The sequence below is a fragment of the Clostridium sp. AWRP genome (assembly GCF_004006395.2).
GTDB lineage: Bacteria > Bacillota > Clostridia > Clostridiales > Clostridiaceae > Clostridium_B.
In genome coordinates this window covers 4,325,359-4,383,029 of record NZ_CP029758.2, presented here as the reverse complement: position 1 = coordinate 4,383,029, position 57,671 = coordinate 4,325,359, and the positions used below count along the sequence as shown (strand labels likewise).

Sequence of the window (57,671 nt, the reverse complement as noted above, 5' to 3'; positions counted from 1 at the left end):
ATAAGGATAAACGATGTAGGTGAAGAGAAATTAAAAGAGTACAAATCCTATGATATTGGTGATATTTTATCTGTAACTGGTAGAGTGTTTAAAACAAAGACAGAAGAAATATCAATTCATATTACAGATTTTGAGCTGGTAGCTAAATCTCTCAAACCGCTTCCAGAAAAATGGCATGGATTAAAAGATCCAGATTTGAGATATAGGCAGAGATATGTGGATTTAATAATAAATAGTGATGTTAGAGATACTTTCTTGAAGAGAACTGCCATAATAAAGTCAATAAGAGAATTCCTAGATAACAAGGACTACATAGAAGTGGAGACTCCAATACTTTCGTCAATAGCTGGAGGAGCTGCAGCAAAACCTTTTACAACTCATCATAATGCACTTGATATAGATATGTATTTGAGAATTGCTACAGAACTGTATCTTAAAAGACTTATAGTTGGTGGATTTGAAAAGGTATATGAAATAGGTAAATGTTTTAGAAATGAAGGTATGGATATAAGGCATAATCCAGAATATACATCGATTGAATTATATGAAGCTTTTGCAGATTATAACGATATGATGGAAATTACTGAGAATATGATAGCTTATGTATGTGAGAAAGTCCTTGGTACTACAAAGGTAGTTTATGAAGATACAGAAATAGACTTTAAGCCACCATGGAATAGAATTACTATGGTAGAGGCAGTTAAAAAATTTGCAAATGTGGATTTTGATGAAGTGAAAGACGATGAGGAAGCTAGAGAAATTGCTAAAGAGAAACATATTGAATTAAAGAAGGAATTGAAGGATTGTTCAAAAGGCGATATATTGGATGCTATGTTTGAAGAATTTTGCGAAGAGCAATTCATTCAACCTACTTTTGTAATGGATTATCCTGTAGAGATATCACCTCTTACTAAAAAGAAGAGAGGAAATCCTAAGTTTACAGAAAGATTCGAAGGATTTATATTTGGGAGAGAAATATGTAATGCATATTCAGAACTAAATGATCCTATAGTGCAGAGAGAAAGATTTATGCAGCAGCTGAAAGAAAGAGAATTAGGTGATGATGAGGCATATATGATGGATGAAGATTTCTTAAATGCACTTGAGATAGGCATGCCTCCAACTGGAGGTTTGGGAATAGGAGTAGATAGACTTGTAATGTTTCTCACAAATTCTCCTTCAATAAGGGATGTTATATTATTTCCTACAATGAAGCCAAATCAACAGCAGTAAGTATATAACTTGTTTGAAGACCTAAGGAAATTCCAGTTAAAATCCATAGGCCTTCAAAATGTTTTTACATAAAAAATAAAAAAATGTTGCATTTTCAAAATACCATGATATAATATTATATGTAAGTTATTCCGTGGTAGCTCAATGGTTGAGCATTCGGCTGTTAACCGAAGGGTTGGAGGTTCGAGCCCTCTCCACGGAGCCATTTCATTTTTTGTAATAGTTAAAGACTTATTATTTACATTTAAAGATAATAGGATAAAATGAAAATTATATAGAAAAAATTAATATATGCTGTGATAAAGAATAGTATTAATGTAAATCTCTACAGAGAAGTTGTGGATGGTGTAAACAACTGAGATTTCATTTATGAAGGAACTTTTGAGCTAACTATGTATTTAAAGATGAGCTTGTGCTAAAAAGGGTGGAACCGCGGAAATAAAATTCGTCCCTTATGTGGCAGGTTCTTTTTTTATATTTTAAAATCCCGATTTAATGTTTAATAATAAGTAATGAATTAAAATAGAAAGGGGAAAAAATAATGTCTTTTGAAAAAACTATGGATAAAGTAGTAGCTTTAGCTAAAAGTAGAGGATTTGTATATCCTGGGTCAGATATATATGGGGGCCTTGCTAATACATGGGATTATGGGCCTGTTGGAGTAGAGCTAAAAAATAATGTAAAGAAAGTTTGGTGGCAAAAGTTTGTTCATGAAAGTGAACATAATGTAGGAATAGATTGTGCCATACTTATGAATAATGAAGTTTGGGTAGCTTCAGGTCATGTTGGAAACTTTTCTGATCCACTTATGGATTGTAAAGAATGTAAGGCTAGGTTTAGAGCTGATAAATTGGTAGAAGAACATATGACAGAACAGGGAGTAGAAAAGGCTAGTGCTGATGGATGGAGCAATGAAAAGCTAAAGAAATACATAGATGACAACAATATTGTTTGTCCTAGCTGTGGAAAGAAGAATTTTACCGATATCAGACAATTTAATCTTATGTTCAAAACATTTCAAGGAGTTACAGAGGATTCAAAATCAGAAATATATCTGAGACCTGAGACTGCACAGGGTATATTTGTAAACTTTAAAAATGTTCAAAGAACAAGTAGAAAAAAAATACCTTTTGGAATAGCACAAATAGGTAAATCCTTTAGAAATGAAATAACTCCAGGAAACTTTACTTTTAGAACTAGAGAATTTGAACAGATGGAGCTTGAATTTTTCTGTAAACCAGGAACTGATTTAGAATGGCATGATTATTGGAAAAAGTATTGCTGGAATTTCTTATTGAGTCTTGGAATAAAAGAAGAAAATATAAGATTTAGAGATCATGATAAGGAAGAACTTTCCCATTATAGTAAGGCAACTTCTGATATTGAATATTTATTTCCATTTGGATGGGGCGAACTTTGGGGTGTAGCAGATAGAACGGATTATGATTTAAAACAGCATCAAGAGCATTCTGGTAAGGACATGACTTATTTAGATACGGTAACTAAGGAAAAATATATACCATACTGCATAGAACCTTCTGTAGGAGCTGATAGAGCTGTACTTGCATTTTTAGTTGATGCATATGATGAAGAAGAATTAGAAGGAGGAGATGTGAGAACAGTACTACATTTTCACCCTGCTATAGCTCCATTTAAAGCAGCTATCTTACCTCTTAGTAAAAAATTATCAGAAAAAGCTTTAGAAGTATACAATATTTTAAGAAAAGATTTTAATGTGGAGTATGATGATGCAGGAAGTATAGGTAAGAGATATAGAAGAGAAGATGAAATTGGAACGCCTTATTGTATAACAGTAGATTTTGATACAATGGATGACAATACTGTTACTGTAAGAGATAGGGATACCATGGAGCAGTTTAGAATAAAAATAGAAGAATTATCGACGTTTATGCAAGAAAAAGTACAGTTTTAGTAAAAGGTGTCATATAAATTTGATAAAATTTATATGACATCTTTTGTTATTCCGAGGTTATTTATTCAGGATATCAATGTTCTATGTTTTTTTTTATTAAAAAAATTTACCGAATCAAAAGATCCGGTAAATTAGGGTTTAATCATGGGGATATGTTATATGTTTAATTAAAACTTGGGGAATTATATTAATGTTTCCTTACGGCACAAACATAGTATAACATAACACAATAATAATTTTCAATAGAGTCATATAAAGTCATTAAATTAAATATTTTCTCACAATTTAGATTTTAATAGCATATTAAGACGAACAAGCTAAATGATGTGAAGCATTATTTAAGATCTATACCGATGGAGTTATTTTAGTACTATATCTGCTTCATACAAATTTGTAGAAAATTATGTTATGATATAAGCGTGATCATAATTAGCAGATTTATTTTTGGAGGTTTTTTAATGAAGGAAGATTTTGATAACTTTAAAAAGTTTATAAAGAATAAAAAAACGGCAGTGGTTGGAATAGGAATAAGTAATAGACCTTTAATTAATTTTTTATTGGGACTGGGTGCAAAGGTAAGTGCTTTTGATAAAAAAGATGAAGGGGAACTTGGTGAAGTTACCAAGGAGTTAAAAAAGCGAGGAGTGGTTTTAGTATTAGGCAAAAATTATCTCGAATATTTAGATGATTTTGATGTAATATTTAAGACTCCTTCTATGAGAATAGATAGTCCTGCACTTGTAAAAGCTAAACAAAATGGTGCATATGTAACTTCAGAAATGGAAGAGTTTATTAAATATTGTCCTGCTAAGATATATGGAGTAACTGGCAGTGATGGAAAAACTACAACTACTACGCTTATATATAATATGTTAAAGGAACAGGGATATAAAAGTTGGGTTGGTGGAAATATAGGTACCCCATTATTTTCTAGGATAGAAGAAATAAATCCTAAGGATAAGGTGGTTCTTGAACTTTCAAGCTTTCAACTTATGGGCATGGATGTATCACCGGAAGTAGCTGTGATTACTAATATAAGTCCAAACCATCTTGATATTCATAAGGATATGGAAGAGTATGTAAATGCAAAAAAAAGTATATTTAAGTATCAAGGGAAGCAGGATGTGGTTATTCTTAATAGAGATAATGAGTGTACTAATGCTATGGCAAAAGAAGCTAAAGGAAAAGTAAGACAGTTTAGTATTGAAGAAGAATTAACTTCTGGTGGATATTTAAATGGAGACATTTTATGTATTGATGGGAAAAAAGTATGCAAGATAAGTGAAGTTAAACTTAGAGGAATGCATAATGTTGCAAATTTGCTTACTGCATTTTGTGCAATTAAAGAGGATGTTTCTGTAGATAATATGAAAAAAGTTGCTACTACATTTGAGGGAGTAGAGCATAGGTGTGAATTTGTAAGAGAATTAGATGGAGTTAAATATTACAATGATTCTATTGCTTCTAGTCCTACGAGAACATTGGCAGGACTAAGGGCTTTTGAGAAACCTGTAATATTAATAGCAGGTGGGTATGATAAAAAAATACCTTTTGATGTTTTGGCAGAGGAAGGATATTCAAAAATAAAAACTTTAATACTTATGGGTGCTACAAAAGATAAAATTAGAAAATCATTTGATAAACTTAAGTGTGAAAAGGGAATTGATGTGCCTATAGTAACGGTAGATTCACTAACAGATGCAGTAAATGCTGCTAGAGAGTTATCAAGTAGTGGCGATATTGTGACTTTTTCACCTGCATGTGCTAGCTTTGATATGTTCCCTAATTTTGAAGTTAGGGGCAATGCGTTTAAGGACATAATAAATAATTTTTAAAATATATCAGAGGAGAAATTGTTATAAAGAAGCAATTTCTCTTTTTTTGTTAAATTCATTGTAATAACGTTTCCCCGTGTATCGGTATGTGAATATTAAAGATTTTTATAGAGATTTATAGTATTATTTAGATAAACAATGCACATAATATTTAAGTATATAAAAGAGAATTGTAGGTATGGTATTATATCAACTGTTGTCACGTAAATAAGTTACACAGTTTCTTAAAAACAAATTAAAAAGAATGTGTTGACAAAGAAAAAAATACATGATAAACTATAAAAGCTGTCGAAGTGAGACAGCAAAATGATCCTTGAAAATTAAACAGAGGAAGATATAAGTACAACTTATTTAGAATAAACCAGCAATTCTTTTGAGCTGCGAGAGCAGCTAAAAAAGTAATTTCGAGTATGTTACGGTTACGTAATATATTAAAAATTGGTAGTAGCGAGCAAGACAAGGAAAAGTTTGAATGAGGAGCGGAGTTTACTTAAGTAAATGAGCACCGCAATGAAAGCTTTGACGCAGTATTGCGAAGCTAATAGCAATTTTCTATAGAGCCATATAAACTTTTAAATTAAGAGTTTGATCCTGGCTCAGGACGAACGCTGGCGGCGTGCTTAACACATGCAAGTCGAGCGATGAAGCTCCTTCGGGAGTGGATTAGCGGCGGACGGGTGAGTAACACGTGGGTAACCTACCTCAAAGAGGGGGATAGCCTCCCGAAAGGGAGATTAATACCGCATAATAATCAATTTTCACATGAAAACTGATTTAAAGGAGTAATCCGCTTTGAGATGGACCCGCGGCGCATTAGCTAGTTGGTAGGGTAACGGCCTACCAAGGCGACGATGCGTAGCCGACCTGAGAGGGTGATCGGCCACATTGGAACTGAGAGACGGTCCAGACTCCTACGGGAGGCAGCAGTGGGGAATATTGCACAATGGGCGAAAGCCTGATGCAGCAACGCCGCGTGAGTGAAGAAGGTTTTCGGATTGTAAAGCTCTGTCTTTGGGGACGATAATGACGGTACCCAAGGAGGAAGCCACGGCTAACTACGTGCCAGCAGCCGCGGTAATACGTAGGTGGCGAGCGTTGTCCGGAATTACTGGGCGTAAAGAGTGCGTAGGCGGATATTTAAGTGAGATGTGAAATACCCGGGCTTAACCCGGGCACTGCATTTCAAACTGGGTATCTGGAGTGCGGGAGAGGAGAATGGAATTCCTAGTGTAGCGGTGAAATGCGTAGAGATTAGGAAGAACACCAGTGGCGAAGGCGATTCTCTGGACCGTAACTGACGCTGAGGCACGAAAGCGTGGGTAGCAAACAGGATTAGATACCCTGGTAGTCCACGCCGTAAACGATGAGTACTAGGTGTAGGAGGTATCGACCCCTTCTGTGCCGCAGTAAACACAATAAGTACTCCGCCTGGGAAGTACGATCGCAAGATTAAAACTCAAAGGAATTGACGGGGGCCCGCACAAGCAGCGGAGCATGTGGTTTAATTCGAAGCAACGCGAAGAACCTTACCTGGACTTGACATACCCTGAATATCTTAGAGATAAGAGAAGCCCTTCGGGGCAGGGATACAGGTGGTGCATGGTTGTCGTCAGCTCGTGTCGTGAGATGTTAGGTTAAGTCCTGCAACGAGCGCAACCCCTGTTGTTAGTTGCTAACATTTAGTTGAGCACTCTAGCAAGACTGCCGCGGTTAACGCGGAGGAAGGTGGGGATGACGTCAAATCATCATGCCCCTTATGTCCAGGGCAACACACGTGCTACAATGGGCAGTACAGAGAGAAGCAAGACCGCAAGGTGGAGCAAACCTCAAAAACTGCCCCCAGTTCGGATTGCAGGCTGAAACTCGCCTGCATGAAGTTGGAGTTGCTAGTAATCGCGAATCAGAATGTCGCGGTGAATACGTTCCCGGGCCTTGTACACACCGCCCGTCACACCATGAGAGCTGGCAACACCCGAAGTCCGTAGTCTAACTTAGGAGGACGCGGCCGAAGGTGGGGTTAGTAATTGGGGTGAAGTCGTAACAAGGTAGCCGTAGGAGAACCTGCGGCTGGATCACCTCCTTTCTAGGGAGTCGAAAGATAGAGTATAATCTATCTTATAAATTGATGGTTTAAGTAAGTTTACAATCTACTCTGTTTAATTTTGAAGGATCATAGATTCTTCTTTCATTTTACAACCAATTAGGAAAGTAAAATGAAAAATTGTCCTTTGAAAATTGCACAGTAAATAAGAAATTAAAAAATTGATAGTAACAAGCAGATCAAGGAAAAACATGAGCGAGGAACAGAGTTTACTTATGTAAATGAGTACCGCAGCGAATGATTTTGACGAAGATATGCAAAGTTAATAACAATTTTTAAAAGTAAAGCTAAGGTTATAATATAACCTTTGTAGAATAACTTTAGTATCATTCTAAACATTTAAGATGATACAGAGAAAATTGCAAATAGCAATTTTCGATAATGAAAGGTCAAGCTACAAAGGGCGCATGGAGGATGCCTTGGCACCAGGAGCCTAAGAAGGACGCGATAAGCTGCGAAAAGCTCTGGGTAGGCGCAAATAGCCAGAGAACCAGAGATATCCGAATGGGGAAACCCACCTAGCAAACACTAGGTACTGCAGACTGAATACATAGGTTTGTAGAGGCAAACCCGGGGAACTGAAACATCTAAGTACCCGGAGGAAGAGAAAGAAACATCGATTTTCTAAGTAGCGGCGAGCGAAAGGGAAAGAGCCCAAACCAGGAACTTGTTCCTGGGGTTGCGGATAGATTATAAATACTGTGAAGTGCTAATTGAAGAGAGCTGGAAGGCTCTGCCGGAGAAGGTAAAAGCCCTGTAAATGAAAGCAAAGAACAGTCAGATCTAATCCAGAGTACCACGAGACACGAGAAACCTTGTGGGAAACAGGGAGGACCACCTCCCAAGGCTAAATACTACCTGGTGACCGATAGAGAAGGAGTACCGTGAGGGAAAGGTGAAAAGAACCCCGGGAGGGGAGTGAAATAGAACCTGAAACCGTGTGTCCACAAACAGTCGAAGTACGTAAAGTACGACGGCGTGCTTTTTGTAGAACGAGCCAGCGAGTTACGATGTGCAGCAAGGTTAAGTACTTAAGGTACGGAGCCGGAGGGAAACCGAGTCTGAAAAGGGCGCGAAGTTGTATGTTGTAGACCCGAAACCGAGTGACCTATCCATGGCCAGGTTGAAGCGGAAGTAAAATTCCGTGGAGGACCGAACCACGTTGGTGTTGAAAAACCATGGGATGAGCTGTGGATAGCGGAGAAATTCCAATCGAACTCGGAGATAGCTGGTTCTCCTCGAAATAGCTTTAGGGCTAGCGTCGGAAATGAGTAATGGAGGTAGAGCACTGAATGGGGTAGGGGCTGACAACAGTTACTGAACCTTATCAAACTCCGAATGCCATATACTTGAATTCCGGCAGTCAGACTGCGAATGATAAGATCCGTGGTCAAAAGGGAAACAGCCCAGACCACCAGCTAAGGTCCCAAAGTGTAAGTTAAGTGGGAAAGGATGTGTGATTTCTAAGACAACTAGGATGTTGGCTCAGAAGCAGCCACTCATTTAAAGAGTGCGTAATAGCTCACTAGTCAAGAGATCATGCGCCGAAAATGTCCGGGGCTAAAACTTACCACCGAAGCTGTGGACTCGAAAGAGTGGTAGAGGAGCATCCTGTATGAGTAGAAGTCGTACCGGAAGGAACGGTGGATTGTACAGGAGAGAGAATGCTGGCATAAGTAGCGAGAAATAAGTGAGAATCTTATTGGTCGAAAACCTAAGGTTTCCTGGGGAAGGTTCGTCCGCCCAGGGTAAGTCGGGACCTAAGCCGAGGCCGAAAGGCGTAGGTGATGGACAATCGGTTGAAATTCCGATACCGCATAAAAGCGTTTGACAAAAGGGATGACGCAGGAGGATAAGGTGTGCATACAATTGGATGTATGTCTAAGCACCGAGTCAGGTATACCAGGAAAATCCGGTATATCAATGATGAGGTGTTATGGGGAACCCGTAAGGGGAAGTACCTGATTTCACGCTGCCAAGAAAAGTCTCTATGGAGTTTTTATGTGCCCGTACCGCAAACCGACACAGGTAGGTGAGGAGAGAATCCTAAGACCATCGGAAGAATTGTTGTTAAGGAACTAGGCAAATTAACCCCGTAACTTAGGGAGAAGGGGAGCCACGCAAGTGGCCGCAGAGAAAAGGCTCAAGCAACTGTTTATCAAAAACACAGGTTTCTGCTAAAGCGAAAGCTGAAGTATAGGAGCTGACGCCTGCCCGGTGCTGGAAGGTTAAGGGGAAGACTAAGCGTAAGCGAAGGTCAGAACTTAAGCCCCAGTAAACGGCGGCCGTAACTATAACGGTCCTAAGGTAGCGAAATTCCTTGTCGGGTAAGTTCCGACCCGCACGAATGGCGTAATGATTTGAGCACTGTCTCGACAACAAATCCGGCGAAATTGAAGTGCAAGTGAAGATGCTTGCTACCCGCGATTGGACGGAAAGACCCCGTAGAGCTTTACTGCAGTTTAGCACTGAATTTCGGTATTGTCTGTACAGGATAGGTGGGAGACTAGGAAGTAGTGGCGCCAGCCATTACAGAGTCGATGTTGGGATACCACCCTGACAGTACTGGGATTCTAACCGGGCTCCATGAAACTGGAGACGGGACAATGTTAGGCGGGCAGTTTGACTGGGGCGGTCGCCTCCTAAAAAGTAACGGAGGCGTACAAAGGTTCCCTCAGAAGGGTTAGAAATTCTTCGAAGAGTGCAAAGGCAGAAGGGAGCTTGACTGCGACACAAACAAGTGGAGCAGGGACGAAAGTCGGGCTTAGTGATCCGGTGGTACCTCGTGGGAGGGCCATCGCTCAACGGATAAAAGCTACCTCGGGGATAACAGGCTGATCTCCCCCAAGAGTTCACATCGACGGGGAGGTTTGGCACCTCGATGTCGGCTCGTCGCATCCTGGGGCTGAAGTAGGTCCCAAGGGTTGGGCTGTTCGCCCATTAAAGCGGCACGCGAGCTGGGTTCAGAACGTCGTGAGACAGTTCGGTCCCTATCCGTCGCGGGCGCAGGAAATTTGAGAGGAGCTGTCCTTAGTACGAGAGGACCGGGATGGACCGACCGCTGGTGAACCAGTTGTTCCGCCAGGAGCATAGCTGGGTAGCCAAGTTGGGAAGGGATAAACGCTGAAAGCATCTAAGTGTGAAGCCCACCTCAAGATAAGATTTCCCATAGCGTAAGCTAGTAAGACCCCTCGAAGAACACGAGGAGATAGGTCAGAGGTGTAAGCAGGGCAACCTGTTAAGCTGACTGATACTAATAGGTCGAGGGCTTGACCAAATAAAAAGCGAAAGAAAAAAGTTTACTGTGCAATTTTGAGAGGACAAAGTTTTTCTTAGACTATAAAATTTTTATAGTTAAATTCATGTTTAGTATTGACAGTTGTTTAAAAGCACTGTATAATATGAAACTGTGATAAGAAAATATCTGGTGGTAATGACGTGAAGGTAACACCCCTTTCCATACCGAACAGGAAGGTTAAGCTTTAGAGTGCCGATGGTACTGCAGGGGAGGCCCTGTGGGAGAATAGGTCGTTGCCAGGTTATAAGGATCTTTAGCTCAGTTGGTTAGAGCAACCGGCTCATAACCGGTGGGTCCGGGGTTCGAGTCCCTGAAGGTCCACCATGCGGGGGTATAGCTCAGCTGGGAGAGCATCTGCCTTGCACGCAGAGGGTCAAGAGTTCGAATCTCTTTATCTCCACCAAAACGAGTAACATTTTGTTACTCGTTTTTTAAAGAAATACATTGCATAGATTGTTCCGTGGTAGCTCAATGGTTGAGCATTCGGCTGTTAACCGAAGGGTTGGAGGTTCGAGCCCTCTCCACGGAGCCATTTTTATTTTTTGAAAATGTCTAAAATAGATTAGTAAAAATAAACCAAAGGTAGCTCACCTTTGGTTTATTTTTTTATAGAGCGCATATTTTAGGCACTTGTTTTCATAGATAATAATATAAAAATAAAATTATTTTGAAAATTTAATTAATTGTAGGAGGAATTTTAATTAGCAAATAGAATATATAATTAATCAGAAAGTAAGGGGAGGGATTGCTTATGAAAAAATATTCAGTAAATAATTTAAGAAATGTAGGATTTATTGGACATAGCGGTTCTGGTAAAACTACATTAACAGAAGCAATACTTTATTATACAAAAGTTGTTGATAGGCTTGGGAAAATTGAAGATGGAAGTACTGTTAGTGATTACGGTATTGAAGAAAAAAAGAGAAAAATATCGATATCTTCATCTTTAGCTTCCTGTGAATGGAAAAATACAAAGATAAATTTGGTTGATATGCCAGGATATTTTGATTTTATAGGAGAAACTATGGAAGGATTGAGAGCAGTTGATGTAGCTATAATTGTTTTATCAAGTGTATCTGGAATCCAAGTGGGAGCTGAGAAATCTTGGAGTGGTGTCAATAAAAGTAAACTTCCTAGAGCTTTTTATATAAATAAGTTGGATAGAGAAAATTCAGATTTTGATAAAACGTTGGCAGAATTAAAAGAAAAGTTTGGTATGTCTGTAGTACCAATTCAATATCCTATAGGAAGTGAAAATAATTTTAAAGGAATTGTAAACGTTATTTCTGGAAAAGCTAAAATAATGAATAATAAGAACATAATAGAAGAAACTACTATACCAAAAGACATTTCAGATAAAATTACAAAATGTAGGGATATGGTTATGGAAGCTGTGGCAGAAACGGATGAGGAACTTTTAGATAAATATTTTAGTGAGGGTACTTTAAGTCATGAAGACATTTATAAAGGATTAATAAGAGGCTGTTCAAAAGGTGAAATTACACCTGTGATGTGCGGTTCTGCTGTAAATGGGATAGGAATAGACACTTTATTAGAAGATATAATTCAATGTTTTCCATCTCCTGAAGTTTCAGAAGTAATTGATGTTAATTTAGAACAGAAATCACAGGTTGCGGTTAAAGCAGACGAAAAGAGCCCATTTTCAGCTTTTATTTTTAAAACTATAGCGGACCCTTTTGTAGGTAAGCTATCTTTATTTAGAGTCATGACCGGCAAGCTCAAATCAGATATGACAGTGTATAATGTGAAAAAAGATAAAAGTGAAAAAATAGGAACTTTATATTTCTTAAAGGGAAAGCAGCAGATACCTGTATCGGAAATAGTGGCTGGAGATATTGGTGCTGTTGCTAAACTACAATTTGCCAGCACAGGTGATACCTTATGTGACCCATCGTCTTTAGTTGTATTTAAAGATATTAAATTTCCTAAACCAGTAATTTCAATGGCTATGTTGCCTAAATCTAAAAATGATGAGGATAAAATATTTAATGGATTAAGTAAACTGTTAGAGGAAGATCCTACTTTTAAGATATCTAGAGATGTAGAAAATGCAGAGACTATAATTTCTGGACAAGGTGAAGTTCACATTGATGTGATATCATCTAAATTGAAGTCTAAATTTGGTACGGATGTTATTTTGAGAGAACCCAAAGTACATTATAGAGAAACAATAAAGAAAACCTCAGATGTACAGGGTAAGCACAAAAAGCAATCAGGAGGACATGGACAGTATGGGGATGTAAAAATTAAGTTTGAACAAAGAAATGATAATGAAGATGATTTAGAATTTGTGGATAAAGTAGTAGGAGGAGTAGTTCCAAGACAGTATATACCAGCAGTTGAAAAGGGGTTAAGAGAATGTATTAACCATGGTGTTTTGGCTGGATACCCTATGATAAGGATAAAAGCCACATTACATGATGGATCATATCACCCAGTAGACTCTTCAGAAATGGCTTTTAAGGTAGCAGCATCTTTAGCTTATAAGAAAGGAATTTTAGAAGCTGATCCTGTATTATTAGAACCAATCTTACATGTAGAAGTATGTGTCCCTGAAGAGTATATGGGAGATATAATTGGAAATGTAAATAAACGAAGAGGTAGAGTACTTGGAATGGAGACCGATGGGAAAAATCAGATAATAATAGCTGAAGTACCTGAAGCAGAGATGTTTAAGTATGCTACAGATTTAAGATCCATGACTCAAGCTAGAGGAAGTTTCAACATGAGATTTGAAAGATATGAAGAGGTTCCAGATGTTCAAGCAAATAAGATAATAGAAAGCAAAAATAAAATAAAAGTTAGGCAAGAATAAATTTCAGCCTCAATAGAATATAATTCTATTGAGGCTTTTTAAAATTAAATATTGTGTATATTTTAATTCACTACAATAAATAATAATTTTATTAATCATTAGATGAACTTTTCAATTAAGGAGAGATTATATGTCTGAATATAAAATGAGCATAAAAGGTAAAATTACTTTAGAGGATTATAGTAGTATATATGATTATATAGCAATAGTAAATAAAAATGATAAATTAACTATAGTTGTAGATAGTAATGAAGATAAAAATGTAGACATAGTGTGCAATATGTTAAAAAATAAGTATTTTACTGTTAATCCAAATGAAACCTGTGATGGAGGAAAGTATTGTATAAAAGCATTTAAGAATGTGGATTAAATTATATAGTTACTATATATATGTTATAATAAAAAGTTATAAGATCTATATTTGTTTAATGAAAAGGAGATAAAAATATGATCGAGTTATATATAGTAAGACATGGGGAAACAGTATGGAATACAGAAAAAAGAATGCAAGGTAGAAAAGATTCACCTCTCACGAAAAAGGGGATAAGGCAAGCTAATGAACTGGCAAAAAGGATAAAAGATATAAGAATTAATGTAATATACTCAAGCCCTCTAGGTAGAGCAATGAAAACAGCAAAAATATTAAGAGCACAAAGAAATATACCAATAATAAAGGATGATAGGCTTATGGAGATAGATTTAGGGGATTGGGAAGGATTAGATGAAAAAGAAATTAAGGTGAAGAACTCAAAAGAGCTTTATAATTTTGGTACAAACCCTAAAATTTATAAACCTGACAATGGTGAGAAATTTGAACAGGTTAAGATTAGGGCAGTATCTTTAATAAAAGATATCATGAATAACTGTGCAGAAAAGCATGTTCTGATTGTTACTCATACTATAACTTTAAAGACCATGATGGCGTATTTTGAAAATACATCTTTGGAGAAATTTTGGGATTCACCCTATATTTATCAAGCAAGCTTAAGTCAGGTAAACATAACTAAAGGTAAAGCTAAAGTTATTCTACATGGTGATTATTCTCATTTAACACATATAAACAGTATACAATAGTATGTATTAGAAAAAGGGAGAGAATAGCATCTAAATTTAATATTTATGTACAAAACAAATATATTTAGTCAAATATAGAAGTTGAATAAAACCTGAAATAATAATATTATTAATTTAAGGTCAAAGAAAGTCAAAGTCAAGAAGGTGGTAAATTGGCAAGATTATCAGATATAATAGAAGACTTTATAAAAGAAATGCTTAATAATAGTGAGGAGACTAAACTTCAAATTGGCAGAAACGAACTAGCTAATTATTTTAGTTGTGCGCCTTCCCAGATAAATTATGTATTGACTACTAGATTTACTATGGATAAAGGTTATTATATAGAAAGTAAGAGGGGCGGTGGTGGATGCATAATTATACGAAAAGTAGAATTTGACTGTAACGAGAATTTACTTAAAAGCATAATAGAAAAAATAGGGGATGCCATAACATACAATGCTGCTGCACAACTTATAGAAACACTACTTGAAGAGCAGGTTATAACGGAAAGAGAAAACATAATATTAAAGACTATAATAAATGATAGGACACTAAATATTGAGTTGAACAATAAAAATAAATTTAGGGCAGATATATTAAAATCAATTATAGTAGTTATATTTAGGAGTCCTAAATTTGATATGAATAGATAAGTAAATATATGATATAATATTTATTGTATTAAATTACATTAAATGTTAATCATATGTGTATAGGAGTGGTGATATGATTTGTGATATATGTAAAAAGAATGAAGCTACAGTTCATATAACAAAAATAGTAAATGGTTCCAAGCAGGATATTAATTTATGTGAAAAATGTGCTATGGAAAAGGGAGAACTTAATTTTGTACCTCAAATAGACTTTGTTTCTCCATTTGGATTTCAAAATATTTTAAGCGGAATTATGGATTATATGACAAGCGGAAATAATGAAGAACAAAAAACTTTTGATATATCTTGTAAAACTTGCGGCACATCGTATAGTGAATTTAAAAAAACGGGTCTTTTAGGATGTAGTGAGTGTTATAAGAATTTTAGTAATATTTTAGAACCTGTAATTAAGAGAGTTCAAGCAAATTTAGGCCATACAGGTAAGATACCTAAAAATCAAGGGAAAAGTATTATTGAAAGAAATAAGCTTTTGAAGTTAAAGTCAGATCTTCAAAAGGCAGTATCTTTAGAGGAGTATGAAAAAGCAGCAACTATAAGAGATGCTATAAAAGAAATTGAGAAACAAGTTCATGTGAGCAGCGAAAATAGGAAGGAGGGTTAACTTTGAATAATTGGACGACTACTTGTGATGACAGCAACGGGGGTTTGGTAATAAGTAGTAGGATAAGATTAGCTAGAAATTTAGCTGAAGTTCCATTCCCACATAAATTAAATGAAGAAAAAAGCAAAGAGGTAATTAAACTAGTAGAGAATGCTTTTTATACACCTTCCAGTAATAAGGACACATTTAAGACCAATTATTTGTGGGAAGAAACTGATAATGAGAAGCGAAATTATCTGGAAAAACACCTTATAAGCAAAAACTTGATAGATAACAGTTACAAATCTGCTTTTATACTAGATAATCAGCAGACTATAAGCATTATGATAAATGAAGAAGATCATATTAGAATCCAATGTATAACAGCAGGGCTAAATTTAGAAGAAGTGTATAATGTAAGTGATAAAATAGATGATTTATTGGAAGAAAATTTGAAATATGCATTTGATGAAAAGTTAGGGTATCTTACGGCATGTCCTACTAATATAGGAACAGGGCTTAGAGCTTCTGTTATGCTGCATTTGCCAGCACTTTCTTTAAACAATCAGATGAATGGATTTTTAAATGCACTATCTCAAGTTGGAATGACTGTTAGAGGATTATATGGTGAGGGTTCAAAGGCTATAGGAAATATATATCAGATTTCTAATCAGGTTACTTTAGGTAGAAGCGAAGAGGAAATACTGAGCAATTTAAAAGCTGTAGTTGTTCAGGTAACAAATGAAGAAAAGATTTCTAGAGAAAATCTTATGAAAAAATTTAAATATGAGATAGAAGATAAAATTTATAGAGCATTGGGTATATTAAAATCAGCAGTGATTTTAAATGTAAATGAATGTTTCAAGCTTTTGTCTGATGTAAGATTAGGCGTTGAAATGGGAATAATTAAGAATATAAGTAAGGCAACCTTGAATAATCTTTTAGTAAGTACGCAGCCTGCTACAATACAAAATGGAAATGAGAAAATTTTATCAGCCATTGAAATGAATCTTAATAGAGCAAAAATTGTAAAAGAAAAATTAAATATTGACAAAGTTCAATAAGAAGGATGGTGAAATATACTATGATGTTTGGAAGATTTACGGAAAGAGCACAAAAAGTATTAGTTTATGCTCAAGAAGAAGCACAAGCACTTCAACATGGATATGTAGGTACAGAACATATACTTTTGGGAATATTAAAAGAAGAAGGAATATCCAGAAATCTTTTAAGTGATATGAATGTAAATATTGAAACAGTAAGAAATTTTATAGAAGAATATGAGGGTAGGGGAGAAATAAATTTGTACAATAAGGAAATCCCGCTTACTCCAAGGACGAAAAGGCTTTTAGAATTAAGTTTGTTTGAAGCCAGAAATCTAAACCATAACTATATAAGTCCGGAGCATATTCTACTTGCACTTATAAGAGAGGCAGAAGGAGTTGCATTTACTATTTTAAATAATTTGGGAGTGGATTTTAACAAATTGAGGAAAGAACTTGTGGATTCACTTTCAGGAGAGCAATCATCGATGAATTCAAGCAGTACTAAGAAAGAAAATGGAGAGCCAACCCCAACTTTAGATCAGTTTGGAAGAGACTTAACAGACATGGCAAAAGAAGGAAAGCTGGACCCTGTTATAGGAAGAGATAAGGAAACTCAGAGGGTTTTGGAAATACTAAGTAGGAGAACTAAGAATAACCCTTGTCTAATAGGAGATCCTGGTGTAGGTAAAACTGCAATTGCAGAAGGATTGGCAGAAAAGATAGTATCGTGTAATATACCTGAACTTCTAAGGGGAAAAAGAGTAGTAACATTAGATCTTTCTTCAATGATAGCGGGATCAAAATATAGAGGAGAATTTGAAGAAAGACTTAAAAAAGTTATGGAAGAGATAAGAAAATCAGGTAATGTAATATTATTCATAGATGAAATTCATACTATAATAGGAGCAGGAGCAGCAGAAGGTGCTATAGATGCATCTAATATATTAAAACCAGCTTTGGCTAGAGGAGAAATACAATGCATAGGAGCCACTACTATAGATGAATATAGAAAATACATTGAAAAGGATGCTGCACTTGAAAGAAGATTTCAGCCTATAATAGTAGGAGAACCTACTAAAGAAGAGGCGGTTCTAATATTAAAAGGTCTTAGAGATAAATATGAGGCCCACCATAGGGTAAAAATAATAGATGAAGCAATAGATGCAGCAGTAAATTTGTCGGATAGATATATTACTGATAGGTATTTACCTGATAAGGCAATTGATCTTATAGATGAAGCAGCTGCTAAAGTTAGAATACAAAACTTAATTGCTCCACCAGATTTAAAAAATTTAGAAGAAGAATTAGAAAAGGCAACTAAGGAAAAAGAGGATTCTATTAGGGTACAAGATTTTGAAAAAGCTGCTAGTTTAAGGGATAAAGAAAAGGAATTAAAAAATAAATTAGAAGGATTAAAAACTAACTGGAAGACTAAAAAAGAAGTATCTACACTTACGGTAGGAGAAGATCAAATTGCATCGGTAGTATCTCAGTGGACTAATATACCTGTGGAGAAGTTAACTGAAAGAGAATCGGAGAGATTGCTCAAGTTAGAGGAAATTCTTCATAAGAGAGTAGTAGGTCAAGATGAAGCAGTTAAATCCATTTCTAAGGCAGTAAGAAGGGCTAGAGTTGGACTTAAGGATCCAAAGAGACCTATAGGTTCATTTATATTTTTGGGACCTACGGGTGTCGGAAAAACTGAATTGTCAAAAGCTTTGGCAGAGGCTATGTTTGGTGATGAAAACAACATGATAAGAATTGATATGTCGGAATATATGGAAAAGCATACGGTATCTAGGCTTATAGGATCCCCTCCAGGGTATGTAGGCTATGATGAAGGGGGACAGCTTACTGAAAAAGTAAGAAGAAATCCTTATTCGGTAGTACTGTTTGATGAAATAGAAAAAGCACATCCAGAAGTATTTAATATATTGCTTCAAATACTTGAAGATGGAAGATTAACCGATGGAAAGGGAAAGACAATAAACTTCAAAAATACCATAATAATAATGACTTCTAATGTAGGAGCAGCTACCATTAGGAAACAAAAATCTATGGGATTTACTGCCACTAAAGGTGATGACAAAGAAAGTCAATATGAAAAGATGAAAGATAATATAATGGAGGAACTTAAAAATTCTTTTAGGCCTGAGTTCTTAAACAGAATTGATGATATTATAGTGTTCCATCAGTTAGAAGAGGAAGATTTGAAACAAATAGTAAAACTCATGTTAAAAGATGTTTCCTTAAGGCTTGAAGATAAGGAAATAGAAATTGGATTTACAGATAAAGCACAGGAACTCTTGGCAAAAGAAGGCTTTGACGTAACTTATGGTGCAAGACCGCTTAGAAGAGCGATTACAAAAACTGTAGAAGATAAACTTTCTGAAGAAATGCTTAGAGGTAATGTTAAAAAAGGAGATAAGGTTAAGGTAGTTGTAGAAAAAGGAGAATTATTATTTAATAAAGTCAATTAATGATTGACTCGGATAAAATTAAACTTTATACTTTTTACAGTATAAAGTTTAATTTTTATCCGATGACTACCTGCTCTAATACTCCCACGGACTCCGCGAAAGCGATTGTCATCGAATAGAAGAATTTGGGACGCCTGTTTTTATCCAAGCGTACGTTCCGAGCAGCTACGTCCCTGGATAACGATTTCTAAGCATAAAATGGAGCTAAAACTCCATTTTATGCTAAGAACTCTGTTTATATAAATTTAGCTATTTTTATTGATTTATACAGGAAGAGATGATTCAATGGTAAAGAAAAAAACGGTTTTTATATGTCAGGAATGTGGATATGAATCTCCAAAGTGGCTGGGTAAATGTCCTAGTTGTAATAAATGGAACTGCATGGTAGAAGAGATTAAGTCCCCTCAGGAAGTAACATTTTCTGATATGAAACTTAGCAGCACACCCAAGAGTATAAATAATATAAAATCCAGTGAATACGAAAGGCTAGATACTGGTATAATGGAATTGAATAGAGTTCTTGGAGGAGGTATTGTAAAAGGTTCAATAACACTTATATCAGGAGCTCCTGGTATTGGAAAATCGACTTTGCTTTTACAGACGGCCAGTAATATTGCTGAAAAGTATGGAAAAGTGCTGTATGTCTCAGGAGAAGAGTCAGAAGAACAGATAAAGATGAGGGGAGATAGACTTGATTCTTTGTCTAATGATCTTTATATAGTTTCAGAAGTTAATATTGATAAAATAAAGGCTCATATAGAACAAACTAAACCCGTATTTGTAGTAGTGGACTCTATTCAGACTTTATTTAAAGAATCTATTAGTTCAGCACCGGGTAGTGTGTCTCAAGTAAGAGAAACTTCTAACGATATTATGCGTATAGGAAAGTCTAATAATATATCTTTTTTTATAGTGGCACATGTTACAAAGCAGGGTGAACTAGCAGGACCTAGGGTACTAGAACATATGGTGGATACTGTACTGTCTTTTGAAGGAGAAAGAACAGGAGAATTAAGAATTTTAAGAACTGTAAAAAATCGTTTTGGTACTACCAGCGAAATTGGTGTATTTGAAATGGCTGGAAGCGGGCTTAAAGAAATATTAAATCCTTCTGCAGCGTTTTTAGAAGATAGAGAATTTCAAAAAGAAGGTTCTGTAATTATTGGTATAATGGAAGGAAGAAGACCTATACTAGTAGAAATACAAGCATTGGTTAGCGAAACTAAAGCAGTTATGCCAAGGAGAACAGCCGTTGGAGTAGATGTCTCTAGATTAAATTTAATTTTAGCAGTACTTGAGAAAAAACTTAGGATTACATTTTATAATTGTGATGTTTATGTAAATGTAGTAGGAGGACTTAAGATAGAGGGAACTTTTGGAGATTTAGGCCTTGCCCTTGCACTTATATCTAGTGCTAAATCTAGGGAAATAAAGCTAGATAATCTTTTGGCAGTAGGTGAAATTGGACTTACAAGTGAAGTTAGACCAGTATCGTTTTGTGATAGAATTGTAAATGAAGCAAAAAAAATGGGATTTAGGAATATAATAATACCAGATAGAAATAAGGGAAAGGTAAATTCTAAAGATATAAATGTTATAGGTATATCCTCCTTGAAGGAGGCATTAAATAAAGTTTTTTAATTAGGGTGATGATTTTGAGATTAGAAAAAGATAAAGAACTTAAAAGTATATTAAAACTTTTAGCTCCAGGTACTCAACTTAGGGAAGGTCTTAGAAATATTTTGAGGGCTAAAACCGGTGGGCTTGTAGTTTTAGGAGACAGTGAACAGATAATGAAGGTGGTAGACGGTGGATTTGCCATTAATTCTGAGTATAGTTCTTCTTATATATATGAGCTTGCGAAAATGGATGGTGCTATAATATTAAGCAGTGATTTAAAGAGAATATTATACGCAAATACTCAACTTATTCCAGATTCATCTATTCCAACTTTTGAAACTGGAACAAGGCATAGAACTGCAGATAGAGTGGCTAAACAAACAGGGGCCATAGTTATTGCTATTTCTCAAAGGAGAAATGTAATAACCGTATATAAAGGATATATTAAATATGTACTGCAGGACAGTAGTGTTATGCTTGGAAGGGCTAATCAAGCACTGCAAACTTTGGAAAAGTATGTTTCTGTACTTGATGGGGTTGTTAACAATCTTAATATTTTAGAGTTTCAAGACATAGTAACACTATTTGATGTAATGACGGCTATCCAAAGAACTGAAATGGTGATGAGAATAGTATCGGAGATTGAAAGATACATATGTGAACTTGGAAATGAAGGAAGATTAATTTCAATGCAATTAAACGAATTAATTAAAAGCGTTGAAAGAGATGGAATATTTATGATAAGAGATTATTGCCAAAGTGGTATGGACTATGATGAAATATATAAGCAACTTCAAGAAATAAGTTCAAGTGAACTATTCAATCTGGACAATATTTCTAAATCTTTGGGATATGCAGGAGCTCCTCTAGTTGATACATTGATATCCCCAAGAGGATACCGGATGTTAAACAAAATTCCTAGGATACCAACTAATGTAATAGAAAATTTAGTGAAAAATTTTAAGGAGCTTAAAGGTGTTATGGAAGCGTCCTATGAGCAGCTTGATAAAGTTGAAGGAATAGGAGAAGCTAGGGCCAGAGCTATAAAGAATGGATTGAGAAGGCTTAGAGAACAGATCATGATAGACAATAAATTTTAAGCACAAAATAATATAGCTGGTATTATTTTGTGCTGGAAATTATCTGAAGGAATATTTACCTAGAGTATTTATTTTGTCGTATTCTTTTAAAAGTATGTCATATAGATTTATATCCAGTGTATTACATAAACAAGTAAGATAAAATAAATTATTTCCTATTTCATTTTGTATTACATCTCTACAATTGTCACATAGCTTACCTTTTACATGTGTACTTAAGCAAGATTTTAGAGATTCAATATCCAAAGTATTATCTTCGGATGGAATATGTTGTTTCTTACCACAAACTTCTATACATCCGCAATTAGTAATGGATTTTGCAACAGCTCTATTTATTCTAGCATTTGATTCCTGAAGTTTCGTAATTATATCTAAAATACTCTTATGCCTTAATAAAGATTCACTTACTGCGTTTTGAAAATTATCAAAAATTATATCTTTCATCAGGTTCAACTCCTTATATATTTAGGATATTATTTGTAAACTTAAGTTAGTACTAAGTAAAATTGCTCTATGAATATATAATAAACCAAGAATAAATTTATGAATAGGGGGATTGTCATGTGAAATAATGGACAAAAATGTTTATAAATTTTATTTTTTGGTATAATTATCTAAAGGGGCTTGTTAAATTAAGGACGTAAAGTAAATAATTTATTAAATAAATTTGGTTTTATTGAAAAATCCAATTTATTAATATATAGTAAATGTAATGAAAAACATCAATATAGGGGAGGTGAGTCTATTGTTAAAAAAAATACTGAGAGGACTTTTTACAATAATAGGCTTAATATTAGGATATTTGCTAGGAAAGAGTGCGTTAAGTTCTAGCTACTTTGTTAAAATATTTTATTTAGGAAATAGTCCAGTTAAACAATTTTTATTTTTATCTATATTAACTTTGTTTTTTGGAATCATGTTATTTTTAATATCACCATGGATTAATTCAATTATTATGAAAACTATGGATTATATCGAAAAGAGCCTTCAAAAACTTCCTGCAGTAGAAATATTATTAGGTGTTTTGGGAGCATTAATAGGACTTTTAATATCAGCAGTATTTCTTAATTTGTTAGAAAAGATACCGGTTGTGGGGACTGTACTGGCGGTAATAGTAGCTATACTTATGGCTGCTTTAGGTGCAAATATTGCTATACGAAAAAGGGAAGAATTAATGTCCATGTTTTCTAATATAGCCACTGGTATAGCAACTAAAAGACTTCAGGGAACTAGAGAAAAAAAATCTAAAGGGGAGCACCAACGTGCACATAAAGGTTATCCTAAGGTCTTAGATACTTCTGTAATAATAGATGGAAGAATATTTGATATATGCCAAACTGGATTTATAGAGGGACCACTTGTAATTCCAAACTTTGTACTAGCAGAATTAAGACATATAGCTGATTCTTCAGATGGATTGAAGAGAACTAGGGGAAGAAGAGGATTAGATATATTAAATAAGATACAGAAAGAATTAAATATTGACGTTCAAATATATGAAAAAGATTTTCCAAACATACCTGAAGTAGATGCCAAACTTTTAAAACTATCACAAGTTTTAGATGGAAAAGTATTGACTAATGACTACAATTTAAATAAAGTTGCGGAGTTCCAAGGAGTACCAGTACTTAATATAAATGAACTTGCTAATGCGGTGAAACCTGTTGTACTTCCAGGAGAAGAAATGAATGTACAAATAATTAAGGACGGAAAAGAATCAGGACAGGGTATTGCATATTTAGATGATGGAACAATGATAGTTGTAGAAGGTGGAAAAAAGTATATAGGAGACACAAAAGATGTGGTAGTAACTTCTGTATTACAAACAGCAGCAGGAAGAATGATATTTGCAAGACAAAAAGGAGATTTATAACCTATGAATGGTAATTATGCTATTATTGTAGCTGCCGGCAAGGGAAAAAGAATGGGAACTACTATTAATAAGCAATTTATTAAAATTAAGGGGAAGCCTATATTATATTATTCCATAAGGGCATTTTCCATAAATCCTCTTATAGATGGAATTATACTTGTATGTGCAGAAACTGAGATAGAATATTGTAAAAGAGAAATAATAGATAAATATGGACTTCAAAAGGTAATTAAATTAGTTGCTGGTGGTAAAGAACGTCAGGATTCGGTATTTAATGGATTAGAAGTTTTAAAAAAAGAAAACTGTAGTGTTGTTCTAATTCACGATGGAGCTAGACCTTTTGTCACTAGTAAAATTATTGACGATGGAATAAAATATTCTAATAGGTATGGGGCTTGTGCTTGTGGAGTTAGGCCTAAGGACACACTAAAAGTTAGGGAAGAAAGTGGATTTTCTTCTTCTACATTAGATAGAAAAAGTTTATTTGCAGTTCAAACTCCGCAGTGTTTTAAATATGATTTGATTTATGGATGTCATAAAAAATTAATGAATGAAAAAATATGTGTTACTGATGATACTATGGTAGTAGAGTATTATGGAAATAAGGTTTATTTGTACGAAGGCAACTATGAAAATATAAAAGTGACCACACCAGAGGATTTGAATATAGCTGAAAGTATAGTTGAAAAATACTAAAGTAAGATAAAGACCTATAAGCTTCCATGATGTTATGGATGCTTATAGGTTTTCCTTATCTAAAGCAAGAGGGATAAAAATATTAATAGCACTTAAATAAGTTACAATAATGTGATAAAATATTTAGGGAATTTAAATCAAAATTAGAGTAAGAATTTTGTCCAATAGGTATCTATTCTAGATGAAAAATTGTAAGGATTCTATGGATAAGAATTTTATTTGGTGTAAAAAACTTTATTTATATTTTTATTTAGTTTATATAAATAAGCAAACTAAACAAGGAGGCCAAAATATCATGAAAATTTTTAATACAATGACCAGGAAAAAGGAAGAATTTGTTCCGTTGAATTCCAATGAAGTAAAAATGTATGTATGTGGCCCTACAGTATATAATTTTTTCCATATAGGCAATGCCAGAACTTTTGTCGTATTTGACACTGTTAGACGATACCTGGAGTACAAGGGATATAAAGTAAGATTTGTACAAAATTTTACAGATATTGATGATAAGATGATAAAAAAAGCACAAGATGAACATATAACTGTAAAAGAACTGGGAGATAAGTTTATAAAGGAATATTATAAGGACGCAGATGCTTTGCACATAAAAAGAGCTACTGTAAATCCTAGAGCTACTTTATATATAACAAAAATTATTGAATTTATAGGAGATTTAATAGATAGAGGCTATGCCTATGAAATAGATGGGGATGTCTATTTTAGTACAAAAAAATTCAGCAATTATGGAAAACTTTCTGGACAAAATATAGATGATCTTAGGGCAGGAGCTAGAATAGATGTTGATGAGAGAAAGAAAGATCCTATGGATTTCGCAGTTTGGAAGGGACAAAAACCTGGTGAACCTGCATGGGAAAGCCCTTGGGGAATGGGAAGACCAGGATGGCATATAGAATGCTCCTGTATGGCGCATGATTTACTAGGAGAAACTATAGACATACATGCAGGTGGGTCTGATTTAATGTTCCCCCATCATGAGAATGAAATAGCTCAAAGTGAAGGTAGAACCGGTAAAACATTTGCTAGGTGTTGGATGCATTCTGCTTTTGTAAATGTAAATAACCAAAAAATGTCAAAATCATTAAACAACTTTTTTACTGTAAGGGAAATTTTGGAGAAGTACGAACCGGACGTAATAAGAATGTTTATGCTATCAGGTCATTATAGAACTCAAATAAATTTTAGTATGGAACTTTTAGATTCTACGAAATCAGCGTTAGATAGATTGTACAATTCAATAACAAATTTAGAAAGTATTTTAGATAATAAAAAAGACATACTAATTTCAGAAAATGAAAAAGAATATAGAAATAAATTAGATAAATATAAGCAAAGATACATTGAAAAGATGGACGATGACTTTAATACAGCAGATGCTATATCTGTAATATTTGACCTTGTAAAGGATATAAATGTAAACATAAATAAGGATTCCTCTGCGGAAGTAATTACGAATTGTCTCAATTTAATAAGAGAATTGGGAGCCCCACTTGGAATATTACAGCAATCTAAGAGAGGAAGTATTGAAAAAGACATTGAAGCTTTAATAGAGAAGAGACAAATAGCTAGAAGTGAAAAAAACTGGGCACTTTCTGATAAAATAAGGGATGATTTGAAGACACAGGGAATAGTATTAGAAGATACACCAGAAGGAGTAAGATGGAAAAGAGTATAGAGATTATAATTTAACGGGGGATAAAGATGAAAAATGATTTGTTAAACATAAGAATGAGTGAAGCAGAGGTAAGACAGATGAGTCCCCTTGTACTTGCGTTTATTGGAGATGCTGTATATGAGGTGTTTGTAAGAACTTACTTAGTCAGTGAACACAGAGATATGTCTGTACATAATTTGCATGTGGAAGCTATAAAATTTGTAAAGGCCCATTCTCAAAGTGAAGTTATAAAAAAGTTGGAACAAGAGTTATCTGACAGTGAAAGGTATTTTTTTAAAAAAGGACGAAATGCTAAATCGGGGACAGTTCCTAAAAATGCAGATGTACAGGAGTATAGGTTTGCAACTGGATTTGAAACATTAATTGGTTTTTTATATTTAATAGATAACAGAGATAGATTAAATTATTTATTTAGGCTTATAATAAACTTGAAGAATAAAGGGGAATTCTAATTGGCGTTAGAGGTTAATTGAATATACGATTAATTTGTTTATCCGATGACTACCTGCTCTAATAATCCCACGCACTCTGTGAGAGCGACTATCACCAAATCGAAGATTTGGAATATCTGCTTTTCTCCAAGTGGGATTAAAGAGCAGCTGTGTTCCTGGATTGTGGACCTTCCTGTGTATGAATATTGCTTGGAAGGAAAAATGACTTGTGGAAAGTTACAAGAGATACGAAAGAAATATAAGGTAGATAAAAAAAGTAAATAGGAAATTGAGGTATAAAGGGTAGGATTATGAAAAATAAGTATAAAAAGTCAACGAACTTGACAGATAAAGTTGAGTTTAGAGAGGATTTAATTGAAGGCAGAAATGCAGTTATTGAAGCTTTAAAATCAAGCGATACAACTATAGAACAGATTTTTCTTGCAGAGGGAAATATGTCGGGTTCTATAAATATAATACTTGCTAAAGCTAAAGAAAAGCATATAGTTGTAAAACAGGTGGATAGAAAAAAGTTAGATAAAATTTCACAGACAGGAGCACATCAAGGAGTAATTGCACAAATAACCCCTTATAAATATTGTCAAGTAGAGGATATATTAGAATACGCTAAAGAAAAAAAAGAAGCTCCTTTTATAATTGTATTAGATGAAATAGAAGATCCCCATAACTTTGGCGCAATAATAAGAACTGCTGAGATATGCGGTGCTCATGGAATTATAATACCTAAAAGAAGAAATGTGGGAATTACGCCTGTGGTATATAAATCTTCTGTAGGAGCAGCAGAGTATATGAAAATATGTAAAGTTACAAATTTAAATACTACAATAGAAAAATTAAAGAAAGATGGCATATGGGTATATGGGGCTGATATGAGTGGAGAAAATTATTGCTTTGATGTTGATTTTAAGGGACCTGCGGCTTTAATAATAGGAAGTGAAGGAAGAGGAATAGCTAAACTAACTAAAGAAAAATGTGATGTACTGGTAAAGATACCTATGGTAGGAAGAGTGTCATCCCTAAATGCTTCTGTGGCAGGTGGCATATTGATGTATGAAATATTAAAGCAGAGAATAAAATGTGGTAGAAGTTGAGAAACATTTTTGTAGATGGATATAATGTTATAAATAGTTGGCCTAAGTTAAATAATATAAAAAATTATAGTCTTGAAACCGCAAGACAGTCGCTTATAGAAACTTTAAGCAATTACTCGGTATATAAGGACTATAAAGTTTTTATAGTATTTGATGCCCATATGGTATCGGGAAGCTTAGAAAAAAAAGAGAAAATTAATAAAAATGTTGTAGTAGTATTTACTAAAGAAAATGAGACGGCAGATAGTTTTATAGAAAGAACTGTAAATAATATAGGACGTAAGAATGAAGTATTTGTAGTAACTTCTGATTCGTTAGAACAGCAAGTAACATTTCAGAGAGGTGCTGTTAGGATGTCCTCTATTGAATTTTATCATGAAGTTAATAATGTAGAGAATCATATAAAAAATAAAATTGAAAAGAGATATCACGAACAAAGAAATACTTTGGAAGATAGTATAAAAGAGGATATATTGGAAAAACTTGAAAAGATTCGTAAAAGTGACTAAAATGTATTGACTATAAATTTACTTTTAATGTATAATTGTAGCAGTGGTTTATAATTGTGTTGGAGGGGATATCTTGGATAATGGGAGTTATAATGCTAGGAAAGTTTCCCCCTTTGAAGAAAAATTAGATGAAGAAATAGTTATTGAGGCAAAAAAAGGGGATGTAAGTGCTCAGGAGTACCTGATAAATAAGTATGGAAATTTTGTTAAGTCAAAATCAAAATCATATTTTTTAATTGGTGCGGATAAGGAGGATATCTACCAGGAAGGTATGATAGGTTTATATAAGGCCATAAGGGATTTTAAACCAGATAAGTTATCATCTTTTAAGGCTTTTGCAGAACTTTGCGTGACCCGTCAAATAATAACTGCTATAAAAACTGCTACTAGGCAGAAGCATATTCCATTAAATACATATATATCTTTAAATAAGCCTATATATGATGAAGAATCAGATAGAACTTTATTGGATGTTTTGTCTGAAACTAAGGTGGAAGATCCCGAAGAACTTGTAATTAGCAGGGAAGAACTAAATCATATACAAAGTGAAATAGGGGAAGTGTTGTCAAATTTAGAAATGGAAGTACTTATGTCTTATGTCGATGGAAAGTCATATCAAGAAATTGCATGTGATTTAGATAGACATGCCAAGTCTATAGATAATGCTTTACAGAGAGTTAAAAGAAAATTGGAAAAATGTTTAATTCATAAATAAAAAATAGTATATTGACAAAAAAATATACTTGTATTAGAATTAATAACTGATATGTTACTTTTGATATTTAATTGAAGTTTATTGGCGGGAGTAGTTCAGTGGTAGAACACCAGCTTCCCAAGTTGGCCGTCGCGGGTTCGAGTCCCGTTTCCCGCTCCAAGAGAAATTGCCCATGTAGCTCAGTAGGCAGAGCGTCACCTTGGTAAGGTGGAGGTCACCAGTTCAATCCTGGTCATGGGCTCCAATAATGATGTATAAAGTTTTTACAACACACCAGGATGAGTTTACTTAAATAAGATGTGTATAACCAACAAGGAGGAAGAGTAATGTCAAAAGAAAAGTATGAAAGAACCAAACCACATGTAAACATAGGAACAATAGGACACGTAGACCATGGTAAGACAACATTAACAGCAGCAATAACAATGGTATTATCAAAAGAGGGAAAAGCAGCAGCAACAAAGTATGATGAAATAGATAAAGCACCAGAAGAAAAAGAAAGAGGAATAACAATAAATACAGCTCATGTAGAATATGAGACAGATAAGAGACACTATGCTCATGTAGATTGTCCAGGACATGCAGATTATGTAAAGAACATGATAACAGGAGCAGCACAAATGGATGGAGCAATTCTAGTAGTAAGTGCAGCAGATGGTCCAATGCCACAGACAAGAGAACATATATTGTTAGCAAGCAGAGTAGGAGTACAGTATATAGTAGTATTCTTAAATAAGTCAGACCAGGTAGACGATCCAGAATTACTAGAATTAGTAGAGATGGAAGTAAGAGAATTATTAAGTGAGTATGGATTCCCAGGAGACGACGTACCAATAATAGTAGGAAGTGCGTTAAAGGTATTAGAGAACCCAGATGATCCAGAAGCAACAAAATGCATACATGAATTAATGGATGCAGTAGATGAATATATACCAACACCAGAAAGACCAACAGATAAGGACTTCTTAATGCCAATAGAAGATGTATTCACAATAACAGGAAGAGGAACAGTAGCAACAGGAAGAGTAGAAAGTGGAGTATTAAAAATCGGAGACGAATTAGAGATAGTAGGATTAAAGGAAGAGAAGAAGAAGACAACATGTACAGGAGTAGAGATGTTTAGAAAACTTCTAGACCAGGCAATGGCAGGAGATAACATCGGAGTACTATTAAGAGGAATACAGAGGGACGAAGTAGAAAGAGGTCAAGTACTAGCAAAACCAGGAACAGTACATCCACATAAGAAATTTGTAGGTCAGGTATATGTACTTAAGAAAGAAGAAGGTGGAAGACATACACCATTCTTCAATGGATACAGACCACAATTTTACTTTAGAACAACAGATGTAACAGGATCAATTGCATTACCAGAAGGAGTAGAAATGGTAATGCCAGGAGACCACATAGACATGAACGTAGAACTTATAACACCAGTAGCAATGCATGAAGGATTAAGATTTGCAATAAGAGAAGGCGGAAGAACAGTTGGATCAGGTGTTGTTACTACAATAACTGAGTAATATTTTAGGGACTGGGTTTCTAAATCCGGTCCCTTTGAAAGTAAAAAATTAGATAGTATCTGTTTATATTTTTAAGCCATTGACATAAAAACTAAGTTGTGATAATTTAGTTAAGTAATGCATGATTTTGAAAATAAATTTCTAATTGATTATGTTTGTGAGCTATATTAGGAGGTTAGAGAGTAATGAGAGTAAAAGTGATACTAGCGTGTACAGATTGTAAACAAAGAAATTACAATACAATGAAAAACAAGAAAAATGATCCAGATAGATTAGAAATGAAAAAGTATTGTCCTTTTTGTCATAAACACACAGTTCATAAAGAAACTAGATAATATTGTAGAGGCACATATTAAATTGTTTTGAGGATGTGAGCAAATGGGTGCAAACGGTGATATGAAAAAAGTTGATAAACAGACAGCACTTGAAGGTGGGTTCTTTAATTTTTTTAAAGGACTAGTATCAGAATTCAAACGGATAACTTGGGCCTCTAAAGAACATACAAAAAAAGCTACAATTGCCGTTGCTATATTTTGTGTTATTTATGTGGTGATTGTTGGAGTTATAGATTTTGGATTTAATTCTTTAGCTAAGATTATTATGAAATAAAAAGGAGGTAGGGACTAAGAAATAGTTTTGTCCCTAGAGTTATGTCAGATAAAGCTAAGTGGTATGTAGTTCATACATATTCTGGTTACGAAAATAAAGTTAAAGTTAATCTTGAAAAAACCATAGAAAATAGGAACCTTTATGATTGGATAGATGATGTTCAAGTTCCAATGGAAGAACAAGTTGAGATTAAAGATGGAAAAAAGAAAATAACCTTAAAAAAAGTATTTCCGGGATATGTTTTAATACACATGATAATGACTGATGATTCTTGGTATATAGTTAGAAATACTAGAGGAGTTACAGGTTTTGTTGGACCTGGTTCTAAACCTGTTCCACTTACGGATGAAGAAGTAAGAGATATGGGAATTAGCGAAAAACCAATAAATGTAGATATATCAGTAGGAGAAAATGTAAAGGTGAAATCAGGACCGTTAGAGAACTTCTTAGCTGTTATCCAGGAAATAAATACTGAGAAAAGAAAAATTAAAGCTTTAGTTAATATGTTTGGCAGGGAAACTCCTGTTGAACTTGATTTTAATCAAATAGAAAAAATAGAATAATGCATAAAGCAAAAGTTTATAGTAAGTGGGAGATGTATTTATACATAACCACATATAGGAGGTGTATATTATGGCTAAAAAAGTAGTAGGAATGATAAAACTTCAACTTCCTGCAGGAAAAGCAAGCCCAGCACCACCAGTTGGACCAGCACTTGGACAGCATGGTGTAAATATTATGGGTTTCTGTAAGGAATTCAATGCAAAGACTGCTAAACAGGCAGGATTTATAATTCCAGTAGTAATTACTGTATATCAGGATAGATCTTTTAGTTTTATACTAAAGACCCCTCCAGCAGCAGTATTACTAAAGAAAGCAGCAGGAATAGAAAGTGGATCTGGTGTACCAAATAAAACTAAAGTTGCTAAGGTAACTAAAGATCAGGTAAGACAGATTGCTGAAACAAAAATGCCAGATTTAAATGCTGCATCAGTTGAAACTGCTATGAAGATGATAGCAGGAACTGCAAGAAGTATGGGAATAACTGTAGAAGACTAGTTAACCAAAATAAGTGGGAGGTATAAACCGTTAAAACCACAAGGGAGGATTTCGACATGGGAAAAAAGTATATAGAAAGTGCTAAGCTTATTGATAAGGGTACATTATATGAACCATCAGAAGCTATAGAGCTTGTCTTAAAAACATCAAAAGCAAAGTTTGATGAAACAATAGAATTAGCATTAAAGCTTGGAGTAGATCCAAGACATGCAGATCAACAAGTTAGAGGAGCTGTAGTTCTTCCTCATGGAACAGGAAAAAAAGTTAAAGTACTTGTATTTGCAAAAGGCGCTAAGGTTAAAGAAGCTCAGGAAGCAGGAGCAGATTATGTAGGCGCACAAGAATATGTTGATAAGATTCAAAAAGAAAATTGGTTTGATTTTGATGTTGTTGTAGCAACCCCAGATATGATGGGAGTTGTAGGAAGATTAGGAAGAGTGCTTGGACCTAAGGGATTAATGCCAAACCCTAAATCTGGTACTGTTACTTTTGATGTTGCAAAGGCAATAGAGGAGATTAAGGCTGGTAAAGTTGAATATAGAGTAGATAAAACTAGTATAATCCATGTTCCAATAGGCAAGAAATCTTTTGAATCACAAAAATTGTTGGATAACTTTCATACATTAATGGAAGCTGTAGTAAAAGCAAAGCCATCAGCATCTAAAGGTCAATATTTGAAGTCTGTAGTAATATCAAGTACTATGGGACCAGGAATAAAGATAAATTCAGCAAAAGTTTTAGATTAAATTAACTTGTATGTAATGCAAAAATTAAATATGTAAATATTCCGTAGACAATAGGTGCGATAGCATAACGGTGTAACCAACCTATCAAGGATTCCAATAGAAAGTATAGTTGGTCTCTCTCTGTGTCTATGGAGAGACTTTTTAATTTATATGTGTTTATTATGTATTGTAGTTTAGACTGCAAGGAGGTGGATACACAGTGAAAAAGAATTATAGAGAAGTAAAAGAAGCTAGAGTTCAAGAAATTAAGGGAAAAATGGAAAAGGCTCAGGGTGTTATATTAGCTAAATATCAAGGGCTAACTGTAGAAGAGGATACTAAACTTAGAAAAGAATTAAGAGATGCAGGTGTAGAATATAAAGTTTACAAAAATACATTAGCTTTAAGAGCTGCTAAAGAATTGGGATTTGACCAATTAGAAGATTACTTTGTAGGCCCAATATCTATGGCATTTGGATATGAAGATCCAACTGCACCAGCAAGAATTCTTAATGATTTTTCAAAAGATCATAAGGTTTTAGAACTGAGGGCAGGAATTGTTCAAGGCGAAATCTTTGATGAAAATAAAGTTAAAGAACTTGCTACAGTACCACCGAAAGAAGTACTTATTGCAAAATTACTTGGAAGCTTCAAAGCTCCATTATCAAATTTTGTATATGCATTAAATGCAATTGAAGAAAAGCAAAAGTCAGAAGAAGCTTAATAAATTAAAGAGAGAAATTTTGGAGGTGTTCATTAATGAGTAAAGAAGAAATCATTCAAGCAATAAAAGAGATGAGTGTTTTAGAATTAAATGAATTAGTAAAAGCATGTGAAGAAGAATTTGGAGTAAGTGCAGCAGCACCAGTAGCAGTAGCAGGAGCTGCAGGAGCAGGAGCTGCAGCTGGAGCAGAAGAAAAAACTGAATTTGACGTAGTACTTAAAGCTGCAGGTGGAGAAAAGATAAAAGTTATAAAAGCAGTTAGAGAAGCAACAGGATTAGGATTAAAAGACGCTAAAGCTTTAGTAGATGGAGCTCCTAAGACTTTAAAGGAAGCTGTAAGCAAAGAAGATGCTGAAGCTATGAAAGCTAAATTTGAAGAAATTGGTGCTGAAATAGAATTAAAGTAATAAATTAATATAAGGCTTATAAAAGGGGCACTTTAATTTAAAGTGCCCCTTTTATAGTTTTTTATTATAAATTTACAAATTTTATTGTTGACAATTTTTTGATAGTATGATAACATAATAAATTGCATTGATTAGTTATGCAGAAAACGTAAATACTTTATTATTTAACACAAATTGAATTAATTATAAAAAAATAGGTTATACTATTACAATGGCAATTAATAAATCCATAAACATCCATATAGTACATATATATACATACACTGTGAATGTTTTTGGCTATTTTTAGTTTATGCAAGGGGTGAAAAATCAATGGTACATCCTGTCCAGGTTGGTAAAAGAACAAGAATGAGCTTTTCCAGACTTAAAGAAATAGGCCACATGCCTAATTTAATTGAGGTTCAGCTAGATTCCTACAATTGGTTTTTGAAAGAAGGATTACAAGAGGTATTCGATGATATTAATCCTATTCAGGATTATACTGCTAACCTTAATTTGGAATTTGTAGGATATAAGTTAGATATGGATAATATCAAATATTCTGTAGAAGAATGTAAAGAAAGGGATGCAACTTACGCAGCACCTTTAAAAGTAAAGGTAAGGTTAATTAACAAAGAAACTGGTGAAGTTAAGGAGCAAGAAGTTTTTATGGGAGATTTCCCTCTTATGACGGAGCAAGGAACCTTTATAATTAATGGTGCAGAGAGAGTTATAGTTAGTCAACTTGTAAGATCACCAGGTGTATATTATGATCTTTCAGTTGATAAAACAGGAAAAAATCTTTTTTCTTCAACTGTAATACCTAATAGAGGAGCTTGGCTAGAATATGAAACTGACTCTAACAATGTAATATACGTTAGAATAGATAAAACTAGAAAGTTACCCATAACTATTCTTATTAGAGCCATGGGTTATGGTACAGACGCAGAGATTACTAATTTCTTTGGAGAGGATGAAAGGCTAAAAGCCACAATTGAAAAAGATAATACAAAGACTCATGAAGAGGCTTTGCTTGAAATATATAAAAGGTTACGACCGGGAGAACCTCCTACAGTGGATAGTGCCCAGTCACTAATTGAATCTTTGTTTTTTGATGCGAAGAGATATGATCTTTCAAGAGTTGGAAGATATAAATTTAATAAGAAGCTATCATTACACCTAAGAATTGCTAATCAGATAGCAGCACAGGATGTAGTTAATCCAGATACAGGAGAAATTCTTATCCAAAAAGGTGAAAAGATAGATAGAGAAAAGGCAGTAGAAATTCAGCAGTGTGGAATAAACGTAGTAGATATTCAAATTGAAGATGTAGTTTTAAGAGTTATAGGTAATAACTTTGTAGATATACGTAGTTTTGTTGACTTTGATATAGATGATTTAAATATAAAGGAAAGAGTTCATTATCCAACTTTAAAGAAAATTTTAGATAACTATAGCGATGAGGAAGGTATTAAGGAACAAATAAGAAAGAATATCCATGAATTAATACCAAAACATATAGTTAGGGATGATATGTATGCCACCATTAGTTATGAATTGGGATTAGCATATGGAGTAGGTCATACTGATGACATAGACCATCTTGGGAATAGAAGACTTAGATCTGTTGGTGAATTATTGCAAAACCAATTTAGAATAGGTCTCTCAAGAATGGAGAGAGTGGTTAAGGAAAGAATGACCATACAGGATCAGGAAGTTATAACGCCTCAAGCTCTTATAAATATAAGACCTGTAGCTGCGTCTATAAAAGAGTTTTTTGGAAGTTCACAGTTATCCCAGTTTATGGATCAAACTAATCCATTGTCAGAACTTACTCATAAGAGAAGACTATCTGCTTTAGGACCAGGTGGACTTTCTAGAGAAAGAGCTGGATTTGAAGTCAGGGATGTTCATCACTCACATTATGGAAGAATGTGTCCAATAGAGACACCAGAAGGACCTAATATAGGGCTTATTAACTCATTGGCTACATATGCAAGAGTTAACCAATATGGCTTTATAGAAACACCATATAGAAAAGTAGATAAGGAAAATAAGAGAGTTACAAATGAAATTGTATATATGACAGCAGACGAAGAAGATGAATATTTAATAGGTAGGGCTAACGAACCTCTTGATGAAAATGGTAATTTTATAGATAATAAAATTACGGTTAGAGATAAAGAAGATGTTATTGTAGTACCTGGCCAAGATGTTGATTATATGGATGTGTCTTCAAGGCAATTAGTTTCTGTAGCTACAGCTATGATACCATTCCTTGAAAATGATGATGCCAGCCGTGCACTTATGGGATCAAATATGCAAAGACAGGCAGTTCCACTTTTGAAACCACAGGCACCTATTGTAGGAACAGGTATTGAATACAAGGCTGCAGTAGATTCAGGAGTACTTCCTAAGGCTAGAAATGCAGGTGTTGTTTCTTATGTATGTGCTAACGAAATAAGGGTTAAAAGAGACTCAGATGGAGGTACAGATATTTATAGACTTCTTAAGTTCCAGAGATCTAACCAGTGCACATGCATTAATCAAAGACCTATAGTTGAAAAAGGGGAAGTAGTTAAAAAGGGAACAGTTTTAGCAGATGGACCTTCTACAGATCTTGGAGAAATAGCACTTGGAAAAAATATTAGAATGGGATTTACAACTTGGGAAGGATATAATTATGAAGACGCAATGCTTATATCTGAAGAGTTAGTAAAAAAGGATGTATTTACATCAATACATCTAGAGGAATACGAATCTGAGGCTAGAGATACAAAATTAGGACCAGAGGAAATTACAAGAGATATACCAAATGTAGGAGAAGATGCATTAAAGGATATAGATGAAAGAGGAATTATAAGAATAGGTGCAGAAGTTAGGGCAGGAGATATACTGGTAGGTAAAGTAACACCTAAGGGAGAAACTGAACTTACAGCAGAAGAAAGGCTTTTAAGAGCAATATTTGGCGAAAAGGCTAGAGAAGTTAGGGATACGTCCCTTAGAGTACCACATGGTGAAGCAGGTATAATTGTAGACGTAAAAGTATTTACAAGAGAAAATGGAGATGAGCTTTCACCAGGGGTTAACAAATTAGTTAGATGTTATATAGCTCAGAAGAGAAAGATATCTGTAGGAGATAAAATGGCAGGAAGACACGGAAATAAAGGTGTTATCTCTAGAGTACTACCAGAAGAAGATATGCCTTTCTTACCAGATGGAAGACCTCTTCAGATATGTTTAAATCCACTTGGTGTACCTTCACGTATGAATATAGGTCAGGTATTAGAAGTTCATTTAGGATGGGCTGCTAGTGAACTAGGATGGCATATAGCAACTCCAGTATTTGATGGAGCTACAGAAGAAGATATATTGGAATGCTTGAAAAAAGCAGGATATAGAGAAGACGGAAAAACAATACTATATGATGGTAGAACAGGAGAAGAATTCAATAGGCCTGTAACTGTAGGATATATGTATATCTTAAAATTGGCACATCTGGTCGATGATAAGATCCATGCAAGATCTACGGGACCATATTCCTTAGTAACTCAACAGCCATTGGGTGGTAAAGCTCAATTTGGTGGCCAAAGATTCGGTGAAATGGAAGTTTGGGCATTAGAGGCATATGGTGCGGCTCATACACTTCAGGAAATATTGACAGTTAAGTCAGACGATGTAGTTGGAAGAGTCAAAACTTATGAAGCTATTGTAAAAGGTGAAAATATACCAGAACCTGGCATACCAGAATCATTTAAGGTTCTGATAAAGGAACTTCAAGCTTTATGCTTGGATGTAAAAGTATTAAATGATAACAAAGAGGAAATTAAGCTTAAAGAATCTGTGGACGAAGATATGGAAAAACTAGATGTAAATATTGAAGGAAAAGAAGATTCTGCTGATGTACCTCAAGAACAAAATAATGACTATAATAGTGAACAAGAACAAAATGGCAATACTGAAAATGACAGCGACGAAGATCTTGATTTAGATTATGAAGATCTTACTTTAGATGATTTGCAGAGTGATTTAGAAATAGATGATTTTAATGATGAACATTAGGAAGGGAGGATGTACCCTTGTTTGAATTAAATAATTTTGATGCACTTCAAATAGGTTTAGCTTCACCAGAAAAAATAAGAGAATGGTCAAGAGGTGAAGTGAAAAAACCAGAAACAATAAATTATAGAACTTTAAAACCTGAAAGAGATGGACTATTCTGTGAAAGAATTTTTGGACCAACTAAAGATTGGGAATGTCACTGTGGTAAGTATAAGAGAATAAGATACAAAGGTATAGTTTGCGATAGGTGTGGTGTTGAAGTAACTAAGGCAAAGGTTAGAAGAGAGAGAATGGGACATATTGAGCTTGCAGCTCCTGTATCCCATATATGGTACTTTAAAGGAATACCATCTCGTATGGGACTAATTTTGGATATGTCACCTAGAGCTCTTGAAAAAGTACTGTATTTTGCATCTTATGTTGTTTTAGATCCAAAAGAAACTCAACTGTTAAAAAAGCAACTTTTAACTGAAAAAGAATATAGGGAAGCTGTAGACAAATATGGTGAGCAAAATTTTGTAGCAGGTATGGGGGCTGAATCTGTTAAGAAACTATTAGAAGAAATAGATTTAGACCAGTTATCTGTGACTTTAAAAGAAGATTTGAAAAGCAGTACAGGGCAAAAAAAGGTAAGGATAATTAGAAGATTGGAAGTAGTTGAATCTTTTAGAAAATCTGGTAATAAGCCTGATTGGATGATTATAGATGTAATACCTGTAATCCCACCTGATTTGAGACCTATGGTTCAATTAGATGGAGGAAGATTTGCTACATCAGATTTAAATGATCTTTATAGAAGAGTAATAAATAGAAATAATAGGCTTAAAAAATTACTAGATTTGGGTGCGCCAGATATAATAGTTAGAAATGAAAAGAGAATGCTTCAGGAAGCTGTAGATGCCCTTATAGATAATGGTAGGCGTGGAAGAGCAGTAACAGGACCTGGAAATAGACCTTTAAAATCATTATCTGATATGCTAAAGGGTAAACAAGGTAGGTTCAGACAAAATTTGCTGGGCAAACGTGTAGATTACTCTGGACGTTCTGTTATAGTAGTTGGACCTGAACTTAGAATGTATCAATGTGGTCTACCTAAAGAAATGGCACTTGAATTATTTAAGCCATTTGTTATGAAAAAGTTAGTAGAAAGTGGTTTAGCACATAATATTAAAAGTGCAAAGAGAATGGTAGAAAGAGTACAGACTCAAGTATGGGATGTATTAGAAGAAGTAATATCAGACCATCCAGTAATTTTAAATCGTGCTCCGACTCTCCATAGATTAGGAATTCAGGCATTTCAACCTGTACTTGTAGAGGGTAGAGCTATAAAACTTCATCCATTAGCATGTACTGCATATAATGCAGACTTTGATGGAGACCAAATGGCGGTACATGTTCCTTTATCTGTTGAAGCTCAATCAGAGGCTAGATTTTTAATGCTTGCTGCACATAATATACTAAAACCTTCAGATGGAAAGCCGGTAGTTGTGCCTACACAGGATATGGTACTTGGTTCATACTATTTAACTATAGAAAAAGATGGAGCTAAAGGAGAAGGTAGAATTTTTTCTTCACCGGATGAAGTAATAATGGCATATCAGTTAAAGCAGGTTGATATTAATGCCAAGATAAAGGTTAGACTTACTAAGGTTAAGGACGGAAAAACTATAAGTGGTATAATTGATGCTACCCCAGGTAAAATAATATTTAATGAATCTATACCTCAAGATTTGGGATTTGTAGATAGAAGTAAACCTGGGAATGAGTTTAAACTTGAGATTGATTTTCTTGTAGCTAAGAAAAACTTAGGTAAGATAATAAATAAATGCTATATGAAGCATGGTGCTACTAAAACTTCCATAATGCTTGATAAAATAAAAGCTAGAGGATATCATTATTCTACTATAAGTGGTATAACAGTTTCCACTTCAGATATGGTGGTTCCAGAAGCTAAAAAAAGGCTCTTAGGTGAAGCAGATGCAGCAGTAGATAAAATAGAAAAAATGTATAGAAGAGGATTTATATCAGAGGAAGAAAGATATCAAAGAGTTATTGAGAAATGGACTAAAACTACAGAAGATGTTGCAGATGCACTTATGGATAATCTAGATAAATTTAATCCAATATTTATGATGGCGGATTCAGGAGCTAGAGGATCTAAAAGTCAAATTAAGCAGCTTGCAGGTATGAGAGGACTTATGGCAAATCCTTCAGGAAAGATAATAGAGCTTCCTATAAGAGCATCTTTCAGGGAAGGTTTGGATGTACTAGAATATTTTATATCAACTCACGGAGCTAGAAAAGGTAATGCAGATACTGCATTAAAGACCGCTGACTCTGGTTATCTTACAAGAAGGCTTGTAGATGTAAGCCAGGATGTTATAGTAAGACAAGAAGATTGTGGAACTCATGAAGGATATGACGTTTCTGAAATAAAAGAAGGAAATGAAGTTATAGAAAGTTTGGCAGAAAGACTTACTGGTAGGTATTCTGCTGAAGATATTAAAGATCCTAAAACTGGAGAAATAATAATACCAAAAGATGTCTATATGGATCCAAAAATAGCTGAGAAAATAGAGGCTTCTGGAATTAAAAAAGTAAAGATTAGGTCTGTATTTACTTGTAAGTCAAAACATGGAGTATGTGCAAAGTGCTATGGTATGAACATGGCTACTGCAAAGAAAATTGATATAGGAGAGGCTGTAGGTATAATAGCAGCTCAAAGTATAGGAGAGCCAGGTACACAGCTCACTATGAGAACTTTCCATACTGGAGGAGTTGCAGGATCTGATATAACTCAAGGTCTTCCTAGAGTTGAAGAATTATTTGAAGCTAGAAAACCAAAAGGGCTTGCTATAGTAAGTGAGGTTTCAGGTACTGTAAAAATGGAAGAGACAAAAAAGAAGAGAAGTGTTTCCATAGTTATGGATACTGGAGAAGAAGTAAGCTATGACATACCGTTTGGTTCAAGACTTAAAGTATCTAATGGAGATGCAATAAGTGCTGGAGATGAAATAACAGAAGGTTCTGTAAATCCACATGACATTTTAAGAATAAAAGGTGTTCAGGGAGCTAAAAATTATCTTTTGTCTGAAGTTCAAAAAGTTTACAGACTTCAAGGTGTTGATATAAATGATAAGCATCTGGAAGTAGTAATAAGGCAGATGACAAGAAAGATTAAAATAGAGGAATCAGGAGATACAGAACTGCTTCCAGGAACTATGATTGATATGTTTGATTTTGAAGAGGCTAATGAAAAAGTAGAAGCTAATGGTGGGGAACCAGCTAAAGGCAGGGTAGCTTTACTTGGTATAACTAAAGCAGCACTTGCAACTGAATCCTTCCTTTCTGCAGCGTCGTTCCAGGAAACTACAAGAGTTCTTACAGATGCAGCTATAAAGGGTAAAGTAGATCCATTGTTAGGATTGAAAGAAAATGTAATTATAGGTAAACTTATACCAGCAGGAACAGGTATGACCAGGTATAGGTCTGTAAGGATTAATACAGAAGATAAATCTGATGAAAAACAGGTAAGTGATGAGGCAGAAGTGTAGCATATAATTTATTGACATAGCAATGTTAAAATGATAAAATACATCTGTATGTTTTTTCAAGAATAAAGTATTATGTACTTTATTTATATAGCATTGAGGGAGGGAATAGAATAATGGTTAACAGACTAAAAGGAAACAAGGTTGTCGGTTTAAAGCAAACAGTTAAAGCAATAAAGAATAGCACTGCAAAAACTGTTTATATAGCTAAGGATGCTGACGATAAGTTAATACAGTCAGTAAAAGTGTTAATTGATGATAATTCCCCGGAGTTAATTTATATAGATACTATGAAAGAATTGGGAAAACTATGTGGTATAGATGTAGGAGCTGCTACAGCTGCTGTATTAAAAGATTAAATGAACAGTATACTAAATAAGCTTTCAAGAATAATTAATATAAATTGTAATGTATTTTAATTAAAAGAGGAGGTGTAGATATGCCAACAATAAGCCAATTAGTAAGAAAAGGCAGAAAGACAATGAGCACAAAGTCAACAGCACCAGCACTAAAAGAATGTCCACAAAAAAGAGGAGTTTGTACAGTAGTAAAAACTACTACTCCTAAAAAGCCAAACTCAGCACTTAGAAAAATTGCCAGAGTTAGGTTGACAAATGGATATGAAGTAAGTGCGTATATTCCAGGTATAGGACATAACTTACAAGAGCACAGTGTTGTTCTAATAAGAGGAGGAAGAGTTAAAGATCTTCCAGGTGTCAGATATCATATTGTAAGAGGAGCACTGGATTCAGCTGGAGTTGCCGACAGATTACAGTCAAGATCAAAATATGGCGCAAAAAAGCCAAAACAAAAGTAATTGATTAATTAAGTTGAGTATTAGTGCTATGTCTTCAGCGTTTATATATATTTACAGTACTTTATCATATTTTGCAGGAGTACAAAGCACTTTGCGGCTTTATTTAAAGCCGAGTACCGATGAACTTAAATTTTAATTGTTAAGGAGGGAAGAAAAGTGGCAAGAAAAGGACATATAGGAAAAAGAGATGTATTACCAGATCCAGTATATAATAGTAAGGTAGTTACAAAATTAGTAAACAGTATAATGGAAGATGGTAAAAAGGGAGTAGCTCAAAAAATATGCTACGGAGCTTTTGACATAATTCATGAAAAAACAAATAAAGAGCCAATGGAAGTTTTTGAAGAGGCAATGAACAATATAATGCCTTTACTAGAAGTAAAAGCAAGAAGAATTGGTGGTGCAACATACCAGGTTCCAATAGAAGTTAGACCAGAGAGAAGACAGACTTTAGGAATAAGATGGCTTCTTATTGCATCAAGAAAAAGAAATGAAAAATATATGAGAGAAAGACTTGCTTCAGAATTAATGGATGCAGCAAATAATACAGGTGCAGCTGTTAAGAAGAGAGAAGATACTCATAAAATGGCTGAAGCTAATAAGGCTTTTGCACATTATAGATATTAATATTAAAAACTGTTTTGGTATTTTTACTAAAGCAGTTTTGTCAAATCCTAAATTTACACTTGCGAGGAGGAAATTTAAGTGGAAAGAGAATATCCGCTAGAGAAGTTCCGTAATATAGGAATAATGGCACATATTGATGCCGGAAAGACTACTACTACGGAGCGTATACTTTTCTATACGGGAATAACCCATAAAATAGGAGAAGTACATGATGGTGAAGCTACAATGGATTGGATGGCTCAGGAGCAAGAAAGAGGAATAACTATAACCTCTGCGGCTACTTTTTGTAAATGGAAAGGCTATGCAATAAATATAATAGACACACCAGGACACGTAGATTTTACAGTAGAAGTTGAAAGATCACTTAGAGTTCTTGATGGAGCTGTTACTGTTTTAGATGCCAAAAGTGGCGTTGAACCACAAACAGAAACTGTATGGAGACAGGCAGATAATTATGGTGTCCCAAGAATGGTTTATGTAAATAAAATGGATTCAGTAGGAGCAGATTTTTACATGTGTATAAATACTTTGAGAGAAAGATTACACTGTAATGCAGTTCCTATTCAAATTCCAATTGGAACAGAAGATAAATTTAAAGGTATAGTAGATCTTATTAAAAATGAAGCTATAATATATGAAGATGATCTTGGAACTGTTATGGATGAAGTTAAAATACCTGATGAGTTAGCAGATAAGGCAGAAGAGTATAGAACAGCTTTAATTGAAGCAGTAGCCGATTTAGATGAAGATTTAATGATGAAATATTTAGATGGAGCAGAAATAACACAAGAAGAAATAGTAGCTGCTATGAGGAAAGGTGTTATTGAAAATAAAATAGTTCCAGTTTTATGTGGATCTTCTTATAAGAACAAAGGTGTTCAGCCAATGATAGATGCCGTAGTTGATTTTATGCCATCACCTCTTGATGTACCACCTGTAAAAGGTACTGATCCTGACACTAAAGAGGAAATGGAAAGAGTAGCTGATGATAATGCACCATTAACTGCATTGGCATTTAAAATTGCTACAGATCCTTTTATAGGGAAATTAGCATTTACAAGAGTTTACTCAGGAATTATGAAGAGTGGTACTTACGTATATAACTCAACAAAAGGGAAAAAAGAAAGAATTGCAAGACTTGTAAAGATGCATTCAAATCATAGACAGGAAGTTGACGAACTTCGTGCAGGTGATTTAGGTGCTATAGTAGGATTGAAAGATACTACTACAGGTAATACTCTTTGCGATGAAAACAGTCCTATAGTACTTGAAAGTATGGAATTCCCTGAACCAGTTATACGTGTAGCTATAGAGCCAAAGACAAAGGCTGGTCAGGAGAAAATGGGTATAGCTTTAGCTAAACTTGCTGAAGAAGATCCAACATTTAAAACTTATACAGATCAAGAGACAGGTCAAACAATTATAGCAGGTATGGGAGAACTTCACTTAGAAATAATTGTTGATAGACTTCAAAGGGAATTTAAAGTAGAATGTAATGTTGGTGAACCACAAGTTGCCTATAAAGAGACGATTAGAAAAACTGTTAAAGCACAAGGTAAATTTATTAGACAGTCTGGTGGACATGGACAATATGGTGATTGTTCCATAGAGATGTCACCTTCAGAAGAAGGATATACGTTTGAAAATGCCATTGTAGGAGGAGCTATTCCTAAAGAATTTATTGGACCAGTTGATAATGGAATTCAAGAAGCTGCTCAAAATGGTGTAATTGCAGGATATGAAACTATAAACTTTAAGGTTAAGTTATATGATGGATCTTATCATGATGTAGATTCATCAGAAATGGCATTTAAAATAGCTGGATCTATGGCATTTAAGAATGCTATGAATAAAGCAGACCCAGTTTTACTTGAGCCAATGATGAAAGTTGAAGTTACAATACCAGAAGAATATATGGGAGATGTAATGGGAGACATAAATTCCAGAAGAGGAAGAATCGAAGGAATGGATCCAAGGTCAGGAGCTGAAATTATAAGAGCGTTTGTCCCATTGTCTGAAATGTTTGGATATGCTACTACACTTAGATCTAGGACACAAGGTAGAGGAGTTTATTCAATGACATTTGACCATTATGAAGAAGTGCCAAAGAGTATTCAAGAGAAAATTGTAGGAGAGAGAAATAGCTAATTTTAGTTAATATATTAGTGTATTTAAGGAGGAAGAGTAATGTCAAAAGAAAAGTATGAAAGAACCAAACCACATGTAAACATAGGAACAATAGGACACGTAGACCATGGTAAGACAACATTAACAGCAGCAATAACAATGGTATTATCAAAAGAGGGAAAAGCAGCAGCAACAAAGTATGATGAAATAGATAAAGCACCAGAAGAAAAAGAAAGAGGAATAACAATAAATACAGCTCATGTAGAATATGAGACAGATAAGAGACACTATGCTCATGTAGATTGTCCAGGACATGCAGATTATGTAAAGAACATGATAACAGGAGCAGCACAAATGGATGGAGCAATTCTAGTAGTAAGTGCAGCAGATGGTCCAATGCCACAGACAAGAGAACATATATTGTTAGCAAGCAGAGTAGGAGTACAGTATATAGTAGTATTCTTAAATAAGTCAGACCAGGTAGACGATCCAGAATTACTAGAATTAGTAGAGATGGAAGTAAGAGAATTATTAAGTGAGTATGGATTCCCAGGAGACGACGTACCAATAATAGTAGGAAGTGCGTTAAAGGTATTAGAGAACCCAGATGATCCAGAAGCAACAAAATGCATACATGAATTAATGGATGCAGTAGATGAATATATACCAACACCAGAAAGACCAACAGATAAGGACTTCTTAATGCCAATAGAAGATGTATTCACAATAACAGGAAGAGGAACAGTAGCAACAGGAAGAGTAGAAAGTGGAGTATTAAAAATCGGAGACGAATTAGAGATAGTAGGATTAAAGGAAGAGAAGAAGAAGACAACATGTACAGGAGTAGAGATGTTTAGAAAACTTCTAGACCAGGCAATGGCAGGAGATAACATCGGAGTACTATTAAGAGGAATACAGAGGGACGAAGTAGAAAGAGGTCAAGTACTAGCAAAACCAGGAACAGTACATCCACATAAGAAATTTGTAGGTCAGGTATATGTACTTAAGAAAGAAGAAGGTGGAAGACATACACCATTCTTCAATGGATACAGACCACAATTTTACTTTAGAACAACAGATGTAACAGGATCAATTGCATTACCAGAAGGAGTAGAAATGGTAATGCCAGGAGACCACATAGACATGAACGTAGAACTTATAACACCAGTAGCAATGCATGAAGGATTAAGATTTGCAATAAGAGAAGGCGGAAGAACAGTTGGATCAGGTGTTGTTACTACAATAACTGAGTAATTAAACTAGAAATATATTACTTGTAAAACTTACTAAATATGTTATATTAAAAAGGAAAGAGTGCACTCTTTCCTTTTTAATAAGTAGAAATATAAATTTTTACTTGTCATGTATATAAATTTATTGTATAATTAAGAAGTTGTGATGTTATAACAGCGATGAGGCAAGAGGTTGCCGGGCTTCCGGGTAATTCTTGACTGAGTATGCCTAGGTCTTGAACTTAGGCGACGGTGATTCTGTAAAGGCAGTGCTTTCATAAAATAAAAGAAACGCCTGGAACAGTTTACAGAATATATCCGCTGTTGTACGTAAGAAGCATAGCGTGCATGAAAAGGAGGGAAATAACAATGGCAAAACAAAAAATTAGAATAAGATTAAAGGCTTTTGATCATACAATATTAGATCAATCATCTGAAAAGATAGTAGAAACTGCTAAGTCCACAGGGGCAAAAGTAGCAGGACCAGTGCCACTGCCTACAGAAAAAGATGTGGTTACGATTTTGAGAGCCCCACATAAATATAAAGATTCAAGAGAACAATTTGAAATAAGAACTCATAAAAGATTGATAGATATAATAAGCCCATCACCAAAAACTGTTGATGCGTTAATGAGACTTGACTTACCAGCAGGTGTTGATATTGAAATAAAATTGTAATAAGTGGTTTATTACTAACTATTATGACCGTTTTGGCGATCCGCTAATATGTTTAGGAGGTGTATGTAAATGAAAAAAGCTATATTAGGTAGAAAGCTTGGTATGACTCAGATATTTAATGAAAATGGAAAGGTAATTCCTGTTACAGTAATTGAAGCAGGACCTTGTGCTGTTATACAGAAGAAAACTGTAGAAAAAGATGGGTATGAGGCTGTACAGGTTGGTTTTAGTGATATAAGAGAAAAGTTAGTAAACAAACCAATGAAGGGACATTTTGAAAAAGCAGGAGTTACATTAAAGAGATTTGTAAGGGAATTCAAACTTGAAAATGCTAGTGAATACAAGGAAGGCCAGGAAATAAAGGCAGATGTTTTTACAGCAGGAGATAAAGTTGATGTATCTGGAGTTTCTAAAGGTAAGGGATTTCAGGGTACAATAAAAAGATGGAATGCTCAAAGAGGACCAATGTCCCATGGTTCTAAATTTCATAGAGCACCAGGTTCAATGGGAGCTTGTTCAGATCCATCCAGAACATTTAAAAATATGAAAATGGCAGGACATATGGGAAATAGAAATACAACAGTGTTAAATTTAGAAGTCGCAAAAGTTATTCCAGAGAAAAACATTATTTTGATAAAAGGTGGAGTACCAGGACCTAACAAAGGACTTGTAGCAATAAGAAATACAGTTAAGGCTTAGTCTTAGTAGAAAGGAGGATGCAGAATGCCTAAAGTAGGATTATTTAATAAAGAAGGTCAAAAAGTCGGAGATTTTGAATTATCAGATAAAGTATTTGGAGTTGAAGTAAACGAAAATGCTGTTCACCAAGTAGTTGTAGCATTACTTGCTAACAAGAGACAGGGAACTCAGTCAGCAAAGACTAGAGCTGAGGTTTCTGGAGGTGGAATTAAACCATGGAGACAAAAAGGAACAGGTAGAGCAAGACAAGGATCTATAAGATCACCACAATGGATTCACGGTGGTATAGTTTTTGCTGTAAAACCTAGAGACTATAGAATCTCAGTTACAAAATCAGTGAAAAGAGTAGCTATGAAATCAGCATTGTCTAGTAAAGTATCAGATAATGAAATGGTTGTTTTGGAAAACTTAGAATTAGAAGCTCCAAAGACAAAAGAAATAGTAAAGATGTTAGATGCATTTAATGCAAAGAAGACATTAATTGTTACAGCTGAATCAAATAAAAATGTATATGTATCAGGTAGAAATATACAGGGCGTATCAGTTATACCTGTTAATAATTTGAATGTTTATGATTTATTAAAGTATGAAAAACTTATAATAACAAAAGATGCTGTATCAAAAATTGAGGAGGTGTATGCATAATGAAATATACTAATTATGACATCATAAGAAGGCCTGTTGTAACAGAAAAGAGCATGGCTGGCATGAATGAGAAGAAATACACCTTTATAGTTGACATACATGCAAACAAGTCAATGATAAAGAAAGCTGTAGAAGATGTTTTCGGAGTAAGCGTTGAAAATGTAACAACAGCAAGATATATAGGAAAGAAAAAAAGAGTTGGCGTTCATATTGGAAAAAGAGCGGATTTCAAAAAAGCTATTGTAAAGCTCAAGGAAGATAGTAAGACAATAGAATTTTTTGATGGAATGGAACAATAATTAAAGCAGTTATTGGAGAAATCCAGATAAGCGAAAAAAGGAGGGAATACCGTTATGGCAGTTAAAGGATTTAAACCTACTACACCTTCAAGAAGGAATATGACTGTAAGTACATTTGAAGAAATAACTACAGATGTACCAGAAAAATCACTTCTTTCACCTTTAAAAAGAAGTGGTGGTAGAAATGCTCACGGTAAAATAACAGTTCGTCATATAGGTGGCGGAGCAAAACAAAAGTATAGATTAATAGATTTTAAGAGAAATAAAGATGGCATACCAGCAAAGGTTGCTACTATAGAATATGATCCTAATAGATCAGCATATATAGCTTTAGTAGTTTATGCTGATGGAGAAAAGAGATATATAATAGCTCCAGTTGGATTAAAAGTTGGAGATGCTGTAGTCTCAGGACCAGATTCAGATATAAAAATTGGAAATTGTTTGCCACTAGTAAATATACCTGTTGGTACTATAATTCATAATGTAGAATTACAAGCAGGAAAGGGAGCACAACTTGTAAGATCTGCAGGAGCTTCAGCTCAGCTTATGGCTAAAGAAGGAAATTATGCAACATTAAGACTTCCAAGTGGTGAGATGAGACATGTAAGAATAGCATGTAGAGCTACAATTGGAACAGTTTCAAATTTAACTCATGAGATAGTTAGCATAGGTAAGGCAGGAAGAAAGAGACACTTAGGAGTAAGACCTACAGTTAGAGGTTCTGTTATGAACCCTAATGACCATCCACATGGTGGTGGTGAAGGTAAGGCTCCAGTAGGTCATCCAGGACCACTTACTCCATGGGGTAAACCTGCATTAGGATATAAGACTAGAAAACATAATAAGTATTCAGACAGATTTATAGTTAAGAGAAGAAATAGTAAATAGTTTGAAGAGAATATACGTTCTCTTCACTGACTTCTATTTAACGAACCAGTTGCTTTTAGCTATAAACGAAAAAGTTATATCATGCAAATTGTATGAAGGGAGGCAAAATGAATGAGCAGATCAGTTAAAAAAGGACCTTATGTCCAAGAAGCACTTTTAAAGAAAATAAATGAATTAAATAAAAATGGTGAAAAGAAAGTTATAAAAACTTGGTCAAGAAGTTCAACAATATTTCCTCAGATGATAGGTCACACTATAGCAGTTCATGATGGAAGAAAGCATGTTCCTGTATATATATCAGAGGATATGGTAGGACACAAATTAGGAGAATTTGCACTAACTAGAACATACAGGGGACACGCCGCAGATAAAACTGAAAAAACAACTCGTGTTGCTCCTCAAAAGTAGTTAGGAAGGGAGGTAGAATAAATGGAAGCTAAGGCTATAGCTAGATATGTTAGAATGTCTTCAATGAAAGTAGGAGTTGTACTTAATTTGGTTAGAGGCAAAAATGTAAATGAAGCTTTTGCTATATTAAAATATACTCCAAGAGATGCAGCTGTAGTGGTTAATAAAGTTCTCAAATCAGCAGTTGCTAATGCAGAGAATAACTTGGATTTAGATAAGGATAATCTATATGTTTCAGAAGCTTATGCTTGTGAAGGTCCAACATTAAAGAGATTTCAACCACATGCTCAAGGTAGAGCGTTTAGAATAAATAAGAGAAGTAGTCACATAACTTTGGTAGTTAAGGAAAGAGAGTAATAAGAAGGAGGGAAACAGATGGGACAGAAAGTACATCCACATGGCCTAAGAGTTGGTGTTATTAAAGAATGGGATGCTAAATGGTATGCAGATAAGAAAAATTTTGCAGACAATATAGTTGAAGATAATAAAATTAGAAAATTTGTAAAAGCAAAAACTGCTATTGCTGGAGTTTCAAAGATTCAAATTGAAAGAGCAGCAAAAAGAGTTAAGCTAAATGTATTTACTGCAAAGCCTGGAATGATAATAGGAAAAGGCGGCCAGGGAATTAACGCTTTAAAAGCTGAAATTCAAAAAATGGTTACAGAAAAAACTGTGCTTATAAATATCGTTGAAGTAAAGCAGGCAGAAGCTGATGCCCAACTTATGGCAGAAAATGTAGCTTTGCAATTAGAAAAGAGAATTTCTTTTAGAAGAGCTATGAAACAAACAATACAGAGAGCTATGAAGTCTGGTGTTAAGGGTGTTAAGATTACATGTTCAGGAAGACTTGGAGGCGCAGAAATTGCAAGAGCTGAGTCATATCATGAAGGTACAATTCCACTTCAGACATTAAGAGCCGACATAGATTATGGATTTGCAGAAGCAAATACCACATATGGTAAAATAGGTGTAAAAGTATGGGTATATAGAGGAGAAGTGCTCCCTGCTAAAAAACCTGTTGAAAACAAGGAAGAAGTTAAAGCATAGGGAAGGAGGAATAGCATATGTTAATGCCTAAGAGAGTTAAGCATCGTAAGGTACAACGTGGTAGAATGAAAGGCAAAGCTACAAGAGGTAATTTTATAGCATATGGAGATTACGCTATACAGGCTACAGAATGTGCATGGATAACAGCAAATCAGATAGAAGCAGCCAGAATAGCTATAAATAGATATATCAAAAGAGGAGGAAAACTTTGGATAAAGATTTTCCCAGATAAACCAATTACAGAAAAACCTGCTGAAACACGTATGGGATCAGGTAAAGGATCACCAGAATATTGGGTAGCAGTTGTTAAACCAGGTAGGGTATTATTTGAACTATCAGGTGTTCCTGAACCAGTAGCAAGAGAAGCAATGAGGCTTGCATCACATAAATTGCCTATAAAGACTAAGTTCGTTACAAGAAAAGATTTTGAAGAAGTGGGTGGTGAAAGCAATGAAGGCTAGAGAATTGCAAGAGTTAAGACAAAGCAGCACTCAAGATTTACAGGCAAAGGTACAAGATCTTAAGTCAGAATTGTTTAATTTGAGATTTCAATTGGCTACAGGTCAATTAGAAAATCCAATGAGAATAAAGGAAGTCAAAAAATCTATAGCCCAAATTAAAACCATCCTTAGGGAAGAAGAGCTAAGATCATTTGAACAATAGTTTGAAAGGAGGTTTATTCTGTGGAAAGAGGATACAGAAAGACAAGAACAGGAAGAGTTATCTCAGATAAAATGGATAAAACTATAGTAGTTGCAGTTGAAACTAAAGTACGTCATCCACTGTACGGAAAAACAGTTAACAGAACTACTAAATTTAAAGCTCATGATGAAAACAATGAAGCAAGAAATAATGATAGAGTATTAATAATGGAAACAAGACCTTTATCCAAGGATAAGAGATGGAGACTTGTGGAAATAGTAGAAAAGGCTAAATAGTATAATAGCTGAAAGGAGGGTATTTTCAATGATTCAACAACAGACATTATTGAAAGTTGCAGATAATTCCGGAGCTAAGGAAATTATGTGTATAAGAGTTTTAGGTGGATCCAAGAGAAAATGGGGAAACATCGGTGATACAATAGTTGCTAGCGTTAAAAGTGCAACACCAGGCGGTGTTGTTAAAAAAGGAGAAGTTGTAAAGGCTGTTATCGTCAGATCTGTAAGAGGACTTAGAAGAGCAGACGGTTCATATATAAAGTTTGATGAGAATGCTGCTGTTATAATAAAAGATGATAAGCAACCAAAGGGAACTCGTATCTTCGGACCAGTTGCGAGAGAGCTAAGAGATAAAGATTATACAAAAATATTATCACTAGCGCCTGAAGTTCTATAAGATAAGGAGGTGGCTATAATGGCAAAGGTACACGTTAGAAAAAAGGATACAGTCATGGTTATATCCGGTAAAGATAAAGGGAAAACAGGAGAAATTTTAAAGGTTATGCCTAAAACAGGTAAAATTATTGTTAAAGATGTTAATGTAGTTTCAAAACATCAGAAACCAAATAAGCAAAATATGCAGGGTGGCATAATTAAAAAGGAAGCTCCTATATATAGTTCAAAAGTAATGTTATATTGTGACAAATGTAAAAGTGTAACTAGAATAAGTCACAAGATATTAGATGATGGAACAAAAGTAAGAGTATGTAAAAAGTGCGGAGAAACATTTTAATCTTTGAAAGGAGGGCAAAAATATGAGTTCAAGGTTACAAGAGAAATATGAAAAGGAAGTTATTCCTGCTTTAATGGATAAGTTTAAATATAAGAACATAATGCAGGCACCAAAACTTGATAAGATAGTTATAAACATGGGTGTAGGAGAAGCTAAGGATAATCCAAAGGTTTTGGAATCAGCGGTTAGCGACTTAACTTTAATTACAGGACAAAAACCAGTTTTAACTAGAGCAAAAAAATCTATAGCAAACTTTAAAATAAGAGAAAATATGGCTATAGGATGTAAAGTTACTTTAAGAAAACAATATATGTATGAATTTGCAGATAAATTAATTAATATAGCACTACCAAGAGTTAGAGATTTCTCAGGAGTTCCAGATAAATCTTTTGATGGTAGAGGAAATTATTCCATAGGAATTAAAGAGCAATTAATATTCCCTGAAATAGAATATGATAAAATAGACAAAGTCAGAGGTATGGATGTTATCTTTGTCACTACCGCAAATACTGATGAAGAAGCAAGAGAGTTGCTTAAACTTCTTGGAATGCCATTTGCTCAAAAATAAGGAGGGAAAAACGTGGCACGTAAAGCTTTGATAGAAAAGTGGAAAAAGGAACCTAAATATCCAACAAGGGCTTACACAAGATGTAGAATATGTGGAAGACCTCATGCTGTATTAAAAAAATATGGTATATGTCGTATATGCTTTAGAGAACTTGCGTATAAGGGTGAAATACCTGGCTGCAGAAAAGCAAGTTGGTAAATGTTAGTTATTGATGAAAGGAGGCACAATAAATGGTAATGACTGATCCTATAGCAGATTTGCTTACTCGTATAAGAAATGCAAATATTGTTAGACACGAAATAGTAGAAGTACCTTCTTCAACTATTAAGAAGGCACTATTAAATATAATGCTTCAAGAAGGATATATAAAGAATGTAGAGGAATATGCAGATGGTTCTGTAAACATGATAAGACTTTCAATGAAGTATGGTAAAGATAAAGAAAGGGTTATAACAGGACTCAAGAGAATATCTAAACCTGGATTAAGAGTTTATTGTAGAAAAGAAGAAATTCCTAAAGTTTTAAATGGACTTGGAGTTGCAGTAATATCAACTTCTAAAGGAATTGTTACAGATAGAGACGCAAGAAAATTAGGAGTAGGTGGAGAAGTACTTTGCTACATATGGTAGTTTTAAAAATGAACTAAGATTAGTAGTAAATGATATTTATTATGAACCTATTAGGAATACAGGAGGTGTAATGATGTCAAGAATAGGAAAGCTTCCAATAGCTATTCCAAGTGGTGTCACCTTTGCAGTAACACCAGACAACGTTGTTACTGTAAAAGGACCTAAAGGCCAACTTGTAAAGGCTATGAGAAAAGATATGAATATTGCTGTTGAGGATAACTCAATAGTAGTTAAAAGAAATAATGATGAAAAAGAAGTTAGAGCTCTTCATGGATTGACTAGAGCATTGATAAATAATATGGTTATTGGTGTAACTGAAGGATATGCAAAGACATTAGAATTAGTAGGTGTTGGGTACAGAGCTCAGTTACAAGGAAAAAAGTTAGTTTTAAACTTGGGATTTTCACATCCAATTGAAGTAGAGGCAATTGAGGGAATAACTTTTGAAACACCTGCACCTACAAAAATTATAGTAAAAGGTATCGACAAAGAATTAGTAGGCGATGTCTCAGCAGATATAAGAAATTGGAGAAGACCTGAACCTTACAAGGGAAAAGGAATTAAATATGAAAATGAAGTTATAAGACGTAAAGAAGGAAAAACAGGTAAGAAGTAGTAGAAAGGAGTGAACCTTATGTTTAAAAAAGATGATAAGAAAAAACTAAGATCAAAGCGTCATCTTAGAGTTCGTAGAAAAATTTCTGGAACAAATGAAAGACCAAGACTTGCAGTATATAGAAGTGCAAAAAATATATATGCTCAAATAATAGATGACGTAAAGGGAACAACTCTAGTTTCTGCTTCAAGTGTAGATAAAGATTTTCAAGGAGTTGGAAGTAATAAAGAAGCAGCAAAAGTTGTTGGTCAGAATATAGCTAAGAAAGCTATTGAAAAAGGAATCAAAGAAGTAGTTTTTGATAGAGGCGGATATATATATCATGGAAGAGTGCAGAATCTTGCCGAAGGTGCAAGAGAAGCTGGCTTAGAATTCTAATAAGGAGGGAAATAAATGAGAATCGATCCTAGCGCTTTAAATCTTAAAGAGAAGGTTGTATTCATAAATAGAGTTGCTAAGGTTGTTAAAGGTGGTAGAAATTTTAGATTTAGTGCCCTAGTTGTAGTGGGAGATGAAAATGGCCACGTAGGCGTAGGAACTGGAAAATCTATAGAGATACCTGAAGCAATCAGAAAAGGAATAGAAGATGCTAAGAAGAATTTAATTGAAGTTCCAATTATAGGTACAACAGTACCTCATAGTATAGCTGGTCAATTTGGAACAGGAAGAGTACTCATAATGACAGCTCCTGAAGGTACTGGAATTATAGCAGGTGGACCTTCTAGAGCAGTTCTTGAACTTGCAGGATTAAAGGATGTTAGAGCAAAATCAGTTGGTTCTAATAATCCAAGAAATATGGTAAATGCTACTATTGACGGTTTATCAAGACTAAAGACAGCAGAACATATAGCTAGTCTTAGAGGAAAAACTGTCGAAGAGATTTTAGGTTAGGAGTGAATGACCTTGGCTAAACTTAAAATAACTCTAGAAAAGAGTTTAATAGGAAGAAAAAAAGATCATATAGCAACTGTAAATGCTCTTGGATTAAGAAAAATAGGAAAAGTTGTAGAGCAAGAGGATAATCCTCAAATCAGAGGAATGATCCAAAAAGTTAGCTATCTTTTAAAGGTAGAAGAGGCATAATACAAAGGAGGTGTAAGTACGAATGAAACTTCATGAATTAAAACCAGCAGAAGGATCAAGAAAATCACCAAAAAGAGTTGGAAGAGGTACTGGTTCTGGCTGGGGAAGAAATGCTGGAAAAGGTGAAAATGGACAGAAAGCTAGATCCGGTGGTGGAGTAAGAATAGGATTTGAAGGCGGACAGATGCCATTGTATAGAAGACTTCCTAAAAGAGGCTTCACTAATATATTTGCAAAACAATATTATGAATTAAATGTTGAAAGATTAAATGCATTTGAAGATGGAACAGAAATTACTCCAGAATTACTTTTAGAGAAAAAGGTAATTAAAAAGTCTAAAGACGGTTTAAAAATACTTGGAAATGGTGAGTTACAAAAGAAACTTACAGTAAAAGCAGCTAAGTTTACTAAGACTGCAGTGGAAAAGATAGAGGCAGCTGGGGGAAAAGTAGAGGTGATATAAAGTGCTATCAACCTTGCGTAATGCTTGGAAAGTTCCTGAACTAAGGAAAAGATTGCTGTTTACTTTATTTATGATAATAATTTTTAGAATGGGAAATTTTATTCCTGTTCCAGGAATTGATACTACAAAGTTAAGTAGTTTAACTAGCAATGGCTCGTTGTTTGGCTTTTATGATCTTCTAGCAGGAGGCGCATTTAGCAGATTTAGTATATTTGCTATGGGAGTTATTCCATTTATCAATTCATCCATCATATTCCAACTTCTTACAGTTGCTTTGCCTCGTTTAGAGCAATTATCTAAAGAAGGAGAAGAAGGTAGAAAGAAGATACAGGAATACACTAGATATGCTTCAGTACCACTAGGTGTAATTCAAGGAATAACCATATATGTTATTATAAATAGAGCAGGTGCACTTGCAAACCCATCTGATAAGTTCAATATATTTATGATAATATTTACTGTGACTGTAGCGTCAACTTTTCTCATGTGGTTTGGTGATCAGATTACTGAGCATGGTATTGGAAATGGAATATCTCTTATAATATTTATAAACATTATTTCGAGATTCCCTTCTGCAGTATCTGGAATTTTCAAAATGCAACAAGTTGAAACAGTTAGTTTTGTGGAGGTAATAGGACTTGCAGCAGTTATATTCTTGCTATTTTTAGGAGTTGTAATTTCAAGTTTATCTGAGAGAAGAATTCCTATACAGTATGCAGGAAAAACGAATGCAGGGAGAATGTATAAAGGACAGTCTACTAATATTCCAATTAATGTAAATGGAGCAGCTGTTATTGGAATTATATTTGCTATATCAGTTATGCAGTTTCCAATGACTATAGGTCAATTTTGGCCTGATTCGGCTTTTAATAAGTTTATAACAGGAAGTGTATATAGTCCATTTAAAGAAAGTAATTGGTTATATTTAGTACTTTATTTCTTGCTTACAATTTTCTTTACATGGTTTTATACTGAAGTTACTATGAAACCAGAAGAAATGGCTGAAAATATGAATAAGTCTTCAGGATTTATACCTGGCATAAGACCAGGGGAACCTACGGCTGTATTTATTGAAAGAGTTTTAGCCAGAGTGTCAGTATTAGGAGGAGCTTTTGCAGGAATAATAGCAATATCTCCTATAGTAGCAGAAACTTATACTAGTTTTAAAGGCATATATTTTGGCGGAACAGGGCTATTAATTATAGTAAATGTAGCTATTGAAACCATAAGACAATTAGAATCGCAACTAGTAATGCGTCATTATCATGGATTTTTGAATTGATAAAATATTTTTGGAGATGGTGCTGTTGAAAATAATTTTATTAGGTCCTCCAGGAGCTGGAAAAGGGACTCAAGCTAAATTTATTAGTGAAGGATATTCCATACCTCATATATCCACTGGAGATATTTTTAGAAAGAATATTTCAGAGAAGACTCCTCTTGGAGTTGAGGCAAAAAAGTATTTAGATAACGGACAATTAGTGCCAGATGAGGTTACTATAGATATAGTTAAAGATAGATTAGGCAAGGATGATTGCAAAGAAGGATTTTTATTAGATGGATTTCCTAGAACCGTAAATCAAGCTGAAGCTCTAGACTTATTTTTAAATGATAAAGGGCAAAAGATAGATACAGCTCTCCTTATAGATGTTCCTAAAGAATTAATTCTTGAAAGAATGACAGGTAGAAGAGTTTGTCCATCTTGTGGTGCAAGTTA

58 protein-coding genes, 6 tRNA genes, 3 rRNA genes and 2 other annotated features (2 of these 69 only partly in view) are annotated in these 57,671 nt (G+C 34.4%); of the genes, 66 read left to right on the top strand and 1 reads right to left on the bottom strand.

Annotated elements, in window-relative coordinates:
* From lysS to disA, 19 genes are all read left to right on the top strand, one after another.
* A protein-coding gene (gene lysS, locus DMR38_RS20540) for a lysine--tRNA ligase (protein WP_127723470.1) crosses the window boundary here: on the top strand, nt 1-1,233 show its 3' portion. Its footprint begins 279 nt before the window's first position; the window shows 1,233 of its 1,512 coding nt (coding positions 280-1,512); the start codon falls outside the window, past its left edge; it ends in the stop codon at nt 1,231-1,233.
* 130 nt (nt 1,234-1,363) lie between these two features.
* Nucleotides 1,364-1,438 (top strand) — tRNA-Asn (locus tag DMR38_RS20535).
* Between the two features lie 82 nt (nt 1,439-1,520).
* Nucleotides 1,521-1,689 (top strand) — a binding site (T-box leader).
* 85 nt (nt 1,690-1,774) lie between these two features.
* Nucleotides 1,775-3,166, top strand: a complete 1,392-nt coding sequence (locus DMR38_RS20530; protein WP_127723468.1) for a glycine--tRNA ligase — start codon at nt 1,775-1,777, stop codon at nt 3,164-3,166.
* Nucleotides 3,167-3,624: 458 nt separating this feature from the next.
* On the top strand, nt 3,625-5,001 hold the full coding sequence (gene murD / locus DMR38_RS20525) for a UDP-N-acetylmuramoyl-L-alanine--D-glutamate ligase (RefSeq protein ID WP_127723466.1): 1,377 nt from the start codon (nt 3,625-3,627) through the stop codon (nt 4,999-5,001).
* Nucleotides 5,002-5,574: 573 nt separating this feature from the next.
* Nucleotides 5,575-7,084, top strand: a 16S ribosomal RNA gene (locus DMR38_RS20520).
* A gap of 405 nt (nt 7,085-7,489) precedes the next feature.
* Nucleotides 7,490-10,379: ribosomal RNA gene (locus DMR38_RS20515) — 23S ribosomal RNA — on the top strand.
* Between the two features lie 146 nt (nt 10,380-10,525).
* Nucleotides 10,526-10,642 (top strand): 5S ribosomal RNA (gene rrf, locus DMR38_RS20510).
* The 16S, 23S and 5S rRNA genes sit together here with 3 tRNA genes alongside, the layout of an rRNA operon.
* Nucleotides 10,643-10,647: 5 nt before the next feature.
* Nucleotides 10,648-10,724: transfer RNA gene (locus tag DMR38_RS20505), tRNA-Ile, on the top strand.
* Between the two features lie 3 nt (nt 10,725-10,727).
* Nucleotides 10,728-10,803, top strand: a tRNA-Ala gene (locus tag DMR38_RS20500).
* 54 nt (nt 10,804-10,857) lie between these two features.
* Nucleotides 10,858-10,932 (top strand) — tRNA-Asn (locus tag DMR38_RS20495).
* A gap of 219 nt (nt 10,933-11,151) precedes the next feature.
* Nucleotides 11,152-13,236, top strand: coding sequence for an elongation factor G (fusA, locus tag DMR38_RS20490; protein ID WP_127723464.1), 2,085 nt, complete (start codon nt 11,152-11,154; stop codon nt 13,234-13,236).
* A gap of 130 nt (nt 13,237-13,366) precedes the next feature.
* Entirely contained in the window at nt 13,367-13,606 is a 240-nt protein-coding gene (locus DMR38_RS20485; RefSeq protein WP_127723462.1) for a hypothetical protein, read from the top strand.
* Between the two features lie 77 nt (nt 13,607-13,683).
* Nucleotides 13,684-14,310: a histidine phosphatase family protein gene (locus DMR38_RS20480; protein WP_127723460.1), complete on the top strand. Its 627-nt coding sequence runs from the start codon at nt 13,684-13,686 to the stop codon at nt 14,308-14,310.
* A 152-nt stretch (nt 14,311-14,462) separates the two neighbouring features.
* Nucleotides 14,463-14,945, top strand: a complete 483-nt coding sequence (locus tag DMR38_RS20475) for a CtsR family transcriptional regulator (RefSeq protein WP_127723458.1) — start codon at nt 14,463-14,465, stop codon at nt 14,943-14,945.
* Between the two features lie 73 nt (nt 14,946-15,018).
* Nucleotides 15,019-15,567, top strand: coding sequence for a UvrB/UvrC motif-containing protein (locus tag DMR38_RS20470; protein ID WP_127723456.1), 549 nt, complete (start codon nt 15,019-15,021; stop codon nt 15,565-15,567).
* Between the two features lie 2 nt (nt 15,568-15,569).
* Nucleotides 15,570-16,610, top strand: coding sequence for a protein arginine kinase (locus DMR38_RS20465; protein WP_127723454.1), 1,041 nt, complete (start codon nt 15,570-15,572; stop codon nt 16,608-16,610).
* A 20-nt stretch (nt 16,611-16,630) separates the two neighbouring features.
* Entirely contained in the window at nt 16,631-19,072 is a 2,442-nt protein-coding gene (locus DMR38_RS20460) for an ATP-dependent Clp protease ATP-binding subunit (RefSeq protein ID WP_127723452.1), read from the top strand.
* A 285-nt stretch (nt 19,073-19,357) separates the two neighbouring features.
* The gene (gene radA, locus DMR38_RS20455; RefSeq protein ID WP_127723450.1) at nt 19,358-20,713 is read left to right on the top strand and encodes a DNA repair protein RadA; all 1,356 of its coding nucleotides are present in this window, start codon (nt 19,358-19,360) and stop codon (nt 20,711-20,713) included.
* A gap of 14 nt (nt 20,714-20,727) precedes the next feature.
* Nucleotides 20,728-21,792: a DNA integrity scanning diadenylate cyclase DisA gene (gene disA / locus DMR38_RS20450; RefSeq protein WP_127723448.1), complete on the top strand. Its 1,065-nt coding sequence runs from the start codon at nt 20,728-20,730 to the stop codon at nt 21,790-21,792.
* Between the two features lie 39 nt (nt 21,793-21,831).
* Here disA and DMR38_RS20445 read toward each other — a convergent pair whose 3' ends face one another.
* Nucleotides 21,832-22,236, bottom strand: coding sequence for a DUF1573 domain-containing protein (locus DMR38_RS20445; RefSeq protein WP_127723446.1), 405 nt, complete (start codon nt 22,234-22,236; stop codon nt 21,832-21,834).
* 301 nt (nt 22,237-22,537) lie between these two features.
* On the opposite strand from DMR38_RS20445, the gene DMR38_RS20440 reads away from it, so the two are divergent.
* From DMR38_RS20440 to DMR38_RS20210, 47 genes are all read left to right on the top strand, one after another.
* Entirely contained in the window at nt 22,538-23,665 is a 1,128-nt protein-coding gene (locus tag DMR38_RS20440) for a PIN/TRAM domain-containing protein (protein WP_127723444.1), read from the top strand.
* 3 nt (nt 23,666-23,668) lie between these two features.
* Nucleotides 23,669-24,361, top strand: a complete 693-nt coding sequence (gene ispD, locus DMR38_RS20435; RefSeq protein WP_127723442.1) for a 2-C-methyl-D-erythritol 4-phosphate cytidylyltransferase — start codon at nt 23,669-23,671, stop codon at nt 24,359-24,361.
* A 295-nt stretch (nt 24,362-24,656) separates the two neighbouring features.
* Entirely contained in the window at nt 24,657-26,054 is a 1,398-nt protein-coding gene (gene cysS, locus DMR38_RS20430; RefSeq protein ID WP_127723440.1) for a cysteine--tRNA ligase, read from the top strand.
* Between the two features lie 26 nt (nt 26,055-26,080).
* Entirely contained in the window at nt 26,081-26,506 is a 426-nt protein-coding gene (locus DMR38_RS20425) for a ribonuclease III domain-containing protein (RefSeq protein WP_127723438.1), read from the top strand.
* A 290-nt stretch (nt 26,507-26,796) separates the two neighbouring features.
* Nucleotides 26,797-27,597, top strand: coding sequence for a 23S rRNA (guanosine(2251)-2'-O)-methyltransferase RlmB (gene rlmB / locus DMR38_RS20420; RefSeq protein ID WP_127723436.1), 801 nt, complete (start codon nt 26,797-26,799; stop codon nt 27,595-27,597).
* On the top strand, nt 27,594-28,106 hold the full coding sequence (locus tag DMR38_RS20415; protein ID WP_127723434.1) for an NYN domain-containing protein: 513 nt from the start codon (nt 27,594-27,596) through the stop codon (nt 28,104-28,106). The genes rlmB and DMR38_RS20415 overlap by 4 nt, the downstream gene beginning before the upstream one ends.
* Nucleotides 28,107-28,179: 73 nt before the next feature.
* Nucleotides 28,180-28,821: an RNA polymerase sporulation sigma factor SigH gene (gene sigH / locus DMR38_RS20410; protein ID WP_127723432.1), complete on the top strand. Its 642-nt coding sequence runs from the start codon at nt 28,180-28,182 to the stop codon at nt 28,819-28,821.
* Nucleotides 28,822-28,905: 84 nt separating this feature from the next.
* A tRNA-Gly gene (locus DMR38_RS20405) sits at nt 28,906-28,980 on the top strand.
* Between the two features lie 9 nt (nt 28,981-28,989).
* Nucleotides 28,990-29,065 (top strand) — tRNA-Thr (locus DMR38_RS20400).
* An 82-nt stretch (nt 29,066-29,147) separates the two neighbouring features.
* Nucleotides 29,148-30,341, top strand: a complete 1,194-nt coding sequence (gene tuf, locus DMR38_RS20395; protein WP_127723411.1) for an elongation factor Tu — start codon at nt 29,148-29,150, stop codon at nt 30,339-30,341.
* 185 nt (nt 30,342-30,526) lie between these two features.
* Nucleotides 30,527-30,676, top strand: a complete 150-nt coding sequence (rpmG, locus tag DMR38_RS20390) for a 50S ribosomal protein L33 (RefSeq protein WP_013240706.1) — start codon at nt 30,527-30,529, stop codon at nt 30,674-30,676.
* A gap of 61 nt (nt 30,677-30,737) precedes the next feature.
* Nucleotides 30,738-30,950, top strand: a complete 213-nt coding sequence (gene secE / locus DMR38_RS20385; RefSeq protein ID WP_175413150.1) for a preprotein translocase subunit SecE — start codon at nt 30,738-30,740, stop codon at nt 30,948-30,950.
* 41 nt (nt 30,951-30,991) lie between these two features.
* On the top strand, nt 30,992-31,513 hold the full coding sequence (gene nusG / locus DMR38_RS20380) for a transcription termination/antitermination protein NusG (RefSeq protein ID WP_127723429.1): 522 nt from the start codon (nt 30,992-30,994) through the stop codon (nt 31,511-31,513).
* Nucleotides 31,514-31,583: 70 nt separating this feature from the next.
* Complete coding sequence (gene rplK, locus DMR38_RS20375; protein WP_127723427.1) at nt 31,584-32,009, top strand: 50S ribosomal protein L11; 426 nt, start codon at nt 31,584-31,586, stop codon at nt 32,007-32,009.
* Between the two features lie 56 nt (nt 32,010-32,065).
* The gene (gene rplA, locus DMR38_RS20370; RefSeq protein WP_127723425.1) at nt 32,066-32,755 is read left to right on the top strand and encodes a 50S ribosomal protein L1; all 690 of its coding nucleotides are present in this window, start codon (nt 32,066-32,068) and stop codon (nt 32,753-32,755) included.
* A 23-nt stretch (nt 32,756-32,778) separates the two neighbouring features.
* Nucleotides 32,779-32,908 (top strand) — a sequence feature (ribosomal protein L10 leader region).
* 46 nt (nt 32,909-32,954) lie between these two features.
* A complete protein-coding gene (gene rplJ, locus DMR38_RS20365; protein WP_127723423.1) occupies nt 32,955-33,458 on the top strand; it encodes a 50S ribosomal protein L10 in 504 nt (167 codons plus the stop codon).
* A 35-nt stretch (nt 33,459-33,493) separates the two neighbouring features.
* Nucleotides 33,494-33,865, top strand: coding sequence for a 50S ribosomal protein L7/L12 (rplL, locus tag DMR38_RS20360; RefSeq protein WP_127723421.1), 372 nt, complete (start codon nt 33,494-33,496; stop codon nt 33,863-33,865).
* Nucleotides 33,866-34,177: 312 nt separating this feature from the next.
* Nucleotides 34,178-37,906 (top strand): DNA-directed RNA polymerase subunit beta, encoded by a 3,729-nt coding sequence (gene rpoB / locus DMR38_RS20355; protein ID WP_127723419.1) that lies wholly within the window; start codon nt 34,178-34,180, stop codon nt 37,904-37,906.
* Nucleotides 37,907-37,923: 17 nt separating this feature from the next.
* Nucleotides 37,924-41,460: a DNA-directed RNA polymerase subunit beta' gene (gene rpoC / locus DMR38_RS20350; protein WP_127723417.1), complete on the top strand. Its 3,537-nt coding sequence runs from the start codon at nt 37,924-37,926 to the stop codon at nt 41,458-41,460.
* Between the two features lie 113 nt (nt 41,461-41,573).
* Nucleotides 41,574-41,816 carry a ribosomal L7Ae/L30e/S12e/Gadd45 family protein gene (locus DMR38_RS20345; protein WP_063555935.1) on the top strand — a complete coding sequence of 81 codons (243 nt, stop codon included), beginning with the start codon at nt 41,574-41,576 and terminating at the stop codon, nt 41,814-41,816.
* Nucleotides 41,817-41,896: 80 nt separating this feature from the next.
* Nucleotides 41,897-42,274, top strand: a complete 378-nt coding sequence (gene rpsL, locus DMR38_RS20340) for a 30S ribosomal protein S12 (RefSeq protein WP_127723415.1) — start codon at nt 41,897-41,899, stop codon at nt 42,272-42,274.
* 156 nt (nt 42,275-42,430) lie between these two features.
* Nucleotides 42,431-42,901 carry a 30S ribosomal protein S7 gene (gene rpsG, locus DMR38_RS20335; RefSeq protein WP_063555934.1) on the top strand — a complete coding sequence of 157 codons (471 nt, stop codon included), beginning with the start codon at nt 42,431-42,433 and terminating at the stop codon, nt 42,899-42,901.
* 78 nt (nt 42,902-42,979) lie between these two features.
* Entirely contained in the window at nt 42,980-45,049 is a 2,070-nt protein-coding gene (gene fusA, locus DMR38_RS20330; protein ID WP_127723413.1) for an elongation factor G, read from the top strand.
* A gap of 39 nt (nt 45,050-45,088) precedes the next feature.
* The gene (gene tuf, locus DMR38_RS20325; protein ID WP_127723411.1) at nt 45,089-46,282 is read left to right on the top strand and encodes an elongation factor Tu; all 1,194 of its coding nucleotides are present in this window, start codon (nt 45,089-45,091) and stop codon (nt 46,280-46,282) included.
* Nucleotides 46,283-46,629: 347 nt separating this feature from the next.
* Entirely contained in the window at nt 46,630-46,938 is a 309-nt protein-coding gene (gene rpsJ, locus DMR38_RS20320) for a 30S ribosomal protein S10 (RefSeq protein WP_011988802.1), read from the top strand.
* A 69-nt stretch (nt 46,939-47,007) separates the two neighbouring features.
* Nucleotides 47,008-47,637 (top strand): 50S ribosomal protein L3, encoded by a 630-nt coding sequence (gene rplC / locus DMR38_RS20315; protein WP_127723409.1) that lies wholly within the window; start codon nt 47,008-47,010, stop codon nt 47,635-47,637.
* A gap of 24 nt (nt 47,638-47,661) precedes the next feature.
* Nucleotides 47,662-48,282: a 50S ribosomal protein L4 gene (rplD, locus tag DMR38_RS20310; RefSeq protein WP_127723407.1), complete on the top strand. Its 621-nt coding sequence runs from the start codon at nt 47,662-47,664 to the stop codon at nt 48,280-48,282.
* A complete protein-coding gene (gene rplW / locus DMR38_RS20305; RefSeq protein WP_013240690.1) occupies nt 48,282-48,581 on the top strand; it encodes a 50S ribosomal protein L23 in 300 nt (99 codons plus the stop codon). Before rplD ends, rplW begins: the two co-directional genes overlap by 1 nt.
* Before the next feature lie 54 nt (nt 48,582-48,635).
* Nucleotides 48,636-49,469, top strand: coding sequence for a 50S ribosomal protein L2 (rplB, locus tag DMR38_RS20300; RefSeq protein ID WP_127723405.1), 834 nt, complete (start codon nt 48,636-48,638; stop codon nt 49,467-49,469).
* Between the two features lie 111 nt (nt 49,470-49,580).
* Complete coding sequence (gene rpsS / locus DMR38_RS20295) at nt 49,581-49,877, top strand: 30S ribosomal protein S19 (RefSeq protein ID WP_063553711.1); 297 nt, start codon at nt 49,581-49,583, stop codon at nt 49,875-49,877.
* 21 nt (nt 49,878-49,898) lie between these two features.
* Nucleotides 49,899-50,234 carry a 50S ribosomal protein L22 gene (gene rplV / locus DMR38_RS20290; RefSeq protein WP_013240687.1) on the top strand — a complete coding sequence of 112 codons (336 nt, stop codon included), beginning with the start codon at nt 49,899-49,901 and terminating at the stop codon, nt 50,232-50,234.
* Nucleotides 50,235-50,252: 18 nt separating this feature from the next.
* Nucleotides 50,253-50,924, top strand: a complete 672-nt coding sequence (rpsC, locus tag DMR38_RS20285) for a 30S ribosomal protein S3 (protein WP_127723403.1) — start codon at nt 50,253-50,255, stop codon at nt 50,922-50,924.
* Nucleotides 50,925-50,941: 17 nt separating this feature from the next.
* A complete protein-coding gene (gene rplP, locus DMR38_RS20280) occupies nt 50,942-51,385 on the top strand; it encodes a 50S ribosomal protein L16 (protein ID WP_013240685.1) in 444 nt (147 codons plus the stop codon).
* Nucleotides 51,375-51,587, top strand: coding sequence for a 50S ribosomal protein L29 (gene rpmC, locus DMR38_RS20275; protein WP_013240684.1), 213 nt, complete (start codon nt 51,375-51,377; stop codon nt 51,585-51,587). Before rplP ends, rpmC begins: the two co-directional genes overlap by 11 nt.
* A 20-nt stretch (nt 51,588-51,607) precedes the next feature.
* Entirely contained in the window at nt 51,608-51,862 is a 255-nt protein-coding gene (gene rpsQ, locus DMR38_RS20270; protein ID WP_013240683.1) for a 30S ribosomal protein S17, read from the top strand.
* A 28-nt stretch (nt 51,863-51,890) separates the two neighbouring features.
* A complete protein-coding gene (gene rplN / locus DMR38_RS20265; RefSeq protein WP_013240682.1) occupies nt 51,891-52,259 on the top strand; it encodes a 50S ribosomal protein L14 in 369 nt (122 codons plus the stop codon).
* 18 nt (nt 52,260-52,277) lie between these two features.
* Complete coding sequence (gene rplX, locus DMR38_RS20260) at nt 52,278-52,595, top strand: 50S ribosomal protein L24 (protein ID WP_127723401.1); 318 nt, start codon at nt 52,278-52,280, stop codon at nt 52,593-52,595.
* Between the two features lie 22 nt (nt 52,596-52,617).
* The gene (gene rplE, locus DMR38_RS20255) at nt 52,618-53,163 is read left to right on the top strand and encodes a 50S ribosomal protein L5 (RefSeq protein ID WP_013240680.1); all 546 of its coding nucleotides are present in this window, start codon (nt 52,618-52,620) and stop codon (nt 53,161-53,163) included.
* A gap of 12 nt (nt 53,164-53,175) precedes the next feature.
* Complete coding sequence (locus DMR38_RS20250; RefSeq protein ID WP_013240679.1) at nt 53,176-53,361, top strand: type Z 30S ribosomal protein S14; 186 nt, start codon at nt 53,176-53,178, stop codon at nt 53,359-53,361.
* 32 nt (nt 53,362-53,393) lie between these two features.
* The gene (gene rpsH / locus DMR38_RS20245) at nt 53,394-53,792 is read left to right on the top strand and encodes a 30S ribosomal protein S8 (protein ID WP_127723399.1); all 399 of its coding nucleotides are present in this window, start codon (nt 53,394-53,396) and stop codon (nt 53,790-53,792) included.
* A gap of 73 nt (nt 53,793-53,865) precedes the next feature.
* On the top strand, nt 53,866-54,408 hold the full coding sequence (gene rplF, locus DMR38_RS20240) for a 50S ribosomal protein L6 (protein WP_127724187.1): 543 nt from the start codon (nt 53,866-53,868) through the stop codon (nt 54,406-54,408).
* Between the two features lie 18 nt (nt 54,409-54,426).
* Nucleotides 54,427-54,786, top strand: a complete 360-nt coding sequence (gene rplR / locus DMR38_RS20235) for a 50S ribosomal protein L18 (protein WP_127723397.1) — start codon at nt 54,427-54,429, stop codon at nt 54,784-54,786.
* 15 nt (nt 54,787-54,801) lie between these two features.
* Nucleotides 54,802-55,299: a 30S ribosomal protein S5 gene (rpsE, locus tag DMR38_RS20230; RefSeq protein WP_013240675.1), complete on the top strand. Its 498-nt coding sequence runs from the start codon at nt 54,802-54,804 to the stop codon at nt 55,297-55,299.
* 12 nt (nt 55,300-55,311) lie between these two features.
* Nucleotides 55,312-55,491, top strand: a complete 180-nt coding sequence (gene rpmD, locus DMR38_RS20225) for a 50S ribosomal protein L30 (protein ID WP_063553716.1) — start codon at nt 55,312-55,314, stop codon at nt 55,489-55,491.
* A 22-nt stretch (nt 55,492-55,513) separates the two neighbouring features.
* Entirely contained in the window at nt 55,514-55,954 is a 441-nt protein-coding gene (gene rplO, locus DMR38_RS20220) for a 50S ribosomal protein L15 (protein ID WP_127723395.1), read from the top strand.
* A 1-nt stretch (nt 55,955) separates the two neighbouring features.
* On the top strand, nt 55,956-57,236 hold the full coding sequence (secY, locus tag DMR38_RS20215) for a preprotein translocase subunit SecY (protein ID WP_127723393.1): 1,281 nt from the start codon (nt 55,956-55,958) through the stop codon (nt 57,234-57,236).
* Nucleotides 57,237-57,261: 25 nt separating this feature from the next.
* Nucleotides 57,262-57,671 carry the 5' portion of an adenylate kinase gene (locus tag DMR38_RS20210; protein WP_127723391.1) on the top strand. Its footprint extends 244 nt past the window's final position, so 410 of the gene's 654 nt are visible here — the first part of the coding sequence; its start codon is at nt 57,262-57,264; its stop codon lies off the right edge, out of view.

Bases quoted from the DNA above. Each gene is read 5' to 3' on its own strand.
- rplK (WP_127723427.1), top strand. From the start codon at position 31,584: ATGGCTAAAAAAGTAGTAGGAATGATAAAACTTCAACTTCCTGCAGGA.
- rplA (WP_127723425.1), top strand. From the start codon at position 32,066: ATGGGAAAAAAGTATATAGAAAGTGCTAAGCTTATTGATAAGGGTACA.
- nusG (WP_127723429.1), top strand. From the start codon at position 30,992: ATGTCAGATAAAGCTAAGTGGTATGTAGTTCATACATATTCTGGTTAC.
- rplP (WP_013240685.1), top strand. From the start codon at position 50,942: ATGTTAATGCCTAAGAGAGTTAAGCATCGTAAGGTACAACGTGGTAGA.
- rplW (WP_013240690.1), top strand. From the start codon at position 48,282: ATGAAATATACTAATTATGACATCATAAGAAGGCCTGTTGTAACAGAA.
- rpsE (WP_013240675.1), top strand. From the start codon at position 54,802: ATGAGAATCGATCCTAGCGCTTTAAATCTTAAAGAGAAGGTTGTATTC.
- rplO (WP_127723395.1), top strand. From the start codon at position 55,514: ATGAAACTTCATGAATTAAAACCAGCAGAAGGATCAAGAAAATCACCA.
- rplN (WP_013240682.1), top strand. From the start codon at position 51,891: ATGATTCAACAACAGACATTATTGAAAGTTGCAGATAATTCCGGAGCT.
- rplV (WP_013240687.1), top strand. From the start codon at position 49,899: ATGGAAGCTAAGGCTATAGCTAGATATGTTAGAATGTCTTCAATGAAA.
- rplX (WP_127723401.1), top strand. From the start codon at position 52,278: ATGGCAAAGGTACACGTTAGAAAAAAGGATACAGTCATGGTTATATCC.
- rpsH (WP_127723399.1), top strand. From the start codon at position 53,394: ATGGTAATGACTGATCCTATAGCAGATTTGCTTACTCGTATAAGAAAT.
- tuf (WP_127723411.1), top strand. From the start codon at position 29,148: ATGTCAAAAGAAAAGTATGAAAGAACCAAACCACATGTAAACATAGGA.
- ispD (WP_127723442.1), top strand. From the start codon at position 23,669: ATGAATGGTAATTATGCTATTATTGTAGCTGCCGGCAAGGGAAAAAGA.
- rpmC (WP_013240684.1), top strand. From the start codon at position 51,375: ATGAAGGCTAGAGAATTGCAAGAGTTAAGACAAAGCAGCACTCAAGAT.
- DMR38_RS20530 (WP_127723468.1), top strand. From the start codon at position 1,775: ATGTCTTTTGAAAAAACTATGGATAAAGTAGTAGCTTTAGCTAAAAGT.
- radA (WP_127723450.1), top strand. From the start codon at position 19,358: ATGGTAAAGAAAAAAACGGTTTTTATATGTCAGGAATGTGGATATGAA.
- cysS (WP_127723440.1), top strand. From the start codon at position 24,657: ATGAAAATTTTTAATACAATGACCAGGAAAAAGGAAGAATTTGTTCCG.
- rpsL (WP_127723415.1), top strand. From the start codon at position 41,897: ATGCCAACAATAAGCCAATTAGTAAGAAAAGGCAGAAAGACAATGAGC.
- rplL (WP_127723421.1), top strand. From the start codon at position 33,494: ATGAGTAAAGAAGAAATCATTCAAGCAATAAAAGAGATGAGTGTTTTA.
- rplC (WP_127723409.1), top strand. From the start codon at position 47,008: ATGAAAAAAGCTATATTAGGTAGAAAGCTTGGTATGACTCAGATATTT.
- rpsC (WP_127723403.1), top strand. From the start codon at position 50,253: ATGGGACAGAAAGTACATCCACATGGCCTAAGAGTTGGTGTTATTAAA.
- DMR38_RS20425 (WP_127723438.1), top strand. From the start codon at position 26,081: ATGAAAAATGATTTGTTAAACATAAGAATGAGTGAAGCAGAGGTAAGA.
- rpsS (WP_063553711.1), top strand. From the start codon at position 49,581: ATGAGCAGATCAGTTAAAAAAGGACCTTATGTCCAAGAAGCACTTTTA.
- rlmB (WP_127723436.1), top strand. From the start codon at position 26,797: ATGAAAAATAAGTATAAAAAGTCAACGAACTTGACAGATAAAGTTGAG.
- rpmG (WP_013240706.1), top strand. From the start codon at position 30,527: ATGAGAGTAAAAGTGATACTAGCGTGTACAGATTGTAAACAAAGAAAT.
- rplF (WP_127724187.1), top strand. From the start codon at position 53,866: ATGTCAAGAATAGGAAAGCTTCCAATAGCTATTCCAAGTGGTGTCACC.
- DMR38_RS20480 (WP_127723460.1), top strand. From the start codon at position 13,684: ATGATCGAGTTATATATAGTAAGACATGGGGAAACAGTATGGAATACA.
- DMR38_RS20470 (WP_127723456.1), top strand. From the start codon at position 15,019: ATGATTTGTGATATATGTAAAAAGAATGAAGCTACAGTTCATATAACA.
- secE (WP_175413150.1), top strand. From the start codon at position 30,738: ATGAAAAAAGTTGATAAACAGACAGCACTTGAAGGTGGGTTCTTTAAT.
- rpoB (WP_127723419.1), top strand. From the start codon at position 34,178: ATGGTACATCCTGTCCAGGTTGGTAAAAGAACAAGAATGAGCTTTTCC.
- rplD (WP_127723407.1), top strand. From the start codon at position 47,662: ATGCCTAAAGTAGGATTATTTAATAAAGAAGGTCAAAAAGTCGGAGAT.
- rplR (WP_127723397.1), top strand. From the start codon at position 54,427: ATGTTTAAAAAAGATGATAAGAAAAAACTAAGATCAAAGCGTCATCTT.
- rplB (WP_127723405.1), top strand. From the start codon at position 48,636: ATGGCAGTTAAAGGATTTAAACCTACTACACCTTCAAGAAGGAATATG.
- fusA (WP_127723464.1), top strand. From the start codon at position 11,152: ATGAAAAAATATTCAGTAAATAATTTAAGAAATGTAGGATTTATTGGA.
- DMR38_RS20460 (WP_127723452.1), top strand. From the start codon at position 16,631: ATGATGTTTGGAAGATTTACGGAAAGAGCACAAAAAGTATTAGTTTAT.
- DMR38_RS20345 (WP_063555935.1), top strand. From the start codon at position 41,574: ATGGTTAACAGACTAAAAGGAAACAAGGTTGTCGGTTTAAAGCAAACA.
- rplE (WP_013240680.1), top strand. From the start codon at position 52,618: ATGAGTTCAAGGTTACAAGAGAAATATGAAAAGGAAGTTATTCCTGCT.
- murD (WP_127723466.1), top strand. From the start codon at position 3,625: ATGAAGGAAGATTTTGATAACTTTAAAAAGTTTATAAAGAATAAAAAA.
- tuf (WP_127723411.1), top strand. From the start codon at position 45,089: ATGTCAAAAGAAAAGTATGAAAGAACCAAACCACATGTAAACATAGGA.
- rpsJ (WP_011988802.1), top strand. From the start codon at position 46,630: ATGGCAAAACAAAAAATTAGAATAAGATTAAAGGCTTTTGATCATACA.
- DMR38_RS20485 (WP_127723462.1), top strand. From the start codon at position 13,367: ATGTCTGAATATAAAATGAGCATAAAAGGTAAAATTACTTTAGAGGAT.
- DMR38_RS20445 (WP_127723446.1), bottom strand. From the start codon at position 22,236: ATGAAAGATATAATTTTTGATAATTTTCAAAACGCAGTAAGTGAATCT.